The organism is Oscillospiraceae bacterium, assembly GCA_025757685.1.
Taxonomy (GTDB): domain Bacteria; phylum Bacillota; class Clostridia; order Oscillospirales; family Acutalibacteraceae; genus CAG-217.
The window spans coordinates 1,252,844-1,310,514 of record CP107220.1 but is presented as its reverse complement, the minus strand read 5'-3'; the positions used below and the strand labels follow the sequence as shown (position 1 = coordinate 1,310,514).

Here is a 57,671-nt window from a genome sequence, read left to right as displayed (position 1 = left end):
TCCTCTACCGTCAGCTTGGTGGGGTTGTTGCCCAGTCGGTTGATGTCCACCTTTTTGGCAAAGGCGGCGCATTGATCCGGCGTGGCAGTAGGCGACTGTAATTCCATTCTCTCCAGAAGGGAACGGAAGATGGCGACACCGTCCGCACCGTTTTGACCGCCCATCAGAATACCGATTCGGTCAAAGCTATCCAGCACATAGTCCCGACCCCGGGGGTCGTTCACCCGGTCATTGTGGGTGCGCATATAGTCCCAAATCTCTGCCAGCCCGGCGGCAACGGAATGACCGTGGCTGGTGTGGCAGTGCATGGTGATGTTGTAGCACATGGCGTGAGCCGCCGTGGTGGAGGTAAAATCAATGGCCCGCCCGGCGTTATAGGAGGCGCGGAGCATACCCGCATTGCCAGCCGGGGTGTTTGCCAAATAGCCGTCCAGGTGCTCAAAATACAGGCGAATGGCCTTTTGGGCATAGGTGCGGCTTTCCGGGGTACTGCGCACACTCCAATAGCTTTCTATGGCGTGGCACAGGGCGTCCAGACAGGTGCACTTGCGTTGGTAGTCCGGTACCGTCTGCAAAAAGCAGGGATCCAGCAGCACATAGCCGGGCAGAAAGCCGGGGTGGCTGACAGAGTGCTTCTCGTCCTCGTTTACATAAAAGATAGAGTACCGAGTGGCCTCACTGCCGGTGCCGCTGGTGGTGGGAATGGCTAAAAAAGGAATGTCGTTGTCCCGCAGTTCGGCTTCGTAGCCCACCACGCCCGGGTTGGTGATCAGCAGCTTGATCATTTTGGCGCTGTCCAGGGGCGAACCGCCGCCGGCGCCGATGATAAAGTCGCAGCCTTCTTTGCGGTATAATTCGGCTGCCGCCACCATATCCTCGTAGCGGGGATTGGGGCGCACCGTGTCCCATACTGTCAGGCGGCAGTGTGCTTGCAGGTAGGCAAAGGCGTCCGTCTTTTCAAAACTCTTGCCGCAGCAGAGAAAGGGGCGCTGCGCGCCACAGTTCTTCAGTAGGGCAGGAATGTCTGTATAATTTTCAATGATCTTTTCTTCAGTCCGCATTGGCAAGCCACTCATATTCCGGCACATAGATTCTGGTTTTGTCCCACGGGTCGCCGTCTAAGTGCCGGATCAGCCATACATAATACATTTCGTACCCGGGAGCGGTGACTTGCTGGTGGGCGTTGCCGCCCCGAATGCACAGGCAGTCACCGTTTTGTGTTTTATAAGGGGTGTCGCCCTCAAACCCGGCGCCGAAGCCTTCCGGGTGATCAAACTGGTAGTAGTATACCTCCGGTTGGGGGTGGTGGTGGGGCGGATAAGAGGACCAGCGCCCCGGCTGATTGAACACCTCGCCCATCACCAAGTTGGACTGCGGGGCGTTGTCCAAATCAAACATAGTAGAGACGATTCGGTGCCCGGTGCCGTTCCACTGACCCTTGCCGAACTCCTGGTACAGGCAGTTACCCGGGTGGTAGAATTCCGGCGCCCAGGTGCGCTCATTGTCGGTCATTTGCACCAAAACCTGGCTGTCTTCTATGGCAGTAACCGTGGCTTTTGTACCCCGGCAAAAGTGCACGGCGTAGGGCTTCTTTTCAAATGGATTTTTGCGCCGGCAGGTCTCGTTTATGCTGTTGCCTACGGCAAAGGTCACCTGGCCGGATAGCAGCAGCACGGCACACTCTTTTTCCGCTTCTTCCAGAGTCAGGGTGTCGCCGGGCGCCAGCTTTTGCACAAAGATGTCCATAAGCATGTCGGCGTTGACCCCGTCCATTTGGCACAGGGTCTTGCGGCCGTTCTCGTCAAAATCCGTACGATAAAGCATAGGGTTCCTCCTTAATTTCCTTTATGTGTATTGCCCTGCTCCGGGGGAGCCGGGTGGTAGTTGGGCACATAGCGCATCAGCACTGTGCGCACAGTCTCCGGCGTGATGTTCGCCAAATCCTCCAGCATGGCGGCAAAGCGATCTTTGTCAATCTCCACAGGCTGGGTGACAAAAATCTTTTTGTTGGCGGTGCGCTGGCGGCCTTGCATTTCTTCTTCCATGGCCAGCTCCTCATAGAGCTTTTCGCCCGGGCGCAGGCCGGTGATCTTAATGGGTATTTCTTCTTCTGTAAAGCCGGATAGGCGGATCAGGTTCTTGGCCAGATCCATAATTTTCACCGGCTCGCCCATATCCAGTACGAACACCTCACCGCCTAGAGCCAAACCGCCGGCCTGGCACACCAGTTGTGCCGCCTCCGGTATGGTCATAAAGTAGCGGGTAATGTCCTTATGGGTCACACACACCGGGCCGCCCTGGGCGATCTGATGCTGGAAGATGGGAATCACGGAGCCGTGAGACCCCAGCACATTGCCAAAGCGCACGGCGGCGTAGCGGGTATTTTGGCTTACGGTGTTCATATACTGTATAATGATCTCCGTCAGTCGTTTGGTGGCGCCCATCACATTGGTGGGGTTTACCGCCTTGTCAGTGGAGAGAATGACCATCTTGGGCACTTTGAATTTGTCTGCCGCAACGGCCACGTTGTAGGTGCCGAACACATTGTTCTTCACCGCCTCGCAGGGCGAGGTTTCCATCAGCGGCACATGCTTGTGGGCGGCAGCGTGGAACACCACATCCGGGTGAAATTCGGCAAATACTTCGTCCAGCCGCTTGGTGTCCCGCACGGAACCGATGCGCACATACACATCTATCTCGCCGTTATATTTCTCGTTGAGCGCATTGAACAGCTCAAAGGCGCAGTTCTCGTAAATGTCAAAGATCACGATCTTGTCCGGGTTGTACCGGGCTACCTGCATACAAATCTCGGACCCGATGGAGCCACCGCCGCCGGTGACCAAAATGGTTTTGCCGATCAGGTAGCGGCAGATCTTTTTGTCCAGAGTCACCTCCGGGCGGGACAGCAGGTCGGAGATCTCCACATTCCGGATCCGCTGGGCACCGTTGCCGTTCTCCCAAAACTCCTGCACGGAGGGAGAGATTTTTACATTGGCCTTGGTGCCCATAGCCAGGTTCACCAGGTCTCGCCGCCGCGCCGGTGCTGCTGAGGGAATGCAAAAGATGATTTCGTCAATTTTATACTTTTCGGTTAGGCGGGGCAGGTCGTCGCAGATGCCCACGATTTTCACGCCGTTAATGCGCCTTTTGTACTTGGCAGGGTTATCGTCCAGTGCGATCACCGGTCGTCCCTCCCGGTAGTGATCGTTGCGCAGCTCGTCAATGATAAAGTTGCCCATAAATCCGGCACCCACGATCATAATACGCTTTTGGCCGTTCCGTCGGCCCACCAGATTGTGCACATATCGGCGCAGAATACGATAGCCGATTCGGGGGATCAGCGTGGCAACGAACATCAGAACAAAAAAGAGAATATAGGCATAATAAGGCAAGTAGCCCTTGGTGTGCAACAGCTTGGCAAACAGAAAGCGGTCACACAAGAACAGCTGTACGGCATTGACTAAGGCGCCTAAAAAGCTTTTCACGATCTCGTCCGATCCGGCAAAGTACCATACGCTGCGGTACAGACCGAAAGCGGAATTGATCCCCACCAACAGCACGCTGGTCAGCCCAAAGTGCAGGTAGTTGAAGATCATGTATTTGTAGTCTGTGGCCATAATGTGGCCGCTCATGGTCAGGTAGCAGATGCTGCAATTTGCCATGGCAAAGAGTATAATATCCAGCACGCCCAGCATGGCACGACGCAGCAGCGCATTTAGGTTTTTGCCGTCCTTCGTATGTTTCATTTTTGGTCCAATCCCTCGTTTTCATCTTGCGGTGTATTCTCATTGTATACACATCTTAATTCTACAACAAGATTTGCCACAATGCAACCGCTATTCGTGGTTTTTTTGCCGGTTGGGACTGTCTGTTAAAATACAAAAGGCTTCGGTTGCCGCTTATCCGGCGGATCGGGCGGCTTTTGGTAGCATTTTTGACAAAAAGTGGTTGAATTGCAGCGCTGCCTGCGGTAAAATAAAAATCGGATATGGCTATTTTGCCGAATTTAAGGGGGATTCTTTTATGGAGAAATTAAAGGACTGCCAGTTGCAGCATGTCACGCCGGAGGAAGTGGGCGTAAAAAGCAGTGCTGTGGCCGCGTTTATCAATGAGATCAACGAGAAGCATTTGGGGCTTCAAAGCTTTACGTTTGTGCGCCACGATCAGGTGTTCGCCCAGTGCTTTTGGAAGCCCTATGGCCCGGATACACCCCATGTGCTTTACTCCATGAGTAAAAGTGTGACCTCCACGGCCGTAGGCTTTTGCGTGGCGGAGGGACTGCTCAGCCTGGACGACAAGGTGTACAAATTTTTTCCGGAATATAAGGTGCACGGTGCACAAAACAAAGCGCTGACCGTGCGTATGCTCCTAACCATGCGCTCCGACAAGCTGATTACCGTGTTTGAAGAGAAGGGTAACACCGACTGGATCAAAAGCTATTTTGCCGCGCCGTTTTTGGCGCCGCCGGATACCCGGTTCAATTACATCAGTGAGAACACCTCTATGCTCTCCGCCATTGTGTCCAAGGTTACCGGTATGTCCATGGTGGATTATCTTTATCCTCGTATGTTCCAACCCCTGGGTATTGAAAAGCCCTTCTGGGAAGCGGACGGCCGGGGCAACAACGCCGGCGGCTGGGGGCTGTATATGAAGAGCGAGGATCTGGCCAAATTCTTCCTGCCCTATCTGCATGGCGGCAAGTACAAGGACGGCACGCAGTTGGTGCCTGCCGATTGGGTGGCGCAGGCTACGGCCAAGCAGACCCCTTCAGTGTCTGACGGTTATATTGACAATATGTGCGGCTACGGTTTCCAGTTTTGGCGCAATCCACTGCCCAACAGCTACCGCTGCGACGGCCTTTTCGGTCAGCGCTGCTTCTTCCTGCCGGAGTATGACGCCATGATGGTGCTCAACTGCGGCCAGTCCGAGGACTATAAAATTATGAAGGTGTTTTGGAAACACTTCCCGGAGGCTTTTGGGCCGGAGGCACTGCCTGCGGATGCGCAGGGCCAGGCGGCGCTGCAACAGGCGGTGGACGCCTGTGCTGTGGAGGATCTGCCTGCCACGCCTCGGAACACCGAAATGGAGCAGAAGATCGGCGGTCGCCTGATGACCTGCAAAACCTCGGAATTCACCTCCGTGGTGTCCATTTCTGTGACGCAAATGCTGTATCGCAAGCCGGGCAAGATCAATGCTATGCGCTTTGAATTTACCCCGAAGGGCGCCCGTTTCTATTGGCGGGAGAAGGATTATGAAAACACGGTTGAAGTGGGTATGGACGGCAGCTACGGCGTGTCGGCCATGGTGCTGGGAGACCTGCATTACACTGCCTATTCCAAGGCGGCTTGGCAGCCGGACGGCAGTTTGAAGCTGTGGATCCGCCCGATAGAGACTGCCCATGAGCGGCGCTTTACCTTCCACTTTAACCCGGACGGCACTGTGCAGGTGAAGAACGAGATGGAGCCTAAGTTTGAGGACTTGGTGATCTATAATTTTGTGTTCCTGGGGCTGCCCTTGCCCAATACCGGCAGCGAGAATTTTGTGAAACAAGCGGTGCACCGCCTGGGGCTGCCGCTGATCGAACCGGACTTTACCGCCAAACTGCAATAAATAAGCAAAAAGAAAATCCCGCTTGTCTTGTGTGAACAAGCGGGATTTTTGTATGCTGTTATTTTAGTCTTCGTCTTTGGTGGGGTATTTCAGGTCATCCTTGGTCCAGTCCTGAATGATCTCTAAAAACTGCTTAGCGTCTTCCTTGGCTTGCAGTAGGTTGTGGTCCCGCCAGTTGCCGCACTCACTCATGGCAGCGCCGGGAATGCTGCCCCAAAAGTCGGCAATAAAGGCAAAGGCGTCCTTGATCAGCTGAATGCAGTAGCTGTCGGATAGGCTGCGGGTGAGAAAATAGAACCCGGTGCGGCAGCCCATGGGACCAAAGTAGATGATGTTGTCGCCAAATTCCGTATTGCGCACATAGGTAGCAAACAGGTGCTCAATGGTGTGCATGGAGGCGTTGGTCATCACCGGCTCCCGGTTGGGGGCGCGCATACGAATGTCATAGGTGGTAATATCATCGTCAATGCGGCTGATATAAATGCCTTTTTCCAAAATGGTGTGATCAATTTGAAAGCTGGGAATTTTTTTCATTTTACTTCCACTCCGGTTAAAAAAGATAAATTTTGGGTGACGGCGGCTCCGTCGGTTTCGCCGGCGCAGATCCGGTCAAAACCGCGGATCATTTCCTGTGCCGGGGCCTTTGCCAGTCGGTAAAGGTCAAAGAAGCTTTCTGTGCGCACGCCGGGTGCGTAAGGGGAGCGCCAGTTCCTGTTCTCTATATTACCATATTTTTTCGCTTTTTCCAAGTCTTTTGGCCGCAACATAGAGGTTAGACGAAAATTTCCTGTAAAGGGGGACAAAATTGTCTCTATGCCGCCCACGATCCTGGCCTTGCTTCCGTTTGCGTCTCGCAGCAATCGTTGCATGGTTTTTGTGTCGGTCAGCGCACGGCGGGCATCAGTCGGTTGCAGCCGCTTGCCCAGTACCCGGTAGACGGTAAAGCTCAGCAGTCGGGCCACCTCGTCCAGTACCGCCGGATCATCCGGCACGGTAACAGCGGTGTCAAAGCACCGAGGGTCGTCAATGTGTAGCTTTTCGTGGAGCAGCACTGCGTCCATGCTCATCTCCACAATATTATGCAGGGCGGATTTGTGCAGGGGGCTGCCACTGTCCGCCAGCTCCTGCTGCTTGGCGTACACAAAGGGATGGCACTGCCGGTCCAGGGCGTAATGGAGAATAAAGCCGTAGGCGTAAGAGCGGGCAATGTCCTTTTCCGTGCTGCACCGGGTGCAGTATTCTGCCATGGCGTCCAGTATATCTCCGGGCTTGGCGCGGTGCAGTCGAGAGCCGATCTTGCGCTGGGAGCGGCCCGGCATCCAGGGGGCAATGCGGTGAAAGAAGAATACATCCGGCCCTTGGGTGCCCAGCATGACTGCGTCCCGGTTCAGGTCAAAACCCGCCAGTTCCGTTAAGGCGGGCAGCAGCTCGCAGGCAAAGATGTAGTGAGTGCAGTAGGCAGGCATTGGTTCCATTCCTCCATATCCGACGGAAAGGGACAGTCAAAGGCGACTGGCTCTTCCCGCACCGGGTGCATTAGGCGTATGGTCTTGCAGTGCAGCAGGTGGCGGGTGCCGACAGGCGCCGTACCGTATAGGCTGTCGCCCACCAAGGGTGTGCCCAGGTGGGCAAAGTGTACCCGAATCTGGTGGGTGCGGCCGGTTTCCAGCTGCACGCGCAGCAGGGTGCGGCCGCCTTGCTGCCCCAGGGCTTCCCAGTGAGTCACCGCCCGCACGCCGGCAGGGTCTACCTGTCGCTTCACGGTGCTGTCCGGGCAGTGGGCAATGGGTGCGTCTACGGTGCCGCTGCCGGTATAGGCGCCGGGCACCACCGCATAGTAGTCCTTTTGTACCTTTCCGGCCAGCTTGGCGGCGCTCAGCTGGTGCCGGGCCAGTACCACCAGGCCGCTGGTGTCCTTGTCCAGCCGGTAAATGGGCCGGAACGGGCCATCAAATCCGGCGGCTGCCACTGCGTTGGACAGGGCGTTGCCGTGGTGGTTGTAGGTCTCGTACATGGCCATACCGGCGCGCTTGTTCACCACCAAAATATCCCGGTCGGCATAGACGATTACTGCCTTTTCCGCTGAGGGTGGTGCGGTGGCGCCGTCAGTATTTAATTCTACGGCAACAATGTCGCCGTTATGCACCGGGTCAACGGTACGCACCGGGCAACCGTTGCGGCTAAGGGCGCCGTATGTCTTTTTCAGACTACGCAGCAGTGCGGTAGAGAAGCCGTGGCTGCGCAGCACCGCCGCCACGCTGCTGCCGTCCAGAGCCGGCGGCACGGTATAGCTGATTTTTCTCATAGGGATAACAAACCGGCAGATGTAGGTGCACATCTGCCGGTGTAGGTTGGTTTGGGATTATTCTACTGGTACGATCCAGCCCATATCGTCGGCCTGTTTGCCGAACTGAATACCGGTCAGGGTGTCATACAGCTTTTGGGTCACTTCGCCGATCTCGCCGTTGTTGATCACTTCGCTGTCGCCCTCATAGGTCAGACCGCCAACGGGGCTGATCACGGCTGCGGTGCCGGTGCCAAAGACTTCTTCCAGCTTGCCGGTCTTGGCAGCGTCCATAATAAAGTCAATGGTAAAGCGCTCTTCGTGCACTTTGTAGCCCCACTTCTTCAGCAGCTCAATGCAGCTCATGCGGGTGATACCGGGCAGCACAGTGCCCACGGTGGGTGCGGTATAGATTTCGCCGTCTACCTTGAACATAATGTTCATGGAGCCAACTTCCTCAACGTACTTGCGTTCCACGCCGTCCAGCCACAGTACCTGAGCAAAGCCCAGCTTGTGTGCCTTTTCGGAGGCGATAATGGAGGCAGCGTAGTTACCGCCGCACTTGATATAGCCGGTGCCGCCGGGCGTGGCGCGCACATACTCGTCCTCTACATAAATGTTCACCGGATCCAGACCCTCTTCATAGTAAGCGCCGGAGGGGGAGCAGATGATGATGAACTTATACTGGCTGGAGGCCTTTACGCCCAGTACCGGCTCAGTGGCGATGGTAAAGGGACGAATGTACAAACTGGTGTCCGGCTCAGAGGGTACCCAGTCCTGCTCCACTTTGACCAAAGCGCGGACCGCTTCTACAAAATCCTCCACCGGGATCTCCGGAATGCACAGACGGTCATGGGTAGAGGCCAGGCGCGCACCGTTTTTGTCCGGGCGGAACAGCTGTACCTTGCCTTCGGGGGTTCTGTATGCCTTCAGACCCTCAAAGCACTCCTGCGCATAGTGGAACACCAGCGCGGAGGGATCCAACACCAGCGGCTGATAGGGGACGATGCGGGCGTCATGCCAGCCCTTGCTCTCGTCGTAATCCATGACGAACATATGGTCCGTAAAGATATGGCCGAAGCCCAGAGCGCCGGTGGGTTTTTCTTTCGGTGTTTTGGTCAACTCATACTTGATTTCCAATGTACTTACCTTCTTCTTAAATATGGATTTTTATTTGTCATAGGACACGATCACCCCGCCGCCGGAGGCGTACAGGGAGTTGAGCCCGCTGGCTTTCAAAATAATAATGCTGCCGAAGCTGCACTTCTCGCGTATTTTGTCGGCAATCGTATTTGCTTTCTCGGGGCAGCACACATGGCTGATGATCATGGCGCGGCGGCTTAGATCCTTGCCCTCCACATCCTTGGCAATCAGGTCGCACATTTTGGTAATGGCGCGCCCGGCGGCAAAATCCTGTCCGGCCAGGCTGATGGTGCCCTCGCTGCTGCGTTGGCAAATCAACTTCATTTTCAGCTTCTTGATCACTGTGGCAGCCAGAGAGAACAGACGGCCGTTATTTTTCAGCGCGTCCAGACTTTCCAGGCAAAAATACAGCGCTGTGTGGTTGTGAATATAATCCTCTACCTGTTCCACCACCTGCTCAAAGGGCAAACCGCTGTCCTTCAGGCGGCGGATCTCATAAGCGATTAGGGTTTCCAGTCCGCTGGTGGCTAGGGAGTTGAATACATGGATCTTCTTCTCTCCCGGGTGGTCATCCTCATAGAGCATAACCCCTTGCAGGGCGCTGTTGTAGCAACCGGAGAGCTTGTCTGTAATGGTGAGCAGATACACCTCTTTGGCGTCGTCCGCGGCAATGGCGGCACAGAATGCGTCCGGCGAGGGGCAGGCGGAACGGGGCACATCACCCAGTGCCTGCATACGAGCGATAAAATCGTCCTGATCGAAGTTTTCATCGTCCATAATGCGGTAATCGCCCAGTTCCAGCGTCAGCGGAACCAGAGCCAGGTTGCCCCAGTCTTTCATCTCATCGGTCAGGTCGCAGCAACTGTCTGCAATGATCTTGTAGTCCATATCGTTCTCAACTTTCAATCGGTACTCCGGTTTTGCTTAATATTATAAACCTATACCCCGGCGTAGTCAAGGCGACAGTGCCAATATTTTATAATGGATATTTGTCGAGGAACGCCTGCACTTTGCCGATCTGCCGCTCCACACTTTCCGGGCAGGGACCGCCCTCGGAAATACGGGTGGCCACGCAGGTGTCCAAATTGATCTTGTGGTAGACATCTTGGTCAAACAGATCACAAACTGCCCGGTAGTCCTCCAGGGGCAGCGTTTCCAGGGTCAGCCCCCGGTCAATGCACTGAGCCACCAGCTCGCCGGTGGCTTTGTACGCGTCCCGGAAGGGTAAGCCCTTGCCCACCAGGTAATCGGCGCAATCCGTTGCGTTGATAAAGCCCTTGGCTGCCGCTGCCCGCATGTTGTCTTTTAACACGGTCATGGTGTCGATCATGGGAGTGAAGGCGTGCAGGCACATTTTTACCGTGTCTACTGCATCAAAGATGGCTTCCTTGTCCTCCTGCATATCTTTGTTGTATGCGAGTGCAATGCCCTTCATCACCGTCAGCAGGGTGGTCAGATCGCCGAAAACGCGGCCGCTTTTGCCCCGTACCAGCTCGGCGATGTCCGGGTTTTTCTTTTGGGGCATAATGCTGGATCCGGTGGAAAAGGCGTCGTCCAGTTCCACAAACTTAAACTCCCAGGAGCACCACATAATGATCTCCTCGCTAAAGCGGGACAGGTGCACCATCACCAGAGAGAGTGCTGCCGCCAGCTCAATGCAAAAGTCCCGGTCGGACACCCCGTCCAGACTGTTGGCGCTTACATCGTCAAAGCCCAGCTGCGCCGCCACCATTTGCCGGTCGATGGGGTAGGTGGTGCCGGCCAGAGCGCCGCTGCCCAGGGGCAGCACATTCATGCGTTTTTTTACATCTGCCAGTCGATCCAGATCGCGGCACAGCATGGCGGCATAGGCCATTAGATGATGGCCGAAGGTAATGGGCTGCGCCCGCTGTAAATGGGTGTAGCCCGGCAGGATCACACCTTTGTTTTCTTCTGCCTTTTTGCACAGCACCGCCAGCAGATCCTTTATGTCTGCGGCAATGGCGTCGATCTCTTTTTTCAGGGTCATACGAATGTCCAGCGCTACCTGGTCATTGCGGGAGCGGGCGGTGTGCAGCCGCTTGCCGGTTTGACCCAAGCGGGCGGTCAACTCACCTTCAACAAATGTATGAATATCTTCCGCACCCGGATCAATCGCCAGCTTGCCGCTTTCAATATCCGCTAAAATTTCGCTCAGCCCTTGCACGATCTTTTCGCTTTCGCTCTTTTCAATAATCCCGCATGCCCCCAGCATGGTGGCGTGGGCCATACTGCCGGTAATGTCCTCTTTATACATACGGCTGTCAAAGTGAATGGAGGCGTTAAAATCGTTGGTTTCTTTTGCCAGTTCCTTTTTGAACCGGCCTTTCCATAATTGTGCCATAATCTCCTGCTTTCTGTAAAATGCAATGTGTGCGGGTAGACTGAGAGAAAGTGAGATAAATTTCGTATTTTGCGAGTGGGTGCCGTACATAGGTACTGCTCCCGAGCAAAATACGAAAAGCGCCAAAAGTGGCTTGAACTCGATGTTTAAGCCACTTTTTAGAATGTAAATGATTAAGAAAAACTTCGGCTGGAGCAAGCCCCAGCCCTACGAATTGTCCGTTTATATTTTTACACAGCGCGGTTTCGCCACTTTATCGACAGCCTAAGGGCGCACGGTGGGCCGTGCGCCCTGTCATTCGTTGACTTTTGACAATTAGTCTTCGTTTGCTTCCCGCTTTTGGTCCAGCAGCGCTTTTACTTTCAGCGGCAGACCAAACAGGTTAATGAACCCGGCAGAATCTTTCTGGTTGTATGCGCCGCCGTCGTCGCCAAAGGAGGCTACGGTCTCGTCATACAGGGTGTAAGGGGAAGTGATTCCGGCGTTCATCACATTGCCCTTGTACAGCTTCAGCTTCACATCGCCGGTTACGGTTTCTTGGGTCTTGTTGACAAATGCGTCCAGTGCCTCACGCAGGGGAGAGAACCACAGGCCGTTGTATACCAGCTCGCCGTATTTCTCCGCCACCAGTTTCTTGTAGTGGGCAGTGTCCCGATCCAGGGTGATCATTTCCAGCATTTGATGGGCCTTGTACAGAATGGTGCCGCCGGGGGTCTCATATACACCGCGGCTCTTCATGCCTACCAAACGGTTCTCAACAATATCCAACAGACCGATGCCGTTCTTGCCGCCCAGCTCGTTGAGCTTTTCCACCAGGGCCAGGGGGCTCATCTCTACGCCGTCAATGGCGGTGGGCTCGCCCTTCTCAAAGTGAACAGTGATGTAAGTGGGCTTGTCCGGTGCGTTCTCCGGGGCAACGCCCAGCTCCAGAAAACCATCTTTCAGGTACTGCGGTTCGTTGGCCGGGTCCTCCAGATCCAGACCCTCGTGGCTCAGGTGCCATACATTCTTATCCTTAGAATAGTTCGTCTCCCGATTGATCTTCAGCGGAATGTTGTGCGCCTCTGCATACTCGATCTCCTCTTCACGGCTCTTAATGTCCCACTCACGCCAGGGGGCGATGATCTGCATTTCCGGTGCCAGCGCCTTTAAGCTCAGCTCAAAACGCACTTGGTCGTTTCCCTTGCCGGTGCAGCCGTGGCAGATGGCGTCTGCACCCTCTTTGATGGCGATCTCTGCCAGACCCTTGGCAATGCAGGGACGGGCGTGGCTGGTGCCCAGCAGATATTCCTCGTACGCTGCGCCGGCCTTTAAGCAGGGGAAGATGTAGTTCTTTACATAGTCCTCTTTCAGGTCCAGCACATACAGCTTGGAGGCGCCGGTTTTCAGCGCTTTTTCCTCCAGGCCGTCCAGCTCGGTTCCCTGACCTACATCGCCGGACACGGCGATCACTTCGCAGTTGTTGTAATGCTCTTTCAGCCACGGAATGATGATGGATGTATCCAGGCCGCCGCTGTAAGCCAATACGACCTTTTTAATTTCTTTTGCCATAATTAGCACGCTCCTTGTTTCAAAAACTGTACCCATTATATAAACTCCCGGTTGGAATTGCAAGCGATTTGGCAAAATTTGTATAAAAATGCAAAAACCAGCCAAATATACAGGAAGATTTGTATAAAATTACAAGAAAATCCTGCATAAATCGGGAATTGGCGTGCATAAATGTATAATCGGAGCCGCAACTTACCGCATATAGTATTGTATCTATTTCGTATGCACTTTGTCTTGCTGTGCCTTAGGCGATTGCAGAAGGCGCATGCAGAAGGCGCATAAGGATAGAAAAAGGACGGCGGCTTAATTTCAGCCTGTTCAAACAGCATATATACAGACAGCATATTGCGGATTTAGACAACTGTCTGTTATTAGACAAAAACCACGAATTACTCATTTTGTTTGTGTACTATGCACAAAAGGAATTTGAACATTCTGTTAATTTTTACGACTGCAAAACAACGGATTCACCTTGACTTGCAGGGGTATAAGTGGTATTATTGTCTTGTAATATATGTATGGGCAGAAGTATGCCCATCACCTGTATTGTTAATTCTTTCTCAATTGGCATTTGGGTGGGTCTTTAGGCGCGTTGCCGTCGGCCTTTTGGTCAGAAAGGTGGACGGATGCACAGGGCGCCGAGGCGTACCTGCCGGTTGCAGAATAAGGAGGAAAAGATTTATGAAAACAAGAAAGGGCAAGCGCTTTTTATCGGCGCTTTTGGCTGCGATCATGGTGCTGACGGCTCTGCCGCTCACCGCTCTTGCTGAGGGTCCCACCCCTGCAAAGTCGGACGCCTTGATCACCCTGGACAATGCCATTAACGCATACGAATCTGCCATGGACGGCAAGATTTATGCGGATATGGCCACGGCTTACGACAAATATATGGCCGCCAAACAAGCGCGGGATATGTATGTCTATGGCGGCGACGAGTCCCAGGATTTAAGAACTGCTGCACAGGCTTTGACCACCGCAACGACGGAGATGCAGAAGACGGTGCTCTCCTCCGATGTGACCTATGCCACCGTAACGGATTCCAGTGGTGCAACCGTGGCTTCCGATTATGCCAACGGGCTGCTGTACTACGGCGGCAACCTGCGTTTCACTAACGATGTGGTTGGTTCCTGGTACTATGATGACGGCGCTAAGCAGTGGTTCAAAATCGTTATGAACGACTATGTGTTCCTGTATGACGGCACCACACCGCTGCGGGCACCGGTACAGTTCAGCTATGAGTACCGCAATGAGTATCTTATCAATAACAGCGGTAACGCAAAGCCTCGTGGTATTACAGCCGTGAATGTGAACAATCCGGAGTTGACGGTTGCCAACTGGACGGTGAAGAAGAACCAGAGCGGTAACATTCCGTTTATGTCTTCCGATGGTACGGTGGTTCCCACTGTAGCAGCTGCTTCCGGCTCCGATTCTCCCATTTATTGGACTCGTGATTCTGCCGGCAGAAACAACACTAGGCAGAACACCGGTTCCAGCTTTGTGACTTACAGTGGCACCCCCAGCGCCCCGCTGACCACCATCGATACCCGTTTCACCATTTATGACCACGACAAGAATCGCGCAGCCATCATTGCTGCTTCTCAGTGCTTGGCCGGTGATAAGGGCGGTAGCCAGGAAAAACACGATGGTCACAACTACGGCTATGTGATCAACTATGCCGGGGTGAAAGAGGCTTTGGCCACTGCCAAGTCCACCATCTCTAATATTAAAAACTATTGTAATGACGCTGCGGATATGCGCAGCCTGCTGGTGGCTGCCAGCGCTTTGGCATCTATCAATCCGTCCGACAGCACCGCATACAATTTTGCTTCCAACACTGCAGATGCTGCGTCCAAGTGCGCTACGGATATTGACAACGCCCGCACGGCGCTGACCAACGCACAGAGTGCACTGACGGCAGACGATGACTCTTATGATCAGCTGCGCAATGTAATTGACCTGACCAAGGCCACTTACACAGCCGGCAATGATAACGGCGTTTATTCTTCTGATAATTGGAACGCCTTTAAGTCCGCGTATGAGGCTGCCTACACTGCCATTATGGCTGTGGGGAGCGGTTATCAGCCTAACGGCACCGTAACGCCTTTGGCAGTAGAACTGCAGCAGGCTTATGATGCTCTGCTGGAGGAAGCACAGAATTCCAGAGTAGATACCACCGCATTGGTAGAAGCCATCACCAAAGCAAACGGCCTGGAGGCGTATGAGACCTACTTTACGCCGGACACCTATGCCAACCTGACCGGTGCTGTCGCCGATGCGAAGAAGGCTGTTTGGGGCACTGAGGAGAACTACGGCGTTCCCTCTGCTGCATTGCAGAAGACGGATGAGAACACCCGGATCGTTGCGGATCAGACCGCTGCGGTATTGGCTGCCATTCCTGCCCTGCGGATCAATCATGATCTGCACATTACCAGCGGAACCCACTATGTGAGCTGGAACAGCATTTTGGCTTCTTATGAAGCACTGGACGGCGCAAAATATGTGAATTTTGACGCGCTGGTACAGGCTGTGTCTGATGCAAAGTTTGAGATGGCTGCGCTGGACAACAAAGACATGACCACGCCGGAGCAGCTGCTGGCTGACTACACTGCGGTTTTGGAGAAGATTCTGACTGCTTATGACGCACTGGAATTCTCCTTCACAGAACTGCCCAACGGCACGGTGGCTACCAATGCGGAGCACCTGATCGTTGGTTCTCCTAACTCCAAGAGTGCCAGCGGCAGTATGGTTAACGATACACAGATCAACGGTTCTGTGGCGCTGGGCTTCAGCTTCCCCAATAATGCGGTTATGATCCGTACCAGCCATGAAGCCACCACCTTTAATTTGGGCGACATGATGCTGTTCTTCGGCTCCTGGCGTGACTACGGTCACCAGCTTCTGTTCTTCAATTTGAACGATACCGTTACAGGCGAAGGGGATACCGGTGAGTTGGTGGCTCGTGCCATAGGTGCCGGTCAGACCCCCAGTTTGAAAGACACCGATGTGGACGAATATGTAACCAAGAAGAACATTAAGCCCGGTAATGCCATTAAGACTTCCGGTACCGCTGCCGCAACATGGGAACTGAAGGACCTGTACGCGGTAGAGGTAGATAACAAAACGGATGCCTTTGCAGTGGATGCAAGCGGTAACCGAATTAATGACAAGTCCACAAATGTGCTGGACATTGCCACCAGCGTGGCTTCTAACAACCAGGGTACGCAGAACGTTCTGTTTATGCATGGTAAGGGCGGCAGTGGTAACTTTGGCGGCAACACGTATGCTGGTGCTTATACCATGAGTGTTGCGAAGGATAACGCCTCTACCAAGTTGACCACCACAACGCTACCCAACAAGAAGATCTATACCGTTTCCGGCAATGTGGGTGCTGTGACCCGGCTGAGCTATCAGCCCTTGAGCGCTTGGACTACACTTCGCCACGATGTACAGAACTACAGCGTGACCGCTACGGTAGTAGATATTGCGTATCTGTTTGACCTGATCAACCAGTGCAGCGCACTGACCGACAGCAACAAGTACACCGAGGCTTCCTGGACCAAGTTTGCCGATGCTTTGAGAAAAGCTAAGGGCCAGATGGCGTATAACACGATGACCGCGGACGAGATCCTTACCGAGGCGAAGACCAGATACACCACGCTGCTGCGTGCTTACAACGCTCTGGAGCTGAACACCTTCACCTTGACCTTTAACTATAAGGATGCCAACGGGAACGATACCTCCAAGACGATTAAGAATGTGGAGTACGGTGCAAACCTGAAGGCGCAGGCCGACACGGTTGATGTAACCGACTATAAGAAAGGCGGCTACTCTTACACCTTTACCGGTTGGGATCCGGAGATCACCGATTCCACGCTGGTGACCGGTGCGGTGACTTACACCGCTCAGTACAGCTCCAAGATGGATAATGCCGACTTCTCTGCGCTGGACGCAGCGGTGGCCAAATTGACGACTTTGGCCGACAAGACCTATGCCGCCAGCGATTTGGAGGGCGTGGCTGCGCTCATTAAGGGTCTGACCTACTACAACTACGACGCAGATCAGCGTGCCGCTACCATGGGCGACAAGCAGACTGAGATCGACGCAGAGACCGCAAAGGTCAATGCATACAGCATTACCGCTTCAACTCTGGATCTGTCCGCAGCAGAGGCTGCACTGGCCAAGGCGCAGGACGGCAAGGATTCCGATGCGTATGATTTGTCAGCCATTACCGGTTTTGAATTGTACAAGACCGTGACGGTCAACGGTAAGGACATTGTGGGTATTGCCTACAAAGATATGAACAGCCTGAATGCTGCCATCCAGGCGCTGCTGGAGTCCTTACAGCCCATGACCTACACTGTGTACCTGAACGGTACGCCGCTGGGTACTTACAATTACGGTGCCCGCATTGTAGTTAACGGTGACGGTACCGTCAGCACCAATGATGACATTGAAACGGAGACCGGCGCTGCCAAGTATGCTTGGTACTACAGCTACAACTCCGTGCAGGTTGCCCAGACCACCGCACCCAAGTATATGACCACCGCACCCAGCTACGGCTTTGTGGTTAAAGGCAACACGTATCTGACCACAGAGAAGGCGGACAGCGACGCGGCCAATTATGTAGTGACTTTTGTCAATGGCATTAACGGTCATGTGTTTGATGTGGTTTACACCAGCGGCTCTGTGACCATGCCCACCGCTCCTTCTTGTGCATTCTACACCTTCAGCGGTTATGACAACGGCGCAGCCGCCGGTTCCAAGATTAACGTAACCGGTGACACCACCATTACCGCACAGTACGATGTGACGAACATTGCCAAATTTAACATTGAGGCCGGAGATGTAAGCGGTGCTTTCGAGTACAACTCTTACATCACCACTACGGATGACTCGGCAGAGGTTTGGGTAGCCTATTACGAGGGAGGCACTACCAACAAGAATGGTGATACGGCAAATGGCTATCGCATTGTTGGTTATGGCAGCACCTTGGCTTTCCGTGCCTGCGAGGATATTACCATCTGGGGTATGACCCTTAGCGATGTACTGGATATGTGTAGTGATCCGGAGTTCGGAACGGATGTGCTGATGGATTGTGACAGCAATTATGCTTCCTCCTCCACCCGTGATGGCATCGTAAAAGCCAGCACCAAGTTCTCCATGATCGGCAAATTTGCTCTGCCGGAGAATGCCAAGGCTGTGGAGTACGGTATGCTGTTCACCACCGCTGCCGGCAAGACTCTGACTCTGGAAAATGCCGGCACCGACAGCAGCATTAAGCGTCTGAAGGCTTCCAAGCACACCGGTGAAAATGATAACTACGGCCAGTATGTGGTCAGCATCAAGTCCACTTCGCTGTCCGGTTCCTATGATCTGACTTACAGATCCTATGTGACCTACACCTTGAACGGCAAGACCTATACCGTGTATGCTGACAAGGCTGTAAGCGAGACCGTGCAGTTTTAAGGAAGGAGGGACTTTAAGATGAGAAAAAGTTATGAAGAACCGGTGATCACCGTTCGCAAGTACCAGCTTAAGTCCGAGGATGTGGTTATGACATCCGACCCTTCAAACAACAAGGGCAACGACTTGTTTGACGATTCTGAGTATGATGTATTCGGCAAATAAGCGCTGGAATTAAAATGAATTCGCCGCACTGAGGCAACTCGGTGCGGCGTTTTTCTGTTCATTTTTAGCCAAAGGAGCGCCTTTTCGCCTTTTTCGTTTGACTTATGATAGGGAATATATTATTATAGTATCTGTGATTTTGGGTCCGTAGGTACGGACGGAAAGACGGAATTCTCATGACAGTATTGATTTTAGGGCTGGGTCTGATCGGTGCCAGTCTGGCAAAAACATTGAAGAAAAACACGGCACATTGCGTGCTGGGTTGGAACCGCACCCCCAGTGTGGCGCAGCGCGCCTTGGCAGACGGCGCCATTGACGCCACCGGTTCTTTGGAGGAACTGCTGCCCCAGGCAGACATTACCATTATTAATTTTTATCCGGAGGCGATTGTGCCCTTCATTTTGGAGCACAAGGATCTGTTTAAGAAAGACAGTGTGGTTACGGACTCCTGCGGGATCAAAACCAAGATCTGTCGCCAAATGGCAGCGCATGAGGATCTGCCATTTACTTTTATCGGTGCCCACCCTATGGCCGGGCGTGAGGTGTCCGGCTATGACAACAGCCTGAACAACTTGTTTGACAACGCGTCCTTTATTTGTACCCCGGTGGACGCACCCCGCCGCAAGGTGGATGCCCTGATCGGTTTGGCAGAGGATATGGGCTTCGCCCGCACGGTGGTGACCACCCCGGAGCATCATGATGAGATGATTGCCTTTACCTCTCAAATTGCCCATGTGCTGGCCTGCTCGTATGTGTTGTCGCCTTTGGCACCCCAGCACGCTGGCTTCAGCGCCGGCAGCTATCGGGATGTGAGCCGGGTGGCTCGCATCAATGCAGAGATGTGGGCCCAGTTATTTATTGATAATAAGGAGCCGCTGATTCGCGAGATTGATGACTTAGTTGGCAATTTGCAAAAGTTCCGTTCTGCGATTGAGGCGGAGGATGCGCCGGCACTGCGGGCGCTGATGGAACAGGGCAACCGGATCAAGGAGGAGATCGGCTGATGCAAAAGATCACAGTACATACCGGCAGACCGTATGATATTCTCATTGACGACGGCCTGCTGGAGCAAGCCGGTGACCTGGTGCGTCGCGTGTCCGGCGCCAAGCGCATTTGCCTGATCAGCGACAGCAATGTTTACCCTCTGTACGGCAACCGGGTGGTGCAGGCGCTGGAGAGCGCAGACTTTCAGGTGTGCACCCTGGTATTTGACGCCGGTGAGGCGTCCAAGAAGCCGGAGACCGTGCTGAATATGGTGAATTATATGGCCCGGGAGGGACTGACGCGGGGCGACCTGGTGGTTGCGCTGGGCGGCGGTGTGTGCGGCGATATGGCCGGATTTGCGGCTGCTATTTATTTGAGGGGCATTGATTTTGTGCAGATACCCACGACACTGCTGGCGCAGGTGGACTCCTCTGTGGGTGGCAAAACCGGCGTGGATCTGCCTATGGGCAAGAATTTGTGCGGCGCCTTTCACCAGCCGATTTTGGTGCTGATTGATCCGCAGGTGCTGCGTACCCTGCCGGATGTGTTCTTTAGTGACGGTATGGGCGAGGTGATCAAGTACGGCTGTATCCGCTCGGCGGAGCTGTTTGCCCTGCTGGAGCAGGCCAGTGCTAAAGATCGCATTCACGAGATTATCTATGCCTGTGTGGATATGAAACGCGTGGTGGTGGAGCATGACGAAAAGGAAGCGGGCGAGCGCGCTCTGCTGAACTTTGGGCACACCGCCGGTCACGCCATTGAAAAATTATGGAACTATCAAACGGTGACGCACGGCGCCGCTGTGGGAATCGGTATGGTGCTGGCGGCTCGTGCCGGAGAGGGCGCAGGGCTGACGGAACCGGGCACGGCGGACCGCATTGCAGCCTTACTTCAAAAATACAACCTGCCTGTGGCGGATACCCATTCTATTGATGAAATTGTGGACGCGATGCAGGCGGATAAAAAGCGCACCGCAGACGGTATGAAACTGGTGCTGCTGCGTAAGATCGGTGACAGCTTTATTGATCCGGTGGATCTGTCTACCCTGCGAACCATGTTCGGAGGTGGGGCATGCAAGTAAAGATCACGCCGTCCCCGCTGGCAGGCACCGTGCAGCTGCCGCCTTCTAAGTCCTTTGCCATTCGTGCGCTGATTTGCAGTGCGCTGGCCGGTGGTGGCTCCGTAGCGCCCTTGGGTACTTCGGCAGATATTGCAGCCACGGTTCAGGCGCTGGCGGATTTGGCTGCCGGGCGGGACGAAATTTTTTGCAACGAAAGCGGCTCTTTGGTGCGCTTTTTGATCCCGGTGGCGGCAGCTTTGGGCAAGTCGGTAACCTTTACCGGCGCCGGTCGGCTGCCCCGGCGCCCGCTGGATGCCTTTGCCACCCTGCTGCCACAGCACGGTGTGCAGGTACAGACAGATGGGGGTCTGCCCTTTTCTATTACCGGCAAGCTGCGACCCGGGCAATATGAGATTGCCGGCAACGTCAGCTCTCAGTACCTGACAGGGCTGCTACTGGCACTGCCGCTCTTAGACGGCGACTCGGCAGTTCTTTTAACAACGGAATTAGAGTCAAAGCCTTATATTGATATTACTTTGCAGGTGATGGCGGCTTTTGGCGTGCAGGTACGGCCTACGGATTTTGGCTACCTGGTGCGGGGCAATCAGCAGTACAAGCCTGTGGACTTTACAGTAGAAAGCGATTGGTCCCACGCGGCGTTCTTTATGGCTGCCGGCACGGTGGGGCAGGAGATAGAAATTGCCGGACTGAACCCGGCCTCTACCCAAGGGGATAAAGCCGTTTGTGCTATGATGGAGCGCTTCGGTGCCCGGGTGGAAGTGCGCGATCGTATTGTGCGGTGCTGTGGCGGCGAATTGCGCCCGGCGGAGATTGATGCTCGGGATATTCCTGATATGGTGCCTGCGCTGGCGGTGACCGCTGCCTTTGCCAAGGGCGCCACCCGCATTACCGGTGCCGGACGGCTGCGGTTTAAGGAGTCGGATCGGCTACAAAGCGTGGCGCTGAATCTGCGGGCCATGGGCGTACAAGTGGAAGAACTGCCGGACGGGCTGGTGATCCACGGCACCGGCGTGGTGCAGGGCGGCACAGTGGACGGCTGCAACGATCATCGGATCGTGATGGCCTTTTCTGTGGCGGCAGCGTATGCTGCAGGTGACAGCGTGATCAAACAGGCAGAGAGCATTAACAAGACTTATCCTGCCTTTTTTGAAGATTTTTGTGCACTGGGAGGTAAGGCAGATGTCATCAGTAACAGGTGAGCAGGTACAACTGAGTATTTTTGGTGAGAGCCACGGTCCGGCCATCGGCTGTGTGATTGACGGTTTGCCTGCCGGTATCCCGGTGAATTTGGACGCCATTTATAAGGATATGGCTCGGCGTGCCCCGGGGCGTGACAAAACCGCCACCCCCAGGCTGGAAAAGGATATTCCTCATATTCTCTCCGGTGTGCTGAATGGGCGCACCACCGGTGCGCCTTTGGCCATGGAGATTGCCAATGAGAATACCCGCAGCGGTGACTATGGCAATGTGGCGCTGGTACCTCGACCCTCTCACAGCGATTATCCGGCCTATGTAAAGTATGGCGGCCGTAACGATGTGCGAGGTGGTGGCCACTTTAGCGGCCGATTGACGGCACCTCTGGTATTTGCCGGTGCTATTGCTAAGCAGTATTTGGCACAGCAGGGCGTGTTTGTAGGCGCCCATATTGCCAAGGTGGGCGGGGTAAAGGACGCCCTGTTTGACCCCAATTCCATTGATAAAGAGACATTAAACTGCCTGGGCGACAGCACGTTTGCCGTGCTGAACCCGGAAGCGGAGGAGAATATGCGCGCAGTGATTGAGGCTGCCCGGCTGCAACAAAACAGTGTGGGCGGCAGCATTGAGTGCGCAGCCATCGGTCTGCCGGTGGGGGTGGGGGGCAATATGTTCTCTACCGTGGAAAGCAAACTCTCGGCCCTGCTGTTTGGCATTCCGGCGGTGAAGGGCGTGCAGTTTGGCCTGGGCTTTGATTTTGCCGGCGCCTTTGGTGCAGATGTGAACGACGGCTACACCGTCCGGGACGGAAAGGTGGCGCTGTTGACCAATAATAACGGCGGCGTGCTGGGCGGCATGACCTCCGGTGCTCCCTTGGTGCTTCAGGTGGCCATAAAGCCCACGCCCTCTATTGGTCAGCCACAGCCCAGTGTGAATTTGCAGACCATGGAGCCGGAGACCCTGACCATTCACGGTCGCCACGATCCCTGTATCGTGCCTCGTGCCGTGCCGGTGGTAGAGGCTGCCGTAGCCTTTGGGCTGATGGATTTGCTGATCCAAGGATAAAATCGAAAAGTAAGAGAATATAAGGAATAGAAAATACATGGATTTGTTGGAACTGAGAAAAGAGATCGACCGTATCGACGATCAGCTGATTCCTCTGCTGATGGCGCGCATGGATGTGTCTGAGCAGGTGGCCAAGTACAAGGTGGAGCGGGGGATTCCCGTGCTCAATGAGGAGCGGGAACGCCAAATTCTCGACGATGTGGCAGGCAAGTGCGGCGATCGGGGCGAAACGATCAAGACCGTGTTTGCTGCTACTATGGACGCCTCTCGTGCGCTCCAGCACAAGATGATGGACGGCGGCGCCGATTTAAGAAAAGAGATCACGGCAGCCTTGCAGGACGGCCCCATTGCTGTGGCGCCCGGTGAGTGCATTGCCTGTGCCGGTGTGGAGGGCGCTTATGCGTCCATTGCCGGGGCGCGGCTATTTCCCGGTGTGCCCATCAAATATTATAAGTATTTTGAGAATGTATTTGAGGCAGTGGACAAGGGCGAGGCACGCTACGGCATTATCCCGGTGGAGAACTCCACCGCCGGCAGTGTGCACGAGTCCTATGACCTGATTATGAAGTACCGCTTTTTTATGGTAGGTGCCCGAGACGAAAAGATCGAGCACTGCCTGGCCGCCCACCCGGATACCCGGTATGAAGATGTGGAGAGCATTTACAGCCATCATCAGGCGCTGACCCAGTGCAGTAATTTTATTGAGAATTTCGGCTTTACCGGCATTACTTATTCCAATACAGCGGCGGCCGCTAAGTATGTGGCTCAGTCCGACCGGCGGGATATTGCCGCTATCTGTTCACCTACTGCGGCAAAAAAATACGGCTTGCAGGTTATGAAACGGGAGATCCAGAATATTTCTAATAACAGAACCCGGTTTGTTGTGATCTCCAAGGATATGCAGATCAGCAGCGATGCGGATAAGATCTCGCTGATCTTTCGAGTGCCTCATACCACCGGATCTTTGTACCGGGTGCTGGGCCGTTTCTCCATGGCCGGGCTGAATCTGACCAAGATTGAGAGCCGCCCCATGGGTAACGGCGAATTTAGCTATTTCTTTTATGTGGATATTATGGGCAGTGTGCGCCGAGATGTGACCTTGGACCTGTTGTGCGCGCTGTCGGACGAGTTGCCGGGCTTTAAGTTTTTGGGCAACTTCAGAGAGCAGGAGGACTGACCCTCCGAAGATAAGGGAGGTGACGCCGTTGAAGCAGCAAAAACGGCACAGAACCAACTTCATTTCCGGCGTGATCGCACTGGTGACGCTGGGGCTTTTGGTGTTGTTGGCTGTGGCGCTTTATAAGCACACGGAGTTGGAGGTGCGCTTTGACGCGCTCATCAGCTGGCTGCGGCGGCTGGACGAGTCCATTGTAGGATTGGACTCGGATTTTGAGATCATTTTGTGCATTTTTGCGCTGTATGTTGCCAAGTGCCAGCTGCCGATTCCTATGGGTGTGCTGTGTGTGATCTCCGGCGTGGTGTTCCCGTTGGGGCAGGCTATGCTGATCAATATGGTGTTTTTGGCGTTCTTCTTCGCGGTTAAATACGCGGAAGGCAGTTGGATCGGCGGCGGCTGGGCCGGTATGATCCTGAACATTCGTCAAATGCGCTTTATTCGGGACTGGATTCGATTTAAGGGCAACGGTAACCCTTATGTTCTCTTTGTGTCCCGTTTGGTGCCGTCTATTCCTTTAGGTATGGTGTCCAAGTATTATGGCTCCATGCACTACGACTTCCTTTATTATATTTGTCTGAGCCTGCTGGGCTTTGCGCCCCGGCTTTACATTTATACCAAAATCGGTACCGTGCTGTACAATCCGTTTTCGGCGCGGTTCATTACGCTGTTGATGATCATTGTAGGGTTCTCCGGCATTACCAGTATGGCCTTTAATATATATTACGGCCGTCGGTCCCGCCAGATGAACCAAACCCTGCTCTTATACAGCGAAAAAGAAAAATACAAAATCGTATTATAAAATCAAAGAGGTACAATTATGAATGCACAAGCGATGATGAACAAAATCAAAGACGGCCAGTTGGATGACGCCTTTCGCCGGGTATATGTGACCGACGGGGAAGTGGCAAAGCAGAAGTCCCGGTATATGGAACTTCTGACCACCTTTGCGGAAACCTTTGGCGGAGACCGGGAAGTGCACCTGATGTCCGCTCCCGGACGCACGGAGATCTGCGGTAATCACACGGACCACAATCACGGCAAGGTGTTGGCGGCGGCCATAAACCTGGATGCCATTGCCGTTGCCTCCAAGAACGAGGACGGCGTGGTGCGGGTTAAGTCTGCCGGCCACCAAATGAATGTGGCAGATTTGGCGGATCTGGCCCCCAACGCAGACGCCTTTGGCCATTCTACGGCTATGGTGCGCGGTGTGTCTGCGCGGCTTAGTGATTTGGGCTATACCGTCGGCGGCTACGATGCGGTAACCACCAGCGATGTGATGGGCGGCTCCGGCCTGTCCTCCTCCGCAGCCTTTGAGGTGCTGCTGGGGACCATCACTTCTTATTTGTACAACGATGGCAGCATCGATCCGGTAACCGTTGCCAAGGTGGCACAGTACAGCGAAAATGTATTCTTTGGTAAGCCTTGCGGTTTGTTGGATCAAATGGCTTCTTCCGTAGGCGCCTTTGTGACCATTGATTTTGAGAGCACCCAAGAGCCGGTGATCCAAAAGGTGGATTATGACTTTGCTGCCTCCGGTCACAGCCTGTGCATTGTAGATACCGGCGGCAACCACTCGGATCTGACGGACGATTACGCTGCCATTCGCAGCGAGATGGAAGCAGTGGCGCACGCCATGGGCAAGTCTGTGTTGCGCCAGGTGGCTTACGAGGACTTCTTTGCCGCACTGCCGGAGCTGCAAACCAAGGTCAATGACCGTGCATTGATCCGCGCGATTCATTTTTATAATGACAATCGCCGGGTGGAGGACGCTGTCTCTTGTTTAGAGCAGGGAAATTTTGATGGCTTTTTGGCAGACATCAATGCCTCCGGCCGCTCCTCCTTTATGTATAATCAAAATGTATTTACCACCAAGAACCCCACGGATCAGCGGCTGAGCCTGGCGCTGGCCATCAGCGGCCAAGTGCTGGGTGATCGTGGCGCTTATCGCGTGCACGGCGGCGGCTTTGCCGGTACCATTCAGGCCTTTGTACCAAACGATCTGCTGGAGCAGTACCGTACCGTGCTGGAGGGCGTGTTCGGCGAGGGCACCTGCCATGTGCTGCAAGTGCGCCCGGTGGGCGGTGCCTGCCTGGCTTGACGGCACCCGGCGTGAAAGAGGGGAAAAACAGATGAAGTATGTATTTATTGTGAATCCGGTGTCCGGTCATAAGGACAAAGAGGCGATTTTCAACCGTATCCGCTCCGCTTTTCGTCTTCTTGATGATGAGATGATTGTGGAAGAGACGGACCATTCCGGCCACGCCCGAGAGATTGCAACGGCTTATGCGACAAAGTATGGCGATCGCTGTGTCATTGTCTGCTGTGGCGGCGACGGCACAGTACATGAGATTGCCAACGGCTTGGCGCATACAGAGACCCCTATGATGCTGCTGCCCTTGGGCACCGGCAACGATTTTGCCAAGAAAGTCTATGGCACCAAGAAGATCAATGTGGAGAATGTGATCAAATCTTTTGGCCTGTACTCCGGCAAGCTGAATTACACGGTGGAGCCGCTGGATCTGATTGACTATAACGGCGAAAAGTGCATCAATGTGATGAGCTATGGGCTGGACACCAAGGTGGAGACCATCGGCCGCAAGATCGCAGGTAAAATTCCTCCACTGGGCCATCAGGCATACAATATTGCCGTGGTGCCGGTGATGATGCAGCCCCTGCGCTACAAGGTCAATGTTGAACTGGACTGTGTGGACGAAAACGGCAACCCCTATAAATTTCATCGGGAAAATATGGAATATGCCCTGTTTGCCATCTGCAACGCCAGCTACTACGGCGGCGGCTTTTGTCCGGCACCGGGCAGCAAGCTGGACGACGGTCTGCTAGATTTTACCTATGTGGATCCGCTGAGCCTGGCGAAGGCTGTGCCCATCGTGCCGCGGTACAGTGCCGGCACGGCTGCCGAGTATGCGCCGGATGTGGTGCATACCGGTTACACCGTAGGCGGTCGCTTTTGGTCCGTGGACGATCGGCCGCTTTTGGGTAACTGCGATGGGGAGAATTTTGACTATACGGAAGTGCGTTTTAAGGTGGAGAAGCATGCCATGCGCATTTGTCGCATAAAAGAATAACAGAAAATAGAACAGCCGCTGCTTATCGCAGCGGCTGTTTTTGTAGGTCTATGTATTTCCTTCTGTTTACTTAGCGCAGCACGGCAAAGCCCAAGTCAATAACGCCGCCTAAGATGCGGCTGGTGCGGTGCATGCCTAAAGTCTCTGTGATCCACAGGATCACCAGCGCCACCAAGATGGCAATGATCAAGGTCTGTTCAGTCATAAGTCCGCCTCCTTTTGGTACACTATCATTATATCCGATCTTAAAAATAAATCAAGACTTTCCGCCGGATTTTATACAGTTTGACGAAGTTTTGCAATTTTTTTCTTTCTGCTGCAAAAAACATTGCTTTTGCGCCGCTTTTGATTTATAATATCTTTAATTTGGAAAATTGTAACTGGAGGTTAATCAGATGAACCCGTTATCTTCAATTTTGCTGGCGGCTACCGGTATTGAGGCGGACCGTAGTGCTACCTTCACCAGCACGGTGGTGATTGCCGGCATTGTGATTGTTTTGGGCATTTTGGTGCTGCTGATCTTTGTGTTTAAGGCATTCGGCGCCATTGTGCACGGGGCAGAGACTCGTGGTAAGAAGAAAAAGTTAAAGGCTATGGAGAGCCAGGTGACTGTGGCTTCCGCACCGTCTGCACCCGCTGTCAAGGCTGCGCCTGCCGCACCTGCACCGGTGGTGGAGAGTGGCATTCCCAGCGAGGTAGTGGCTGTGATTGCAGCTGCCGTTGCGGCCAGCGAAGGCCCCGGTGCTGTGGTACAGAGCGTGCGCCGTGTGCGCCCCAATCCGGTGGGTGTGCGCAATCCCTGGGCGGCTGCCGCTGTGGCAGAGAACACACGCCCGTTTTAACGGAGGTATATGAATGAGTGAGATTTTAAGAGGGGTTTGGGAGGTCATTGTACAGATCTTTTCCAACTCCGGTTACGCCTATTTCTTCACAGCGGACGGCGGCTGGAAAAACGCTGTCATGCTGGTGGTTGCTTTTGTTTTCCTGTATTTGGGTATCAAGAAGGGCTTTGAGCCGCTGCTGATGATTCCCATTGCCTTCGGTATGCTGCTGGCCAATATTCCCAGCGCCAACCTGGCCGTGCATTACTCCAGTATTCACGAGTTTATCGACCTGATGGCCGGCCGGTTGACGGACGCTTCCGGCGCCGTGCTCAGCCCCGGTCTGATCGACTTCCTGTATTTCGGCGTAAAAGCCGGTGTTTACCCGCCCCTGATCTTTATGGGCATTGGCGCCATGACGGACTTTGCGCCGCTGATCGCCAATCCCTCCAGCTTTATTCTGGGCGCTGCTGCCCAGTTGGGTATCTTCTTTACCTATGTGGGCGCGATCCTGCTTGGCTTTACCCCTCAGCAGGCCGGTTCTATCGGTATTATCGGTGGTGCGGACGGTCCTACGGCCATTTTCGTTACCTCCCAGTTGGCACCGGAGTTGCTGGGTACGATTGCTGTGGCGGCGTACTCCTATATGGCCTTGGTGCCTATCATTCAGCCCCCCATTATGCGCGCGCTGACGACCAAGAAAGAGCGCAGCGTGGTGATGGGCAACCTGCGCCCTGTTTCCAAGCTGGAGAAGATTTTGTTCCCCATTTTGGTAACGGTCATTGTATCTTTGCTGCTGCCGGATGCGGCTGCACTGGTGGGTATGCTCATGTTCGGTAACCTGCTGAAAGAGAGCGGCCAGACCGAGCGTATCGCCAAGGCGGCACAGAATGAGCTGATGAACATTGTGACCATTCTGCTGGGTCTGTCCGTAGGTGCCACCACTTCTGCGGATAAATTCTTGAACCTGGACACCCTGAAGATCGTGCTGCTGGGCCTGATCGCATTCTCCGTGGGTACTGCCGGCGGCGTGCTCTTCGGCAAGCTGATGTATATCTTCACCAAGGGCAAGGTCAATCCGCTGATCGGCTCTGCCGGTGTGTCTGCCGTGCCAATGGCCGCCCGCGTCAGCCAAAAAGAGGGGCAGAGAGAGAACCCCTCCAACTTCCTGCTGATGCACGCCATGGGACCCAATGTGTCCGGCGTGATCGGCTCTGCCGTAGCAGCCGGCATTATGCTCACTTTGTTAAAGTAACTGGAACAACTGATTTTTGGGTGATAAATCCGGCGGGCTTAGCCTGCCGGATTTTGCGCCCTTTTTGTTTGTAATTTTTTTGTAGACGGAGGAACACCAATGGCACTTAACCAAATGCAGCAGCAGGCGGTGCAGCACACCGAGGGTCCCTTGCTGATCCTGGCCGGGGCCGGCAGCGGCAAGACCACCGTGCTGGTTAACCGGGTGCAGCATATTATTGCCGACGGCTACGCCCTGCCTTGGCAGGTGCTGGCCATTACCTTTACCAATAAGGCGGCGGAGGAGATCCGCCAGCGACTGGCAGACGCCATCGGCCCGGAGGCGGAGTCCATTTGGGCCCACACCTTCCACTCCTGCTGCGCGCGGATCTTGCGCCGGTTTGGGGATCGGCTGGGCTATACCAACCACTTTACCATTTATGACACGGACGACAGCAAGCGTGTGATGAAGCAGTGCCAGCGCCAGCTGGGCATTGACGACAAGTTTTTGAACCATAGGGCCATTTTGTCGGAGATCAGCAACGCCAAGGACGCGCTGATCGGTCCCCAGGAGTACCGGGCTACCGTGGGTGCGGACTTCCGTAAGGGCAAGATCGCCGAGTGCTATGCGCTCTATCAAAAGGAGCTACTGGCGGCGGACGCTATGGACTTTGACGATATGATCTACAACACCGTGCAGCTGCTGCGAGAGAATGACGATGTGCTGGAGCTGTACCAAAACCAGTTCCGCTATGTGATGGTGGACGAGTACCAGGACACCAACCACGCCCAGTATGTGCTCACCTCGCTGCTGGCGGACAAGTTTAAGAACATTTGCGTGGTCGGTGATGACGATCAGTCCATTTACCGCTTCCGTGGCGCCACCATTGAGAATATTTTGTCCTTTGAGCAGCATTATAAGAACGCCACAGTGATTCGCCTGGAGCAGAACTACCGCTCCACCCAGAATATTTTGGACGGCGCCAATGCGGTGATCGCCAATAACAAAAATCGAAAGGGCAAGCGCCTGTGGACGGATGCAGGCGCCGGCAGCAAGATCATTCTGAATACTGCCCAGAACGAGGCGGACGAGTCCTCCTTCATTGTGGAGGAGATTCTGAAGAATGTAAAGGCCGGGCGCAAAATGAGCGACCACGCAGTATTGTACAGAATGAACGCCCAGTCCCGGAATATTGAAATTGCCCTGACGAAAAGCGGTATTCCCCACAAGGTCATTGGCGGCAACCGCTTTTTTGACCGCAAGGAAATTAAGGATATGACCGCCTACTTTGCGCTCATTAACAACCCGGCGGACACGGTGCGCTTGCAGCGCATTATCAATGTGCCTAAGCGGGGGATCGGCGCCACCATGGTTAGCCATATTACGGAGATCGCCACCGGACTGGGCATCTCTGCTTTTGAGGTGTGCCAGCGAGCAGACGAGTTCCAAAAAACTGCCCGTAGTGCTCAAAAATTAAGGGATTTTGCCGCCCAGATTACATACTTCCAGCGTTGCCTGGAGGACGGTATGCTCCTGAGCGACTTGCTCCAGGAGATTTTGGAAAAGACCAAGTACACGGACTATCTCCAGGAGGACGACCCGGAGAAGTATGAGGACCGGCTGAACAATATCAAGGAGCTTTCCTCCATGTTCATTAAATACCAGGAGGAGAACGAGGACTTTGAGCTGTCCGACTTTTTGGAGGATGTGGCGCTGGTGTCCGACATTGACTCCTATAACGACGATGAGGACTCTGTGGTGCTGATGACCCTGCACTCCGCCAAGGGCCTGGAATTCCCGGTGGTCTTTATCCCCGGTATGGAGGAGGGTATCTTCCCCGGCAGCCAGGCCATGTACAGCGAGGAGGAGCTGGAGGAGGAGCGCCGCCTGGCCTATGTGGGCATTACCCGCGCCCGGGAAAAGCTCTATTTGGTCAACGCCCGCCAGCGTATGCTTTACGGCACCACCAACCGGAACATGCCCTCCCGCTTTTTGCGAGAGATCCCGGAGCAGGTGACGGAGGATGTGACCGTTCAGTCCTTCCGCAGCCACGCAGGCTTTACCGGCGCCAAGGTGGGACAGCAGACCCAAAAAAGCAGCTACGCCCACAAGTTCGGCGGCGCCAAGACCGCCAAGGCCGCTCCGGCAGCTACCGGCGTCACCTACGCCGTAGGCGATACGGTGCGCCACAAGACCTTTGGCACCGGCGTGGTGCTGTCTACCCAGCCCATGGGCAACGATACCCTTTTGGAGGTGGCCTTTGACCGTGCGGGCACCAAGAAATTGATGGCCAACTTCGCCCGGATGGAAAAGGTGTAAAGGCGATTAAAGGAAAAAGATCATCGTGCGGGCGGATGCTATCCGCCCCTACTGCATCTCTTGTCCCAAGATATCGTAGGGCGGGGGCTTGCTCCCGCCGTTAAGCATACCACTCTGTTACAGGGTGGTATTTTTTTTGTTGACAAAATCGATACCTTGTGTTACGATGTAACTGCGAGATATACATTGTATTCCAAGGTATTGATTTTAGGAGGTGCGTGATGCGTTACAGTAAAGAACTGCTAAAGGGCGGCACGCCGCTATTGGTGATGAGCGTGTTGGACGGAAAGGATTTGTACGGCTATCGGATTATTCGGGAGTTGGAGGTTCGCAGCGAAAATGTGTTCCAAATGAGCGAGGGGACTTTGTATCCCATTCTCCACGCTTTGGAGCAGGAAGGGTGCCTAAAGAGCGATTGGCGCACGGTGGACGGCCGCCGCCGTAAGTATTATCACTTAACGGACAAGGGCCGCCGCCAGTTCGCTGCCAAAAAAGAGGAGTTTTTGTCTTACACGCGGGATGTGACCCGGGTGTTGGAGTTTGCATAGAGGTGGGGCATGAAAAAAGAAGAGTATTTGCGCAAGGCGCTGCTGCTGGTCTCCAACCCGTATACCAAAGCCCAGGTGCAGCGGGAGTTGGAGGATCATATAGAGGACGATATCAGCTTCTATACAGACGCCGGACATGAGAGGGAAAAGGCGGAGAATATGGCAATGAGCCGTATGGGCGCGCCGGAGGAGATGGCTCGGGAACTGGGCCGCCTGCACCGGAATTTGCCCGGTCGTGTGCTGGGCTTTTCCGCCCTGGCGGCGTGCGTGGGACTGTCTATGCTGTATGGGTTTTGCGATCAGTGGTCGTATCCTTTGTATGATGTTATGCCGGATTGGCTGGTTTATACCTTGCTGTTTGGCAATGTGCTGGCTGTTTTGGCAGCCACCACTCTGGCCTTTCGCTGGGCGTGGAAGTGTAAGGACCCGGTACTGCTGGTTGGGCACGGGTTGTTTTGCGTTGTCAGTGGTATTACCCAGTATTTGCTGTGGTACGATTTGTTTACCCTACTGTTTTGTCTGACTTTGGATATACCGGCTGCTTTAGCTATGGACACGCCGTTTTTGTTGGACTTTGCACTTGAGGGTGTGTCGCCTTGGCAATATTTCTCCCAGTGGAAGGGCTGGAATATGGACTGGGTGTACAATGTGCAACTTGTTTTGTCTTTTCTGCCGTTGGTACTGGCCGTGGTGGATTTTATCTGTGCCGGCAAAATCCATCGGGTCAACAGCCAAACACTGCAGCAGGGTATTTTCCGCCGTATGCCGGTGATCGGGCGCATTTTAGTGGCATTGACTGTTTGTGCGGCGGTGTCGTTGGGCGTGTCCAACGGCGTAGATGCCCTTATGCGGGAACGAGCCCGCCAAGGTGTGGAGTCTAAGCCCTTACAGCAGGCCATGGAAGTTTTGGACAAAACCCGGCTGCCGGTGCAGTCTAAAAATACACCGTCGGATTACGAGGCGGGCTTGGCTGCAAATGAAGAGACCGTTTACGAGGGCATGCCGTACCATGTCATTCTGGAAGATACGGATGAGGACGGTGTATACGAGCGCAAGTGCCTGGTGAATACGGAATACGACTGCCCTTTGTCTATGGATCAGGCCAAAAGCCTGTATGACCGGGCGCCGGATCTGACCCTGGAAGAATGTTTGAAAATCGCGCCGCTGTCTACGGTCAGCTACTACGGTGTGGAACAGAGCAAGAACGGCGATACTGTGACCGTCTTGGAATGGCGCCTGCGGTCGAATCGGGTGAGTTACGAAATTACATTCAAAAACGGCAAGTATCAAGACCGGGCGAACTTCTTGGTTGACAAACAATGAAAATACGAAAAAAAACACCGCCGACGGGGGACCGTCAGCGGTGCTTTTTTGGATCTTAGCGATTGTTACGATTGTCGGCGGTATGGGTGCCGGTGTTGCCGCTGTCCGGGCAGCAGGGGCAGCAGTCCTCTTTGTCCCTGGGGAAGAACTCATCCACCGGAAAGTCAATGCCGGCGAAGGTCTCGCAGGGGTTGGCGGTGTTGCAGTTGCACTCCCGCTCCGGAATGCAGTAGTCATAGGCGGGAATGGTCATCTGCACATCCCGCTCCATCTGGATGATGGAAAAGAGACCCAGGGTCACCAGCACAGCCTTGGCCGGGCGCTCCGGCAGGGTGCTGTTGTCCAGGGTGGAAGTAATGGACTTGGGCATGGAGGTTAGGCAGGGCACGCGGCAGTCGCAGCTGCATACCACATCCATAGACAGAACCACCGGATCCACCGCCTGCACCTTGGCAGAGGGGTTGGTGTACTGGGGGGCCTCCGGGCAGTCCAGCGCCTCCGCGGACACATTGCTGACAAAGACCTTCACATTGCCGCTGCTGCCGTAGAGAATGCACTTTTTGTTAAAGCTGGTGTAGCCGGTAGCTACCATAGGCACCGTGCAGGGCGCCGAGTAGCAGTCAAAGGTCAGCTTAAAGTAGTAAGTAACATCCACGCTGTAAAAGCCGTTGTCAAAGGGCACTTCGTCCACATCAATGCTTACAGCCTCAATGGTGCAGTCCCGGCACTTGACGGTGACCGCGTTGTCTACCAGCATTTGCGCCGGGGCATAAAAGGTGACCCGCAGGTCCTCCAGGCAGTCCTTGCTTACGCAACTGTCGTAAATGCGCTTGGTGTCAATGCACACCGCCTCGTTAATGCGTTTTTCGCCGGTATCAATGATCGAATCGGGCATAACAAAACTCCTTCATAGGTTATTGCACACCGGGCGCCCGGCGCCCCGCAGTGCTTCAGTAACATACTATGAAGGAGATGTTTTTTTGACCCTGTTATTTTTCAAAAACCGGGTAGGTGCGGCGGAACAGGCTGTTGATTCGGCGGAAATAGGCGCCGTCTATGTTGGCGATGGTGTCTTCCGTCGTGCGAAAGCGCCAGTTCTTCTCCGGCACGCCGGGGGTGTTCATTCGCGCGTCGCTGCCAAAGCCGCACATATCCTGCAAGGCGATGATCACCACATTGGAGGCGCTGCGCCACACTGTTTCTATAATTTTGCGGCAGGCGGGGCTTTGGTAGCCGCCGTCGCCCCAGTTGTCGCCGGTAAAGCCCGCATAGTCCAGGGCAAAGCGGCGTTCTGCTTCACCGGCCTCCCACAGCCAGCCCAGCAGGGTGTTGTTGTCGTGGGTGCCCACATAATTGATACTGTTTTTCTCTGCGTTATGGGGCATGTGGCTGCTGTCACCGTTGGGGTCAAAGCCAAACTGCACCACTTTCATACCGGGGAAGCCGGTGTCAGCAAGCAGCTGCACCACATCCTCTCCAAACACCCCCAGGTCCTCGGCAATAATGGGGGCGTTCGGGTACACCTCAAACACCTTGCCAAACAGCTTCATCCCCGGTCCGGGCAGCCACTGGCCCACCTTGGCAGTCTCTGCCTGGGCGTCCACCGCCCAGTAGCTGGCAAAGGCGCGGAAGTGGTCAATGCGTACTGCGTCATAGGTGGTCAGCGCGTGACCCAGGCGAGAAAGCCACCAGCCGTAGCCGTCCTTTTCCATAGCCGCCCAGTCGTACAGGGGATTGCCCCACAGCTGGCCGTTCTCGCTAAAGTAATCCGGCGGCACACCGGCCACTTTCTCCGGCTTTAAGGTCTTTTCATCAATGAGAAACAGGGGCAGACCGGACCACACATCGGCACTGTCCATGGCTACATAAATGGGCATATCTCCCAAGACAGCCACGCCTTTTTCGTTGGCGTAGGCCTTGATATTACCCCATTGCAGGTGGAAAATGTACTGCACAAATTTCCAAAACGCCGCCCGGCTCTCATAGGCATATATGTCCTGAATACAGGTGTGGTAATGGGCGTGGCGGTCGCTCCACTGCCACCAGGGCTTGCCACCCTCTGCCTCTTTTACCGCCATAAATACGCTGTAATCCGTCAGCCATGGGTTCTCTACCTCAAAGGCCTTGATCTTTGCCGCCAGGGTATCGTCTATGCGCAAAAAAGCCTGCTCCAGCAGCGCCAGTCGGCGTTCACCGGCAAAGGCAAAGTCCGCCGTGTACGGCGTGCCGTCATAATGGTTTGCCGCCACTTCTTCCGCCGTCGCCAGGCCCATATCCTGCAATCCCTGTGGGTCGATAAACAGGTAGTTGCCGGCAAAAGCGGAGGGGGAGCAATAGGGGCTTCCGGCTCCGTCAATCGGATTAAAGGGCAGCACCTGCCAGTAGGTAAAGCCCATGTCCGCAATACGGTCGATAAAGTCTCGGGCGTGCCGGTCAAACACGCCGATCCCGTAAGGGGAGGGCAGGGAGCTGATGTGCATAAGCACACCGGCGCCGCGCTGGTGCAGCATAAGATCACCTCGTCAAATTGCTTCTTTCAGTGCCGATCCACGGCACGCAAGTATGGATTTTACCACTTTTTGCCGTCAAAAGCAATGGCAGGGTGCAAGGTGAACAAAAATTCACTTATTTTTAATAAATATTATATATTATATATATTGAACCGTGGCGCGGAATTTGTTATAATGCTATAATGTGCAGGAGCCTGAAATGGGCTTTTGTAAGCCAATGTCGGAGGAAGTACCCTTGATCAATACCAAGACCATCAGCAAAGAAGAACTGGACGCCCAAAGAGAGAACGCTGCCAAGGTGCAGGCGGTGCTGCAAAGCCGCTATACGGACAAGCCCCTGGCCTGTGTGATTACCTACGGCTGCCAACAGAATGTGGCGGACAGCGAACATATTAAGGGTATGCTGGCGGATATGGGCTACGCGTTTACCGACGATCGGCACAAAGCACAGTTTATTCTCTTTAACACCTGCGCCGTGCGGGAGCACGCAGAGGATCGGGTGTTTGGTAACGTGGGGGCACTCAAGTCCTATAAGGCAGAGCACCCGGACACGGTGATCGCCCTGTGCGGCTGTATGATACAGCAACAGCACATTGCCGACCGCATCAAGCAGTCCTTTCCTTTTGTGGACCTGGTGTTCGGTACCCATGTGGTGCACCGGCTGCCGGAGCTGCTGCTGCGCACCCTAACCCGCAAAAAGCGGGTGTTTGAACTGCCGGATATGGACGGCGTGATTGCCGAGGGTGTGCCGGTAGTGCGGGACGATCAGCGGCGGGCGTGGCTGCCCATTATGTACGGCTGCAACAACTTTTGCACTTACTGCATCGTGCCGTATGTGCGGGGGCGGGAGCGCTCTCGACAGGCGTGCGATGTGCTGGCAGAGGCCAAGCAGCTGATCGCCGACGGGTATAAAGAGATCACGCTCCTGGGGCAGAATGTGAACAGCTACGGCAAAGATCTGACCCCACGAGTCACCTTTTCCCAACTGCTACGGCAGATCAACGACCTGCCCGGCGATTTTCGCATTCGCTTTATGACCAGCCACCCCAAGGACTGTACCAAAGAACTGCTGGACACCATGGCCGAATGTCCAAAGGTAGCCAAGCACCTGCACCTGCCCTTCCAGTGCGGCAATGACCGGGTGCTGAAAGCCATGAACCGGGGCTACACCGCCGAGCAATATTTAGAGCTGGTGCACTACGCTAAGGCCAAGATGGGCAGCGCCCTTTCCATCACCAGCGATGTGATCGTGGGCTTCCCGGGCGAGACTTATGAGGAGTTTCAAGATACTTTGTCGTTGGTCAAAGAGGTGGGGGCCACCTCACTCTTTACTTTCATCTACTCGCCCAGACAGGGCACCCCGGCGGCCAAGATGGACGACCCGGTGTCCCATAAGGAAAAAGCCCGCTGGATGGCGGAGCTGCTGGCTCTGCAAGAGCAGATCTCCGCAGAGCAAATGCAGCTGCACCGGGGCGAGACTTTTAAGTGCTTTGTCAGCGGCAAAGGCAAGTTAGGCGATAATTATGTTGCCGCCCGCACGGACGGGAACCTGATTATAGAATTTGAAGGGGACGACAGCCTGATCGGCTCCTTCCAAAATGTAAAAGTTATAGAACCGCTCACCTATGTGTTGCGGGGAGAACTGGAAAGGAATTAAATTTATGAGTTTGGAATCCGCACTCAGAGAACTGGGCAAAGAAATTCAAAAGGACGAGCGCTTTGCAGCCCTCCAGGCTGCAGCTAAGGCCAATGACGGCGACGAGAAGCTGCAGCAGCAGATGCAGGAGTTGCAGCTGATCTCCCTGAAGTATCAGCAGGAGGCCGAGAAGGCAAACGATGCAGACAAGGATCGCATTGAGAGCCTGCAGGCCGATTATCAGAAACTCTATGGTGAGATTATGGAGAGCGAAAATATGCAGAAGTATTCTGCCGCTGCTTCCGCCATGGAGGAGATGGCACAGTACATCAGCGGTATGATGGGCCTGTTCTTTGACGGTCAGGACCCGGAGACCTGTGAGCTGCCCCAGCAGCAGGAGGGTGGCTGCACCCACGATTGCTGCACCTGCGGCGGCTGCCACTAAGGTGTAAACCGGCTGCGGGCGGCGTGGTCGCTCGCAGCATTTTTTGCAGAGAGGAGGACGAGTGGAATATGGCAAAGGCAAAGATCAGCCCTATGATGGATCAGTATTTTCAGATCAAGAAGGACTATGCGGATGTGATTTTGTTCTTCCGTCTGGGCGATTTTTATGAAATGTTTTTTGATGATGCCAAGATCGCCAGCAAGGAGCTGGATTTGGTGCTCACCGGTCGGGACTGCGGCCAGGCGGAGCGGGCACCTATGTGCGGTGTGCCCTTTCACAGCGCAGACAGCTATATCGCCAAGCTGGTGAGCCGGGGCTACAAGGTGGCCATCTGTGAGCAGATGGAGGATCCGGCGCTGGCCAAGGGCATCGTTAAAAGAGAGGTTATAAGAATCATCACCCCCGGTACGGTAATCGAGGGCAATATGCTGGAGGACGGCGTCAACAACTACCTGTGCAGTGTGTTTGGCAGCGAGAACGGCGCCGGGCTTTGCTTTGCGGATGTGTCAACCGGCGAGTTTCATGTGACTCTGGCTACCGGCGAGGATGTGGAGAGCAAGGTGATCAATCAGCTGTCCACCTATTCTCCCAAAGAGGTGATCTTTGGCGGCACCGCTGCCGATTATGACCATGTGGTGCAGTTCGTTACTGCTCGGCTGGAGGCGTCCGCCGAGTACCCGGAGGCGGCGCTGTTTGATTTTGACGCCTGCTCCCAGGAAATTATAGAGACCTTGAAGAAGGATGAGATCGCCGCACTGGACCTGGGTCACAGCCGCGAGACGGTGTGTGCCCTGGGCGCGGTGATCGCTTATTTGAAGAATACGCAGAAGAAAGACGAGATCGAGACGCCGTCGGAAGTGGAGTTCTACGACAGCGAGCGGTTTATGCACCTGGACATCAGCGCCCGGCGCAACTTGGAGCTGACCCGCTCCATGATGACCGGCGACAAGAAGCATTCGCTGCTGTGGGTGATTGATAAGACCAAGACTGCCATGGGCAAGCGGATGATTCGTGCCTGGGTGGAACGGCCGCTGCTGAGCGTCAGCCAAATCCTCCGTCGCCAAAATGCGGTGGGCGAGTTGTTTGACTGTCCTATGCTGCGAGACACGGTACGCCAGGCGCTGGTGGGTGTTAACGACATTGAGCGGCTGATGACCCGCATTGTGTACGGCACTGCCAATGCCAAGGAATTGCGGGCGCTGGAGAGCACCATTTCCGCCCTGCCGGAGATTAAGACTGCTTTGGCAGACTGCAACACCGCCATGCTGCGGGAAATTGAAAGCGATATTGATCTGCTCACCGATGTGGCAGAGGAAATTCGCCGGGCAATTGTGGAGGAGCCGCCCTTTTCTATCCGCGAAGGCGGGTTTATCAAAGCAGGCTATAACGAAGAGATTGACAGCCTAAAGGCCATTATGACCGACGGCACCGGCGTGATTGCCTCCATTGAAGCGCAGCAGCGGGAAGAAACCGGTATTCCCAAGCTGAAAGTGGGCTACAACCGGGTATTCGGTTACTATATTGAGGTGTCCAACGCCTACCGGGACCAGGTACCGGAGACCTATATCCGCAAGCAGACCTTAGCCAACTGCGAGCGCTACATAACCCAGGAGCTGAAAGAGCTGGAGGGCAAGATTTTAGGCGCCAAGGATCGGGAGGTGGCGCTGGAGTACCAGCTGTTCTGTGCTCTGCGAGAGGAGATCGCCGGTCAGATCCAGCGGCTGCAAGTGACCGCCAAGGCGCTGGCCCGGCTGGATGTGCTGTGTTCCCTGGCCCATGTGGCGGCAGAGCATAACTACACCTGTCCCCAGGTAGAAGGGGATGGCGTGATCGAGATCAAGGACGGCCGCCACCCGGTTGTGGAGGCGCTGCTGGACAGCGGACCCTTTGTTCCCAACGATACATACCTGGACTTGCAGGACGACCGGTGCCACATTATCACCGGTCCCAATATGGCAGGTAAGTCCACCTATATGCGCCAGATCGCGCTGATTACCTTGTTGGCGCAGATCGGTTCCTTTGTACCGGCGCGGCAGGCGCACATTGGCGTGGTAGACGCCATCTTTACTCGAGTGGGCGCGTCTGACGACCTGGCTACCGGCCAGTCCACCTTTATGGTGGAGATGAACGAGGTGGCCACCATTTTGAAAGACGCCACCCAAAACAGCCTGATTATCTTAGACGAGATCGGCCGGGGCACCTCCACCTTTGACGGTATGAGCATTGCCCGGGCGGTGCTGGAATATGTGTGCAAGCGCAAGACTCTGGGCGCCAAGACGCTGTTTGCCACCCATTACCATGAGCTGACCGCCATGGAGGGGTTGGTAGACGGTGTGCGCAACTACTCCGTAGCGGTGAAGAAGCGGGGAGACGATATTACTTTCCTGCGGCGGATCGTGCGGGGCGGCGCGGACCAGAGCTTTGGTATTGAAGTGGCCAAGCTGGCCGGTGTGCCGGACAAGGTGGTGCGCCGCGCCAAGGTGATCCTCAAGGAGCTGGAGCAGAACAGCGTGCCTATCGAGTTTAAGGCGGAGGAAGCTATAGAGGAGGAGCCGGAGGAGGAAATTCAGTACAATTTCACCGCCAACGGCACCAACGAGATTTTGGAAATTCTAAAGACCGTAGACATTAACACTTTGACTCCAATTGAGGCTATGCAGACCCTGGATAACCTGCGCAAAAAGGCCCAGGAGCTTAGCTAAAAACGGATTTCATTATAGAAAGGGCGGTGGTTCCATGCCGCAAATTCATATTTTACCCAAGTCCGTGTACCAGCTGATTGCAGCCGGCGAGGTGGTGGAACGCCCCGCCTCTGCAATTAAAGAAATGGTGGAGAATTCCATTGACGCCGGCGCCACCCGCATAACGGTGGAAATCCAGCACGGCGGCTCTACCTATATGCGCATTACGGACGACGGCTGTGGTATCGCAAGGGCGGATGTGCCCAAGGTGTTTATCAGCCATGCCACCTCCAAGATCGCAACCGAGGAGGACTTGAACGCCATCGGCACCCTGGGCTTTCGGGGCGAGGCCATGGCTTCCATCGGCGCAGTGGCGCAGGTGGAACTGCTCACCCGCACAGCAGAGGAGCAGGTGGGCACCCGCTATGTGATCGCCGGCGGCCAGGAACAAAGCTGCGACGACGCCGGTTGCCCGGTGGGCACCACAGTGGTGGTGCGGGATCTGTTCTTTAACACCCCTGCGCGCATGAAATTCTTAAAGAAAGATGTGACCGAGGGCAACGCGGTGGCCGGTGTGCTGGACGCGGTGGCGCTGAGCCACCCGGAGATCGCCTTTCGCCTGATCCGGGACGGCAAGCAGACCCTGGTGACTCCCGGCAACAAGGACTTAAAGAGCACGGTGTACTCCGTGTTTGGCCGAGAATTGACCCAGTCGCTGATCCCGGTGCATTACAGCTATAACGGTATGGAGCTGGAGGGCTATGTGTCCAGCCCCCATGCCTCCCGCAAAAGCCGGGCCATGCAGTATTTTTTCATAAACGGTCGCCTGGTGAAGTCTAAGACCGCCTTGGCGGCGCTGGAGCAGGCGTATAAAAACAGCATTATGGTGGGGCGCTTTCCCGCCTGTGTGCTGAATATGACCGTCAACGCGGCGCTGGTGGATGTGAATGTGCACCCGGCCAAGATCGAGGTGCGCTTTGCCAACGAAAAGCCGGTGTTTGACCTGGTGTATTATGGGGTCAAGACCGCGATTGAGACCGGCGACAGTGTAAAGGAAGCGACTTTTGGCGGCACCCCTGCAGCGGACGAGGTGGGACGCGCGTACCCGCCGGCAGGCAGTCGCAGCGCCAAGATCGACTTCTTCCGCAAAAAGGAAGAGAGCGTGCAAACGGTGCTGCAAACAGCGCCCCGCACAGACTTTTGGCAGACGGCGCAGGCAGGTGTGCCGTACCGTACCGCGCCCCAGGGGCAGATCCCGGTGCAGCGGACGGCAGAGCAAAGCACAGCGCCGACGGCGCAAGAGCCGGCACCTGTAAAAGTGACCGAAACAAACGCCTCGGAACCCCAGGCTGCGCCGGTGGTACAGCGTGAGCAGAAAGTACCCGCCCAAGCGTCCCCGGCAGTGCCTGCGCATGAGAGCGCAGAATCGGCAGCGTCTGCACCGCTTTCGGCGGAGACAGCACCTGCCCCCACGGTGCAGGTGGTGGACGAGGACCGGAAGGCCCCGGCCTTCCGTGTAGTGGGCGAAGCCTTTAAGACCTATATACTTGTAGAGATAGAAAATAATTTATATTATATTGACAAGCACGCCGCCCACGAGCGGATGAATTTTGAAGCCCTGCGCCGGAGCGCGGAGATCCACAGCCAGTTGCTGCTGGCGCCGGTGACCGTGCGCTTGAACAAAACGGAGCTGTCCGCCGTGGAGGAACATCTGGACCTGCTGCAAAAAGGCGGCTTTGAGGTGGAGATCTTTGGCACGGATGCGGTGTTGGTGCGATCGGTGCCCGCTATGCTGGACGGGGCAAATATTGCCGACCTGATTTGCGAGATCGCAGAGAAGCTGCTGGAGCACAAAACGGACATTGAGCCGGAAAAGCTGGACTGGATTTTCCATTCCACCGCTTGCCGCGCAGCGGTCAAGGCCGGTGATGTGACTAGCCCGGCGGAGCAGCGCCTGTTTGTTGAGAAGCTGCTGTCCATGCCGGATATTCGCTACTGCCCCCATGGGCGGCCGGTGATGATCAAGGTTAGCCGGTACGAGATCGAAAGACAGTTCGGCAGGGCGTGAGTATGAAGACAAAGGTACTTGTAGTGGCCGGCCCCACCGCCTCCGGCAAAACCGGTTTGGGCATTGCTCTGGCTCGGCGGCTGGACGGCGAGATTGTGTGTGCCGACTCTATGCAGATCTATACCGGTATGCCCATTGCCACTGCGGCGCCTACGGCAGCGGAGCGGCAGGCAGCGGTGCACCATTTGGCAGAGATTCTGCCCCCGGACACCCCTTTTAGCGTGGCTCAGTATTGCAACCTGGCAGCGGAGACGGTGGCAGATATTGCCGCACGGGGTAAGGTGCCCATTTTGGTTGGCGGCACCGGGCTGTTTATTGACAGCTTTATTGACCACATTCAGTTTGCCCATGTGCAGACGAACCCGGACCTGCGCCGGGAGCTGCTGGCAAAGGACGGCACAGAGTTGTACCGTACCTTGCAGCAGGTGGATCCCACGGCTGCGGCAGAAATACATCCGAATAACAAAAACCGGGTGGTGCGTGCACTGGAGCTGTACTATGCCGGTGTGACCAAGACTGCCCAGAATGCAGCCTCCCGCCGGGAGGACAGCCCTTATAAGGCACTGTATTTTGTGCTTCGCTACCGGGATCGGCAGGTGCTGTATGATCGGATCAATGCCCGGGTGGATGCCATGCTGGCCGCCGGATTGGTGGAGGAAGCACGGCAGGCCTACGCCGCTTGCGGTCCCACGGCACGGCAGGCCATTGGGCACAAGGAGCTGCTGCCGTATTTGGAGGGCAGCGAGCCGCTGGAGACGGCGGTAGAACGGCTCAAGCAGGAGACCCGCCGCTACGCCAAGCGCCAGATCACTTGGTTTAAGCGCCGGCAGGGCACTGTGGTGCTGGAGCCGGATACCATGGATACAGAACGCCTGATCGCCGCAGCGACGGCGCAGGCAGAGGATTTTCTTTATGGCAAAGACAAAGGAAAAAGAGCATAAAAGCCGTAAAAAGCTCAGTCGCACCGCCAAGGAGAACTGGGCCATCGGCATTGTGGCGCTGCTGATTTTGTCTGTGGTGGTGTATGAGTGCTATACTGCTACCCATGTGCGGCTGCAAACCTACACCGCCAAGGAGACCACCGTGTACCGTACCATTGAGACCACGGCACTGGCGGTGCGAGAGGAGCACGCGGTTAGCGGCCCCGGCGGCGTGACGGTGCAATGCGTTGCCGACGGCGAGAAGATTGCCAAGAACGGCAAGGTGGCTCTGCGCTTTCAGTCTGAGGCGGACGCTAAGGCGTACAGCCAGCGCACCGCCTTAAAGGAGAAGCTGCAGCACTACCGGGATATGGAAAATAAGAGTGCCGCCACTGCCACGGATATTACCGCCGTGGACAATGAGGCGGTGCAGAATGTAAATGATTACATACGGGCGCTGGCCCAATCGGATCTGACCGGGGCAAGTACCGCGGCGCAGGAGATGAACGACACCTTTACCCGCCGCCAGATGATGATCGGCACCAGCATTGACTTTGCGGCGCTGAAAAAGGATTTGCAAAGTCAAATGGACGATCTGGGCACTGCAGAGCCCATTGGCTCCGTGACTACGGCGGTAAGCGGCGTTTTCTCCGGCTACACGGATGGGTGCGAGAGCGTTTTTGATTATGATCAGGTGACGGAGATGACCGCTGCCGATCTAGATAAAGCCTTAAAGACTGCCGAGAGTGCCAAGGGCGACACCGGCGCCTTAGGCAAGGTGATCACCAGCTATGCTTGGTACTTTGTGTGCAAGGCGGATGTGGCGGACCTGCAAAAGGTGCAAAACGGCACTCGACTGGATGTGGCTATTAAGGACAGCGACCGGGTACTTTCCTGCACCGTGGTCAGCGGCGCGGACACCAAGCCCGGCGCCACGCAAACGGTTCTGGTGCTCCAGTGTGAGAATATGGACTCGGATATTGCCGCCTATCGGGCGGAGGATATAGAAATTCGCACAGCTTCCTATACCGGGATCAAGGCCCCCGCTGCCGCCGTGCATGTGAGCGACGGTAAAAAGGGCGTGTATGTGCTGGTGGCCGGACAGGTGAAATTCCGTCCCGCCACGGTGCTGTATTCCGGCAAGGATTATGTAATACTGGCGTATGACGCCCAGAATAAAGACGGTATTCGCCTTTATGACGAGATCATCACAGAAGGGAAGGATCTTTATAATGGAAAAGTTTATACCTGATCCGGCACGGCTGCAAGCCGTTGAGGAGAACTGGAAGCGGGTCTTAGAGCGGGTGCAGGAGGGCGCCGTCAAAAGCGGCCGCGATCCCCGAGAGGTTCGCCTGATGGCAGTGACCAAGACCGTGGAGCCGGTGTACATTAACCGGGCACTGGATCTGGGCGCCGATTTGATCGGCGAAAATCGGGTGCAGGAATACCTGGGCAAGCGGGACGAGTTGCACTTGGATGGGGTGGAAAAACACCTGATCGGTCGACTCCAGACCAATAAGGTCAAGTATATTGTGGGTCAGGTGGATATGATCCAGTCGGTGGATTCTATGAAACTGGCCCAGGAGATTTCCAAGCAGTCCGTTAAGCACGGCGTGACCACCCGGGTGCTGGTGGAGGTGAACATCGGCCGGGAGGAAAGCAAAAGCGGCATTATGATCGAGGCATTGCCGGAGTTGCTGGAAGAAGCGGCCCAGTTGCCCGGTTTGCAGATCAAGGGCTTGATGTGTATTCCCCCCATTTGTGAGACAGAGACACAGGTGCGCAAATATTTTGAGACAATGCATCAATCTTTCATTGACATTAAAGACAAAAAACACCATAATATAGACATGGATATTCTGTCTATGGGTATGAGCGGCGATTTTGAGGCCGCCATTGCCGAGGGTTCCACGCTGGTGCGTGTCGGCTCTGCCATCTTCGGCGCCAGACAATACCGTTAAGGAGAGGCGAATATGGGTTTACTGGATAAGTTCAAAGAGATCATTACCGAGAATGATGATGATTTTGACGATTACTATGACGACGACAACCGGGACTACGGTCTGGCTGCCCCGGAGCGGGCAGAGCGACAGGAGCGCCCCCGGCACGAGCGGGCGCCTAAGCCGGAGCGCCAGGAACGCCCTCGCAGCAGAGGACGGGACGATAAGGTGGTCAATATCCACACCACCACCCAGTTGCAGGTGGTGCTGGTGAAGCCGGAGCGGTTTGAAGAGGCTGCCTCCATCGGCGACAATTTGAATGCCAAGCGTACGGTGGTGTTGAATTTGGAGAGCACCAACCGAGATATTGCGCGCAGACTGCTGGATTTCCTCAGCGGCGTGGCGTATGCCAACAACGGCCAGATCAAGCGGGTAGCCAACAGCACCTATATCATTACGCCTTACAATGTAGATGTAATGGGCGATCTGATCGATGAGCTTGAGAACAACGGCATGTTTATGTGAGGAGAGAAGGAGAGAGAATATGATTACACCCAGCCAAATTCGAGAGAAAAATCTGTCTACCGTGCAAAGCGGCGGATATGATAAGGAAGAGGTCAATGCCCTGTTGGCCCAGATCGTCGAGTCTTACCAGGCTGTGTACGATGAGAACAAAGAGCTTTACCGCAAAATGGAAATACTTGCCGGCAAGATTGAGGAGTACAGAAATGAAGAGGACTCTATCAAGACCGCACTGATCACCGCCCAAAAGATGGCGGATCGCATTGCCAAGGACGCCAAGGAAAAGGCGGAGGAGAAGCTGAGCGCCAGCGCAGCCACCGCGCAGCAGACGGTGACGGACGCCAAAGAAAAAGCGGACAAGATGGTGGCCGAGGCTCGCACCTATGCCGCCAACTTTACCAAGGAGAAGCAGGACGCTGCCGAGTCCATTATTACCGAGGCGGAGGCCAAGGCCAATGATGCCATTGACGGCGCCAAGGTTGTGGCTCAGGAAATGCTCAACCAGGCCAAGCAGCTGTCTGAGGAGCTGATGAGCAAGGCGAAGAGCGAAAAAGCCTATCACGAGCAGCTGATTGAAAAGCTGCGCAGCGAGTCTAAGAGCTTTAAGGACAGCTTGCTGTCCCTGTATGAGAGCCAGATGGATCGCCTGGGCGATATGGTAGATCTGAAGCCCCAGGTGGACGAGGATCAGGCGCACATTGACTCTGTGGAGAGCGAGATGAACCAGATCATCTCCAATATTGACGAGATCAACAAACTGCAAAGCCAGACGGACGACGCACCGACGGAGGAAGCTGCGGCACAGGCGCCGACGGCAGAGAATACCAAGGGCGACACAGACGATGACCAGGTGGATCAGATCATTGACGAGATCGAGGAGAAGCAGGCGCCCGCAGCCAGCCCGGAGGAGGTCAGCAGCGCGCTGAACGCCTTTACCGAGGACGAAATCACTCCGCTGGACGAGAACGCCCCCACCATCAGCGAGATCGACGAGGAACCGGAGCTGGAGCAGGTGCCCCCGCAGCAGGAGGAAAAGACCTTGTTTGACGATCAGGCCGCTATGCCCTTTGAGGATTATTTCCATGTAAAGAGCGGCGACGAGCGCACCAGCGAGACCATTTCCCTGACCGCTCCGGACGAGGACGAGTATGAGGAGGAAGAGGGCTCTTCCAAGCTGCGCGGTTTCTTTAAGAAGAAAAAATAATTTACATACACAGTAGGAGTAACAAGAAGCATGGATTATAACCAAACACTGAATTTACCCAAGACCGACTTTCCCATGCGGGCAGCTTTGCCCCAGCGGGAGCCGGAATTCCTGAAAGCATGGGAAGAAAACGACCAGTACCGTCAGCTGATGCAGCACAACGAGGGCAAGCCTTTGTTTGTGCTCCACGACGGACCTCCGTACGCCAACGGTGATATTCATATCGGCCACGCCATGAACAAGACCTTAAAGGACTTTATTGTGCGCTACAAGAATATGACCGGATTTCAGTCACCCTATGTGCCCGGCTGGGATACCCACGGCCTGCCCACAGAGCTGAAAGCCAGAAAGCAGGCGGGCATCGGCGCCGGCAGCGATATTTCCGATCTGGAATTGCGCAAGATTTGCCGAGAGACCGCGCTGAGCTATGTGGATATTCAGCGGGAGTCCTTTAAGCGCCTGGGCGTAATCGGCGAGTGGGACCACCCGTACATCACCCTGACCAAGGACTTTGAGGAAGAGCAGATTAAGGTATTTGCCACCATGGCTTCTCAGGGCCATATTTACAAGGGCTTAAAGCCTGTGTATTGGTGCCCGGACTGCAAGACCGCCCTTGCTGAGGCGGAGATTGAGTACGGCGAGGATCCCTGCCATTCTATTTATGTAAAGTTCCAGGTCACGGACGATATGGGCAAGCTCACTGCACTGGGTGCGGACCTGAGCAAGACCTATTTCGTGATTTGGACCACCACCACCTGGACACTGCCGGCCAATGTGGCCATCTGCGTAGGCCCCAACTTTGAGTATTCTCTGGTCAAGAGCGGCGACGAGTTTTATGTGATGGCTACCGACTTGGTAGACGCCGCTATGGCGGACCGGGGCACCACGGACTATGAGACCGTGGGTGTGATCCAGGGCAGCGAGCTGGAGTATATGAAAACCCAGCACCCGTTTATTGACCGCACCTCTTTGGTGATCGTGGGCGATCATGTAACGCTGGAGAGCGGTACCGGTTGCGTACACACGGCACCGGGTCACGGTGTGGATGACTTTATCGTGTGCCAAAAGTACCCGGAGATCCCCACCGTTGTACCGGTGGATGCCGAGGGCAGACTGACGGAGGAGGCCGGACAGTTCGCCGGGCTGACCACCGATGAGGCCAACAAGCCCATTGCGGAGCATTTGGAAAAAATCGGCGCTTTGTTTGCGCTGAAAAAGATCGTCCACCAGTATCCCCATTGCTGGCGTTGCCATAAGCCCATCATTTTCCGCGCCACCTCCCAGTGGTTCTGCTCGGTAGATGATTTTAAGGAGGCTGCTGTGGCTGCCACCGAGGATGTGCAGTGGTATCCGGCCTGGGGCAAGGACCGTATGCAGTCCATGATCCAGGAGCGCGCCGATTGGTGTATCTCCCGTCAGCGTAAGTGGGGTGTGCCTATTCCCGTATTTTATTGTAAAGACTGCGGCAAGGAGATTGTGGATAAAGATCTGATGCTGCGGGTATCTAAGATCTTTGGTCAGGAAGGCTCCGACGCCTGGTTCGCCCACGAGGCGGAATATTTCCTGCCGGAGGATTATAAGTGCCCCCACTGCGGCGCACAAAAGGGCTTTGAAAAAGAAAGCGACATTATGGATGTGTGGTTCGACTCCGGCTCCAGCCATGCAGCGGTGCTTAAACAGCGCCCTTATTTGAAGTGGCCGGCAGATGTGTATCTGGAGGGCGCCGACCAGTACAGAGGCTGGTTCCAGTCCTCTTTGCTCACCAGCGTAGCCGCCGGGCAGCCTGCGCCCTTTAAGCAGATCATCACCCACGGCTGGACCGTAGACGGTGAGGGCAAGAAGATGAGTAAGTCCCTGGGCAACGGTATTGACCCGGCGGACATTATCAACCAGTACGGCGCGGATATTCTGCGTTTGTGGGTGGCTTCTTCCGATTACCACGCCGATGTGCGTATCAGTAAGGAGATCTTGAAGCAGCTGTCGGATAATTACAGAAAGATCCGCAACACCGCTCGTTATTGCCTGGGCAACCTGTATGACTTTGACCCGGACAAGGATATGGTGCCCAACGATCAGTTGGAAGAGCTGGATAAATATGCACTGATGAAGCTGGATCAGGTGCTGGCTACCGCTCGCGGCGGGTACGAGGTGTACGAGTACCACACCGCCGCCCACGCGCTGCACAACTTCTGCGTGGTGGATATGAGTAACTTCTACTTTGATGTGCTCAAGGATCGGCTGTACACTTCTGCGCCGAACAGCGCTACCCGCCGTGCCGCCCAGACCGTATTGTATAAGGTGCTGGACGCACTGACCTTGGTGCTGACTCCCATTTTGGCCTTTACCTGTGACGAGATCTGGAAGGCAATGCCCCATGCAGCGGGCAGAGATCCCCGGTCTCCGCTGTTTAACGATATTCCCCAGCCGGAGTACATTGCTGCGGACGCAGACTTTATGGCCAAGTGGGATCGGATCCATCGGATTCGTGAAGATGTGCAGAAGGCACTGGAGTTGGCTCGTAAGGACAAGACCATCGGTAAGTCCTTGGAGGCCAAGGTGACCCTGTACGCTGCGGGCGAACTGCACGATTTCTTGGAGAGTGTAGAGAGCCAGCTGCCGGAGATCTTCATTACCTCCGCTGTGGCACTGTCCGACGGTGAGGGCGACTTTACCGGCGAGGTAGAGGGGCTGCGCGTGTCCGTATCTAAGGCAGACGGCGAAAAGTGCGAGCGCTGCTGGAAGTACGATGAGACCGTAGGTCAAAACGCAGAGCATCCCACCCTGTGCGCCCATTGTGCGGCTGCACTGGCAGAGATGAACAAATAAAGAACGACCCATACGGGGGCAGATGCGACTGCTCTGCCCCCGCCTTTTTATATACGGAGGGTTTATGAAGCATAGAAAAAAACACATTTGGGCCTCCATTATGATCCTGCTGATCGTGGCTTTCGACCAGGTGACCAAGCGACTGGCGGAAAGTGCGCTGATGGGGGGCAAGATTGTTACTTTGCTGCCCGGTGCGGTGCAGTTGCGCTATGCCCGCAATACTGGGATGGCCTTTAGCCTGTTCAGCGGTGCCCGGTGGGTGTTTGTGGCGCTGACCGCTCTTGTGTGTGCCGGTGTGCTTTTTTATATGTTTCGCAACAAATGCCGCTCCCTGTGGGGCTACTGGAGCCTGGGGGTGCTGGTGGCCGGCGGTCTGGGCAATCTGATCGATCGGGTGCTGTACGGCTATGTGATCGACTTTATTGAGCCAACTTTTATGCAGTTTGCCGTGTTTAATATTGCGGACTGCGCTGTGACCTGCGGCGGCATTAGCTTTGTGCTGTGGCTGGCAGTGGATCTGTTCCGCTCCGGTGACGGCAAGAAGGGAACGACCCATGACGGAAAATGAGCGGCAGCCGGTGCGTGCCTTTACCGTGGACGAAACAGCGGCAGGGGAGCGACTGGACAAGTTTTTAAGCACCGTGTGTCCGGATTTGACTCGATCGGCGGCGGCACGGGCGATCGAGGAGGGCGGCGTACTGCTGGACGGTGCCCCGGGGAATAAAAAAGACAAGCTGCGCCCGGGCACCCGGGTGGAGCTGCGCCTGCCGGAGCCAAAGCCCATGGAGGTGCTGCCGGAGAATATCCCCTTAGATGTGGTCTACGAGGACGGCGACCTGCTGGTGGTGAACAAGCCCAAGGGTATGGTGGTGCACCCGGCACCGGGGAATTATACCGGCACGCTGGTGAACGCGCTGCTGTACTACTGCGGTGACTCCCTTAGCGGTGTGGGCGGCGTGATCCGACCGGGGATCGTTCATCGGATTGACAAGGATACCAGCGGTCTGCTCATGGTAGCCAAGAACGACTTTGCCCATGTGGATTTGGCACGCCAGATTCAGGAACACAGTTTTCACCGGGCGTACCAAGCGGTGGTGTACGGCAACGTGACCGCAGACAGTGGCACGGTGTGCCAACCCATCGGTCGCAGTCCCAAGGATCGCAAAAAAATGGCGGTGACCCAACAGAACAGCAAGCCGGCCACCACCCATTATCGTGTGTTGGAGCGATTTGGGGACTTTACGCATATTCGCTGTGTATTGGAGACCGGACGCACGCACCAAATTCGGGTGCACATGGCCTATATCGGTCACCCGCTGGCCGGAGATCCGGTGTACGGACCGCGGCGTGTGATCACCTCCCTGGGCGGGCAGTGCCTGCATGCTGGGGAGATTGGCTTTATACATCCCAGAACCGGGGCGGAAATGCGGTTTGAAGCACCGCTGCCTCCGTATTTCACATCATTTTTACACACTTGCAGGGAAAAGAAAAGGTGAGCGTATGAGTCAAAAGGATTTTAGCAATTGGCTGGTGGTGTCAGATATTGACGGCACATTGAATAACAAAGCACGCAAGCTGCCTCGGCGTAATTATGACGCCATTCAGGCGTTTACAGAGGCGGGGGGCAACTTTACCTTGGCTTCCGGACGGCTGACCTCCAGCTTGAAGCGCAATTACGATCGTATCACCCCCAATCAACCGGCGGTGGTACTCAACGGCGCGGGTATATATGACTTCCAGCAGGAGAAGATGATTTGGCGCAGCACCATTCAGCAGGAGGGGCACGAGTTTGTGCGCTACATCATCAATAAGTTCAGTGACAGCTTTAAGAGCGTGGATGTGGGAATTTATTTTGACGATTATGTGTATATCGTCAAAAACGGCGTTCTGTCCCAGGGCACCATGGATATTGATAAGGCGCACTACGAGGTGACCTCCATTGATAAGGTACCCAAGGAGGGGTGGATGAAGGTGATCTTTTGGTCCAACCCCATTACCATGAACCGGCTGCGCTATGTAATTGACCGCAGCGACACGGCAGGTATGAACTTTATGGCCTCCTCTCCATGGAGTATGGAGATGCTGCAAAAGGGCACCCACAAGGGTACGGCCATTATGGTGCTGGCAGATATGCTGGGCATTGACCGGAACCATGTGGCAGCCATCGGCGATTATTATAACGACTGGGATATGCTTAAGACCGTGGGATTGCCGGCCTGTGCCGGTCAGGCACCTAAGGCCATTCATGAGATTTGCCAGTTTGAAGCCTGCCACTGCAACAAGGGCTGCGTGGCGGATCTGCTGGAGTATATTATGTCCGGTCAGGCGGAGCAGCACATTGCTCGCCCGACCCTGCTGCGAGGATAAGAGATGTTGATTTTAGGCGCTCATTTAAGTGCAAGCAAGGGCTATGTCCACATGCTGCGAGAGGCACAGTCCATTGGTGCCAATACTTTTCAGTTTTTTACCCGAAATCCCCGGGGCGGTGCCGTAAAGGCTCAGGATCCGGCGGATGTGGCTGCCTTTTTGCAAGAGGCACAGGCTGCGGATTTTGGCACGGTGCTGGCCCATGCACCTTATACCATGAATATGTGCAGCGATAAGGAACGCACCCGCACTTTTGCAAGAGAGGTGTTTGCCGATGATCTGCAGCGGCTGGAGGCGCTACCCGGTACGCTGTATAACTTTCACCCCGGTTCCCATGTGGGGCAGGGGACGGATAACGGGATTGCCTATATCACCCAGGCGCTGAACGACCTGCTGACCCCGGAGCAGCATACCACCGTACTGTTGGAGACGATGGCCGGTAAGGGCAGCGAGGTGGGCGGCACCTTTGAGGAGTTGCGCCGCATTATAGACGGTGTGCAGCTGCAAGACAAGATCGGCGTGTGCCTGGATACCTGTCATGTGAGCGATGGCGGATACCCTTTGGCAGAGGATCTGGACGGGGTGCTGACCCAGTTTGACCGGGTGATCGGCCTGGACAGATTGCGGGCACTGCACCTGAACGACTCTAAGAATCCTTGCGGTTCCCATAAAGACCGACATGAGCAGATCGGTAAAGGCTTTTTGGGTATAGAGACCTTCCGCCGCATCGTCAACCGCCCGGCGCTGCGGGGACTGCCCATGTTCTTAGAGACCCCCAATGACTTGTCCGGCTACCAAGAGGAAATTGCCCTGCTGCGCAGCCTGGAGCAAACATCAAAGTAAAATGAACATAAGAAAAAGCACGGCTTCTGGCAAAGAAGTCGTGCTTTTTTATGCGCTTTCAGCAGCCCAGCAGGGTGTGGGCATTTTGGATTAAGGCTTGCAGGGCGCTGTCACCAAATTTTTTGACGATCACGGCGGCGCCGTCTGCATAATCCGGCGGGCGGGTGCCCAGGTTGTGACAGTCGGAGCCGATCAAGTCAATGCGCCCGCTGTCCAGATACTTCAGCAGTTTGCGCCGCACCCCAAAGGAGGCGTTTGCAAAGGCGCTGATGTTTACTTGGGTGGCGCAGCCCATATCTCGCAATTCGTCAATTAAACCGGGGTGATCCATCAGCGCTTTGTATCGCTCAATGTGCGCCAAAATAGGCCGTATGCCCTGGTCGCAGGTCAGCGCCGTGATCCGATCCAGGGTCTCCGTGCCGAAGTTGTCGCTGAAGTTATGCTCCAGCAGGGCGCACCGCGTGCCTGTGATACAGATGGGGGTCAGGTCTGCATTATTCATCAGATAGCGGCTCACATACACCTCTGCACCCAGCAACAGCCGGGGCGCGTCCGGAGGCAGAGCAGCCTGCAAGTTGGCAAAAGCCGCGTTCCGTCGGGCGGTAAAGTCCGCCAAAGAAATAGAATCCGAGTAATAATGGGGGGTAAGCACTACGGTCTCTGCCCCTTGCAGCGCCAGGCGGCGGAGCATCTTTACACTGGTTTCCGTATCTTTGGAGCCGTCATCCACGCCGGGGAGAATGTGGCAGTGCATTTCAATCAAGCCGGGGATTACCATAGCATCACCTTGTCCGATTATTCTGCGCCGGCGTCATACCCGTAACCGTAGCCATACCCATAGTCATAGCCGTACTTGTAGCGGGAGTAGCGAGAGCGCTTATCTTCTGCAAAATTGTAAATAAAGCCAAGCACCTTGGCGTCAATGAACTCCAGGGATTCCATCACCTTTTGCACTTCCGGGTGGGTGGAGCTGTTGGCACGCACCACGATCACTACGCCGTCGGACTCCCGAATAATGGGCAGGGCGTCAGACACCACATTGAGCGGCGGGGTATCAATGATCACATAGTCGTAGTCCCGGCTGATCTGTTGCAAAAACTCAGCCATGGGCTCGCTGCCCAGCAGTTCTGCCGGATTGGGCGGAATGGAACCGGCGCACAGCAGCGATAGGTTGGGAAATTCTGTTCTGTGGATAATGCTGTACAGGTCCGTCTTAGGGCCGTTGTTTTTTACTGAGTCGCTGATGTAGTTGGTCAGTCCCGGTGCATTGGACACGCCAAAGTAGTGGTGCATCTTGGGTTTGCGCAGATCGCAATCAATAAGCAGCACCCGCTGGTCTGCCTGCGCAATGGAGATGGCCAGGTTGATGGTGGTGGTCGTTTTGCCCTCGGCAGGGGAGCCGGAGGATACCACAATGGTTTTGCATCCCTTTTTCAGGATGGAGAGCATAATGTTGGTACGAATGCTCTTGTAAGCCTCCTCAATCCGGAACTTCTGCGCCGGATCCATGTTGGCATTGGAGATCAGGGTGCGGGCAAAGGGATTGTTCGCTTTTTTAGCCATCTTATTTCGCCTCTTTCTTTGTGTTTTTCTTGCCGGCAGCACTGCGCTTGCCGGTTGTAAAGGCGGGAATAGAGCCCAGTACCGGCACATCGTAGCGCTGGCTCAGCTCCTCGGCGCTCTTGATGCGCACATCTAACAGATCTCGCAGAATCACGTATGCGGCAGCGATCAGCAGTCCCGCTACGGCGCCCAGCAGGCAGTTCTTTAAGTATCCCCGGCCCTCGGCGGTGTTGGGCTTAATGGCCTTGTCCTCCACGGTAGTCTGAACCAGGCCGTTGTTGGTTTCCTCCATCTGCTCCGGCACGCTCTCCTCCATTTGGTGAGCGATGTTGTAGGACAGGGTAGGGTCTGTGGAGGTGACGATCAGCTTAAACATGGCTGTGTTCTCCACCGTCTCAATGGTAAAAGATTGCTTAATATCCGCCGGAGACAGGTTGGTGTAGTATTTTTTGTTCATCTCGCCTGCCACTTTGCTGCAGAACTTGTTGGTCTTGAAGATCTCGATATAGGTATCGATCATCTTCATAGCATAGTTCATTTTGCTGGTCTGGCTGGTGCGGGCCACCTCGCCGGTGCTGTCGCTGATTTCGTGGGCCGGATCCACCGCTGCAGCCAGGAACTCCACGCTGGAGGTGTAGGTCAAGGTGGTGAATTTGGCGGTATAAACCCCGGCCAAAAGCGCTCCGATGAGCATAAACAGGATCAGCAGCTTCCACTTGCGCAGCAGCAGCTTAACGACCTTTTGTACATTTTCGTCAATATTCATAGACTTGTCTCCGTTACTCTGCAAAAACATGATTTATTTTTAACAGATATATATTACTGTATTATATCTGGTTTGTCAAGGTGTTCACTATTGACAAAAGCGGGCAAAAAGATGATAATATCCTTGCAAAAAAATCAAAGCAAAAAAATCAAAAAACGGAGAACTGCGTATGAAAAAATCTCAAATCCGTATGCCCCTTTGGGGACCGTATTCCAAGAAGTATATGGGACTGTCCCGCATTGTGGACGATCGGGCGGCAGAAGGTGCCCGCTATGATTTTGTCGTGCACCCCACCCTGTGGAATTCCGCTACCCCGGTGCCCAATGTGACTGTGCCGTCCGGCTACCATTTGTGGAGCTGTGACGAGGACTTTCGCTTTTATTCCTATCGCTATGAGCTGATGTGGAAGGACCAAATTTATGCCGATGTGTCTTACACCCGGCTGGATGAGGAGTCCTACCTGATGCGCTGCCGCTTTGTGAACGATACGGACCTGTCGCAAAACTGTATTTTGAATATTTTCGGCGCACTGGAGTTCCCGGCGCCGGAGCACTGTGCTTTGCAGCTGCCTGGGGATGCCGCATTGGTGGATGCCAACGATTATACGCAGTACACCTATGCAAAGCCCCGCCCCTGGGATAATGAGAACCCGGACGGTATGCACAAGGGCGAGTTTGCCGACGGCAATTTTTACCACGCCCACGGTCTGGGTGACCGGTGCGAGAATTACCATGTGGATTTCCTGGGGCTGGAGCCTTTCGGCTGCACTGCCGGGGACAAAGTGGTATACACACTGCCGTCTCTCCGACCGACGGGCGCTACCTTGCTGTTGCGTTATCGTACAGTGACGCCGGGTGCTGCTGCCTTTACCGTCAACGGCGTAGCGGCAGAACTGCCGGAGAGCGACAGCCTGACCTTTGCCGCGCTACCCTATGACGGCGCAGACACCCTGACCTTGGAGAGCCGGGGCGGCGCCGGTGTGGAGCTGGATGTGCTGGTGCTGTGCCGGCCGGGCACGGAACAGGAAGTCAGCGCCCGCACGGTGCTGCGCGACACCAAGCCGCAAATTGAAGAAGAAAAGGTGCACGGCGCCACCCGCATTACCCTAACTTACAAGGACGCGGAAGGCTGCTATTCCATCTTGACGCACAATCCCAAGACCCGCCGACGGGAACTGGACAGTGGCAGCCTGGAGGACGCGCTGATTAACCGACTGTCTAACGGCGACCCCACTTATGACGACCTACGGGAGACCTTTTCTCGCTCCTTCCGCCGCAAAAAAAGTGACGAGGGCTACTATTACAATGCGGTGATGCCCTCCATCTTTATTGACCCCCACGCAGAGCATATAGAGTATGCAGTGCTGTCCAAGGGAAAGGTGGAACCCCGCACCACCGAAGAATACGAGCAGCTGTACACCGCCGCCAAGGCGCTGGCCACTCCGGTACAGTTCAATCGGGAGGGACAGAAGTACAGTCTGTCTACCGAGATCTTGCGGGCAACACTCCTGACCAACTTGGTATATCCGGTGTACAAGCACGGCGAGAATGTGGTACATTACACCCCCGGCAAGCGCTGGGACAGCTTTTATACCTGGGACAGTGGCGTGATCGGCACCGGTGTGCTGGAGTTCAGCCCGGAGAAATGCCGCTACATTTTAGAGACTTATTTGTCCCAGCCGGAGAATACGGATTTTGCGTTTCTGCTCCACGGCTCCCTGGTGCCTACCCAGTTTGTGCAGTATTTGGAACTGCTGCACCGCACGGAGGACAAGGTACCCCTGTTTGCTCTGTATCCGCAGATGAAGCGGTATTATGACTATATCAGCGGCAAGACCCCTGGCTCCACCTGCGGCAAGTTCGGCAACGGCCTGACCACCACTTACGACTACTGGTATTCTTGCAGCGGTATGGACGATTATCCCGCCCAGGTGGCCATGATCGCCCAGGATAAGAAGCAATATATGTGCC

General features: G+C 55.0%; 47 protein-coding genes (2 of these 47 running past the window's edge). 31 read left to right on the top strand and 16 right to left on the bottom strand.

Annotated features, from left to right (window positions below; genetic code table 11):
• The 3 genes in view from OGM59_06080 to OGM59_06070 are tightly spaced (at most 11 nt apart) and all read right to left on the bottom strand, a layout consistent with a single transcriptional unit that may run on beyond the window.
• Window positions 1-1,061: the 5' portion of a phosphonoacetaldehyde reductase gene (locus tag OGM59_06080; protein ID UYI90272.1), read on the bottom strand. Its footprint begins 40 nt before the window's first position; the window shows 1,061 of its 1,101 coding nt (coding positions 1-1,061); the start codon lies at window positions 1,059-1,061; its stop codon lies off the left edge, out of view.
• Window positions 1,051-1,824: a 5-deoxy-glucuronate isomerase gene (locus OGM59_06075; GenBank protein UYI90271.1), complete on the bottom strand. Its 774-nt coding sequence runs from the start codon at window positions 1,822-1,824 to the stop codon at window positions 1,051-1,053. Before OGM59_06075 ends, OGM59_06080 begins: the two co-directional genes overlap by 11 nt.
• An 11-nt stretch (window positions 1,825-1,835) precedes the next feature.
• The gene (locus tag OGM59_06070) at window positions 1,836-3,746 is read right to left on the bottom strand and encodes a polysaccharide biosynthesis protein (GenBank protein ID UYI90270.1); all 1,911 of its coding nucleotides are present in this window, start codon (window positions 3,744-3,746) and stop codon (window positions 1,836-1,838) included.
• A gap of 277 nt (window positions 3,747-4,023) precedes the next feature.
• Between OGM59_06070 and OGM59_06065 the strand changes: the two genes are divergently transcribed.
• On the top strand, window positions 4,024-5,610 hold the full coding sequence (locus tag OGM59_06065; protein UYI90269.1) for a beta-lactamase family protein: 1,587 nt from the start codon (window positions 4,024-4,026) through the stop codon (window positions 5,608-5,610).
• Between the two features lie 63 nt (window positions 5,611-5,673).
• Here OGM59_06065 and OGM59_06060 read toward each other — a convergent pair whose 3' ends face one another.
• From OGM59_06060 to OGM59_06030, 7 genes are all read right to left on the bottom strand, one after another.
• Window positions 5,674-6,144, bottom strand: a complete 471-nt coding sequence (locus tag OGM59_06060; protein ID UYI90268.1) for an S-ribosylhomocysteine lyase — start codon at window positions 6,142-6,144, stop codon at window positions 5,674-5,676.
• The gene (locus tag OGM59_06055) at window positions 6,141-7,085 is read right to left on the bottom strand and encodes a zinc dependent phospholipase C family protein (GenBank protein ID UYI90267.1); all 945 of its coding nucleotides are present in this window, start codon (window positions 7,083-7,085) and stop codon (window positions 6,141-6,143) included. The genes OGM59_06060 and OGM59_06055 overlap by 4 nt, the downstream gene beginning before the upstream one ends.
• Window positions 7,022-7,915, bottom strand: coding sequence for an RluA family pseudouridine synthase (locus OGM59_06050; GenBank protein ID UYI90266.1), 894 nt, complete (start codon window positions 7,913-7,915; stop codon window positions 7,022-7,024). Before OGM59_06050 ends, OGM59_06055 begins: the two co-directional genes overlap by 64 nt.
• 57 nt (window positions 7,916-7,972) lie before the next feature.
• A complete protein-coding gene (locus OGM59_06045) occupies window positions 7,973-9,034 on the bottom strand; it encodes a branched-chain amino acid aminotransferase (protein UYI90265.1) in 1,062 nt (353 codons plus the stop codon).
• Between the two features lie 30 nt (window positions 9,035-9,064).
• Entirely contained in the window at window positions 9,065-9,943 is an 879-nt protein-coding gene (locus tag OGM59_06040; GenBank protein ID UYI90264.1) for a DegV family EDD domain-containing protein, read from the bottom strand.
• Between the two features lie 70 nt (window positions 9,944-10,013).
• A complete protein-coding gene (gene argH, locus OGM59_06035) occupies window positions 10,014-11,399 on the bottom strand; it encodes an argininosuccinate lyase (protein UYI90263.1) in 1,386 nt (461 codons plus the stop codon).
• A 315-nt stretch (window positions 11,400-11,714) separates the two neighbouring features.
• The gene (locus OGM59_06030; protein ID UYI90262.1) at window positions 11,715-12,950 is read right to left on the bottom strand and encodes an argininosuccinate synthase; all 1,236 of its coding nucleotides are present in this window, start codon (window positions 12,948-12,950) and stop codon (window positions 11,715-11,717) included.
• A 681-nt stretch (window positions 12,951-13,631) separates the two neighbouring features.
• Between OGM59_06030 and OGM59_06025 the strand changes: the two genes are divergently transcribed.
• From OGM59_06025 to OGM59_05980, 10 genes are all read left to right on the top strand, one after another.
• Window positions 13,632-18,416: a hypothetical protein gene (locus tag OGM59_06025; protein ID UYI90261.1), complete on the top strand. Its 4,785-nt coding sequence runs from the start codon at window positions 13,632-13,634 to the stop codon at window positions 18,414-18,416.
• A gap of 18 nt (window positions 18,417-18,434) precedes the next feature.
• Window positions 18,435-18,578, top strand: a complete 144-nt coding sequence (locus OGM59_06020; GenBank protein UYI90260.1) for a hypothetical protein — start codon at window positions 18,435-18,437, stop codon at window positions 18,576-18,578.
• Between the two features lie 176 nt (window positions 18,579-18,754).
• Window positions 18,755-19,582, top strand: a complete 828-nt coding sequence (locus tag OGM59_06015; GenBank protein UYI90259.1) for a prephenate dehydrogenase — start codon at window positions 18,755-18,757, stop codon at window positions 19,580-19,582.
• A complete protein-coding gene (aroB, locus tag OGM59_06010; GenBank protein ID UYI90258.1) occupies window positions 19,582-20,643 on the top strand; it encodes a 3-dehydroquinate synthase in 1,062 nt (353 codons plus the stop codon). The genes OGM59_06015 and aroB overlap by 1 nt, the downstream gene beginning before the upstream one ends.
• Complete coding sequence (gene aroA / locus OGM59_06005) at window positions 20,634-21,842, top strand: 3-phosphoshikimate 1-carboxyvinyltransferase (protein UYI90257.1); 1,209 nt, start codon at window positions 20,634-20,636, stop codon at window positions 21,840-21,842. The genes aroB and aroA overlap by 10 nt, the downstream gene beginning before the upstream one ends.
• Complete coding sequence (aroC, locus tag OGM59_06000) at window positions 21,823-22,902, top strand: chorismate synthase (protein ID UYI90256.1); 1,080 nt, start codon at window positions 21,823-21,825, stop codon at window positions 22,900-22,902. Before aroA ends, aroC begins: the two co-directional genes overlap by 20 nt.
• Window positions 22,903-22,939: 37 nt before the next feature.
• The gene (locus tag OGM59_05995; protein UYI90255.1) at window positions 22,940-24,079 is read left to right on the top strand and encodes a chorismate mutase; all 1,140 of its coding nucleotides are present in this window, start codon (window positions 22,940-22,942) and stop codon (window positions 24,077-24,079) included.
• Window positions 24,080-24,107: 28 nt separating this feature from the next.
• Window positions 24,108-24,878 carry a hypothetical protein gene (locus OGM59_05990; GenBank protein UYI90254.1) on the top strand — a complete coding sequence of 257 codons (771 nt, stop codon included), beginning with the start codon at window positions 24,108-24,110 and terminating at the stop codon, window positions 24,876-24,878.
• 18 nt (window positions 24,879-24,896) lie between these two features.
• Window positions 24,897-26,177 carry a galactokinase gene (locus OGM59_05985; GenBank protein ID UYI90253.1) on the top strand — a complete coding sequence of 427 codons (1,281 nt, stop codon included), beginning with the start codon at window positions 24,897-24,899 and terminating at the stop codon, window positions 26,175-26,177.
• A 31-nt stretch (window positions 26,178-26,208) separates the two neighbouring features.
• On the top strand, window positions 26,209-27,165 hold the full coding sequence (locus OGM59_05980) for a diacylglycerol kinase family protein (GenBank protein UYI90252.1): 957 nt from the start codon (window positions 26,209-26,211) through the stop codon (window positions 27,163-27,165).
• 70 nt (window positions 27,166-27,235) lie between these two features.
• On the opposite strand, the gene OGM59_05975 is transcribed toward OGM59_05980, so the two are convergent.
• Window positions 27,236-27,370, bottom strand: coding sequence for a hypothetical protein (locus OGM59_05975; protein ID UYI90251.1), 135 nt, complete (start codon window positions 27,368-27,370; stop codon window positions 27,236-27,238).
• A 190-nt stretch (window positions 27,371-27,560) separates the two neighbouring features.
• Between OGM59_05975 and OGM59_05970 the strand changes: the two genes are divergently transcribed.
• The 5 genes from OGM59_05970 to OGM59_05950 all read left to right on the top strand — a co-directional run bounded on the left by OGM59_05970 (window position 27,561) and on the right by OGM59_05950 (window position 33,410).
• Window positions 27,561-28,007, top strand: coding sequence for an OadG family transporter subunit (locus OGM59_05970; GenBank protein UYI90250.1), 447 nt, complete (start codon window positions 27,561-27,563; stop codon window positions 28,005-28,007).
• A gap of 13 nt (window positions 28,008-28,020) precedes the next feature.
• Window positions 28,021-29,241, top strand: a complete 1,221-nt coding sequence (locus OGM59_05965; protein UYI90249.1) for a sodium ion-translocating decarboxylase subunit beta — start codon at window positions 28,021-28,023, stop codon at window positions 29,239-29,241.
• Window positions 29,242-29,340: 99 nt separating this feature from the next.
• Entirely contained in the window at window positions 29,341-31,539 is a 2,199-nt protein-coding gene (locus OGM59_05960; GenBank protein UYI90248.1) for a UvrD-helicase domain-containing protein, read from the top strand.
• A 221-nt stretch (window positions 31,540-31,760) separates the two neighbouring features.
• Window positions 31,761-32,087, top strand: a complete 327-nt coding sequence (locus tag OGM59_05955) for a PadR family transcriptional regulator (protein ID UYI90247.1) — start codon at window positions 31,761-31,763, stop codon at window positions 32,085-32,087.
• Between the two features lie 9 nt (window positions 32,088-32,096).
• Window positions 32,097-33,410 carry a permease prefix domain 1-containing protein gene (locus tag OGM59_05950; protein UYI90246.1) on the top strand — a complete coding sequence of 438 codons (1,314 nt, stop codon included), beginning with the start codon at window positions 32,097-32,099 and terminating at the stop codon, window positions 33,408-33,410.
• Between the two features lie 55 nt (window positions 33,411-33,465).
• On the opposite strand, the gene OGM59_05945 is transcribed toward OGM59_05950, so the two are convergent.
• Both OGM59_05945 and malQ read right to left on the bottom strand, forming a co-directional pair.
• The gene (locus OGM59_05945; protein UYI90245.1) at window positions 33,466-34,305 is read right to left on the bottom strand and encodes a hypothetical protein; all 840 of its coding nucleotides are present in this window, start codon (window positions 34,303-34,305) and stop codon (window positions 33,466-33,468) included.
• A gap of 94 nt (window positions 34,306-34,399) precedes the next feature.
• Window positions 34,400-35,920: a 4-alpha-glucanotransferase gene (gene malQ / locus OGM59_05940; GenBank protein UYI90244.1), complete on the bottom strand. Its 1,521-nt coding sequence runs from the start codon at window positions 35,918-35,920 to the stop codon at window positions 34,400-34,402.
• 238 nt (window positions 35,921-36,158) lie between these two features.
• Between malQ and miaB the strand changes: the two genes are divergently transcribed.
• The 14 genes from miaB to OGM59_05870 all read left to right on the top strand — a co-directional run bounded on the left by miaB (window position 36,159) and on the right by OGM59_05870 (window position 53,372).
• Window positions 36,159-37,577, top strand: a complete 1,419-nt coding sequence (miaB, locus tag OGM59_05935; protein UYI91762.1) for a tRNA (N6-isopentenyl adenosine(37)-C2)-methylthiotransferase MiaB — start codon at window positions 36,159-36,161, stop codon at window positions 37,575-37,577.
• Between the two features lie 4 nt (window positions 37,578-37,581).
• Complete coding sequence (locus tag OGM59_05930) at window positions 37,582-38,001, top strand: YlbF family regulator (GenBank protein ID UYI90243.1); 420 nt, start codon at window positions 37,582-37,584, stop codon at window positions 37,999-38,001.
• Between the two features lie 68 nt (window positions 38,002-38,069).
• Window positions 38,070-40,703, top strand: coding sequence for a DNA mismatch repair protein MutS (mutS, locus tag OGM59_05925; protein UYI90242.1), 2,634 nt, complete (start codon window positions 38,070-38,072; stop codon window positions 40,701-40,703).
• A 34-nt stretch (window positions 40,704-40,737) separates the two neighbouring features.
• Complete coding sequence (gene mutL, locus OGM59_05920) at window positions 40,738-42,750, top strand: DNA mismatch repair endonuclease MutL (protein ID UYI90241.1); 2,013 nt, start codon at window positions 40,738-40,740, stop codon at window positions 42,748-42,750.
• A 2-nt stretch (window positions 42,751-42,752) separates the two neighbouring features.
• Entirely contained in the window at window positions 42,753-43,691 is a 939-nt protein-coding gene (gene miaA / locus OGM59_05915) for a tRNA (adenosine(37)-N6)-dimethylallyltransferase MiaA (protein ID UYI90240.1), read from the top strand.
• A complete protein-coding gene (locus tag OGM59_05910) occupies window positions 43,663-44,922 on the top strand; it encodes a hypothetical protein (protein ID UYI90239.1) in 1,260 nt (419 codons plus the stop codon). The genes miaA and OGM59_05910 overlap by 29 nt, the downstream gene beginning before the upstream one ends.
• A complete protein-coding gene (locus OGM59_05905; protein UYI90238.1) occupies window positions 44,903-45,631 on the top strand; it encodes a YggS family pyridoxal phosphate-dependent enzyme in 729 nt (242 codons plus the stop codon). Before OGM59_05910 ends, OGM59_05905 begins: the two co-directional genes overlap by 20 nt.
• Before the next feature lie 12 nt (window positions 45,632-45,643).
• A complete protein-coding gene (locus tag OGM59_05900) occupies window positions 45,644-46,135 on the top strand; it encodes a cell division protein SepF (GenBank protein ID UYI90237.1) in 492 nt (163 codons plus the stop codon).
• 19 nt (window positions 46,136-46,154) lie between these two features.
• On the top strand, window positions 46,155-47,336 hold the full coding sequence (locus OGM59_05895; protein ID UYI90236.1) for a DivIVA domain-containing protein: 1,182 nt from the start codon (window positions 46,155-46,157) through the stop codon (window positions 47,334-47,336).
• 30 nt (window positions 47,337-47,366) lie between these two features.
• Window positions 47,367-50,162 (top strand): isoleucine--tRNA ligase, encoded by a 2,796-nt coding sequence (gene ileS / locus OGM59_05890; protein UYI90235.1) that lies wholly within the window; start codon window positions 47,367-47,369, stop codon window positions 50,160-50,162.
• A 64-nt stretch (window positions 50,163-50,226) separates the two neighbouring features.
• A complete protein-coding gene (lspA, locus tag OGM59_05885; GenBank protein ID UYI90234.1) occupies window positions 50,227-50,730 on the top strand; it encodes a signal peptidase II in 504 nt (167 codons plus the stop codon).
• Entirely contained in the window at window positions 50,717-51,658 is a 942-nt protein-coding gene (locus OGM59_05880) for an RluA family pseudouridine synthase (protein UYI90233.1), read from the top strand. Before lspA ends, OGM59_05880 begins: the two co-directional genes overlap by 14 nt.
• 4 nt (window positions 51,659-51,662) lie before the next feature.
• Complete coding sequence (locus OGM59_05875; GenBank protein ID UYI90232.1) at window positions 51,663-52,529, top strand: HAD family hydrolase; 867 nt, start codon at window positions 51,663-51,665, stop codon at window positions 52,527-52,529.
• A 3-nt stretch (window positions 52,530-52,532) separates the two neighbouring features.
• Complete coding sequence (locus OGM59_05870) at window positions 52,533-53,372, top strand: deoxyribonuclease IV (protein UYI90231.1); 840 nt, start codon at window positions 52,533-52,535, stop codon at window positions 53,370-53,372.
• A 58-nt stretch (window positions 53,373-53,430) separates the two neighbouring features.
• Here the strand turns inward: OGM59_05870 and OGM59_05865 are convergent, their stop codons facing one another.
• Genes OGM59_05865 through OGM59_05855 form a run of 3 tightly spaced genes read right to left on the bottom strand, consistent with a single transcriptional unit; the run spans window position 53,431 to window position 55,701 of the window.
• Complete coding sequence (locus OGM59_05865; GenBank protein UYI90230.1) at window positions 53,431-54,150, bottom strand: hypothetical protein; 720 nt, start codon at window positions 54,148-54,150, stop codon at window positions 53,431-53,433.
• Between the two features lie 17 nt (window positions 54,151-54,167).
• Window positions 54,168-54,935 (bottom strand): CpsD/CapB family tyrosine-protein kinase, encoded by a 768-nt coding sequence (locus OGM59_05860; GenBank protein ID UYI90229.1) that lies wholly within the window; start codon window positions 54,933-54,935, stop codon window positions 54,168-54,170.
• A 1-nt stretch (window position 54,936) separates the two neighbouring features.
• A complete protein-coding gene (locus tag OGM59_05855; GenBank protein ID UYI90228.1) occupies window positions 54,937-55,701 on the bottom strand; it encodes a Wzz/FepE/Etk N-terminal domain-containing protein in 765 nt (254 codons plus the stop codon).
• A 169-nt stretch (window positions 55,702-55,870) separates the two neighbouring features.
• Between OGM59_05855 and OGM59_05850 the strand changes: the two genes are divergently transcribed.
• Window positions 55,871-57,671: the 5' portion of a trehalase family glycosidase gene (locus tag OGM59_05850; protein UYI90227.1), read on the top strand. Its footprint extends 887 nt past the window's final position; the window shows 1,801 of its 2,688 coding nt (coding positions 1-1,801); the start codon lies at window positions 55,871-55,873; the stop codon falls past the right edge of the window.

Bases quoted from the DNA above. Each gene is read 5' to 3' on its own strand.
- OGM59_06075 (UYI90271.1), bottom strand. From the start codon at position 1,824: ATGCTTTATCGTACGGATTTTGACGAGAACGGCCGCAAGACCCTGTGC.
- OGM59_06070 (UYI90270.1), bottom strand. From the start codon at position 3,746: ATGAAACATACGAAGGACGGCAAAAACCTAAATGCGCTGCTGCGTCGT.
- OGM59_06065 (UYI90269.1), top strand. From the start codon at position 4,024: ATGGAGAAATTAAAGGACTGCCAGTTGCAGCATGTCACGCCGGAGGAA.
- OGM59_06060 (UYI90268.1), bottom strand. From the start codon at position 6,144: ATGAAAAAAATTCCCAGCTTTCAAATTGATCACACCATTTTGGAAAAA.
- OGM59_06055 (UYI90267.1), bottom strand. From the start codon at position 7,085: ATGGAACCAATGCCTGCCTACTGCACTCACTACATCTTTGCCTGCGAG.
- OGM59_06050 (UYI90266.1), bottom strand. From the start codon at position 7,915: ATGAGAAAAATCAGCTATACCGTGCCGCCGGCTCTGGACGGCAGCAGC.
- argH (UYI90263.1), bottom strand. From the start codon at position 11,399: ATGGCACAATTATGGAAAGGCCGGTTCAAAAAGGAACTGGCAAAAGAA.
- OGM59_06030 (UYI90262.1), bottom strand. From the start codon at position 12,950: ATGGCAAAAGAAATTAAAAAGGTCGTATTGGCTTACAGCGGCGGCCTG.
- OGM59_06025 (UYI90261.1), top strand. From the start codon at position 13,632: ATGAAAACAAGAAAGGGCAAGCGCTTTTTATCGGCGCTTTTGGCTGCG.
- OGM59_06020 (UYI90260.1), top strand. From the start codon at position 18,435: ATGAGAAAAAGTTATGAAGAACCGGTGATCACCGTTCGCAAGTACCAG.
- OGM59_06015 (UYI90259.1), top strand. From the start codon at position 18,755: ATGACAGTATTGATTTTAGGGCTGGGTCTGATCGGTGCCAGTCTGGCA.
- aroB (UYI90258.1), top strand. From the start codon at position 19,582: ATGCAAAAGATCACAGTACATACCGGCAGACCGTATGATATTCTCATT.
- aroA (UYI90257.1), top strand. From the start codon at position 20,634: ATGCAAGTAAAGATCACGCCGTCCCCGCTGGCAGGCACCGTGCAGCTG.
- aroC (UYI90256.1), top strand. From the start codon at position 21,823: ATGTCATCAGTAACAGGTGAGCAGGTACAACTGAGTATTTTTGGTGAG.
- OGM59_05995 (UYI90255.1), top strand. From the start codon at position 22,940: ATGGATTTGTTGGAACTGAGAAAAGAGATCGACCGTATCGACGATCAG.
- OGM59_05985 (UYI90253.1), top strand. From the start codon at position 24,897: ATGAATGCACAAGCGATGATGAACAAAATCAAAGACGGCCAGTTGGAT.
- OGM59_05980 (UYI90252.1), top strand. From the start codon at position 26,209: ATGAAGTATGTATTTATTGTGAATCCGGTGTCCGGTCATAAGGACAAA.
- OGM59_05975 (UYI90251.1), bottom strand. From the start codon at position 27,370: ATGACTGAACAGACCTTGATCATTGCCATCTTGGTGGCGCTGGTGATC.
- OGM59_05970 (UYI90250.1), top strand. From the start codon at position 27,561: ATGAACCCGTTATCTTCAATTTTGCTGGCGGCTACCGGTATTGAGGCG.
- OGM59_05965 (UYI90249.1), top strand. From the start codon at position 28,021: ATGAGTGAGATTTTAAGAGGGGTTTGGGAGGTCATTGTACAGATCTTT.
- OGM59_05960 (UYI90248.1), top strand. From the start codon at position 29,341: ATGGCACTTAACCAAATGCAGCAGCAGGCGGTGCAGCACACCGAGGGT.
- OGM59_05955 (UYI90247.1), top strand. From the start codon at position 31,761: ATGCGTTACAGTAAAGAACTGCTAAAGGGCGGCACGCCGCTATTGGTG.
- OGM59_05950 (UYI90246.1), top strand. From the start codon at position 32,097: ATGAAAAAAGAAGAGTATTTGCGCAAGGCGCTGCTGCTGGTCTCCAAC.
- OGM59_05945 (UYI90245.1), bottom strand. From the start codon at position 34,305: ATGCCCGATTCGATCATTGATACCGGCGAAAAACGCATTAACGAGGCG.
- malQ (UYI90244.1), bottom strand. From the start codon at position 35,920: ATGCTGCACCAGCGCGGCGCCGGTGTGCTTATGCACATCAGCTCCCTG.
- OGM59_05930 (UYI90243.1), top strand. From the start codon at position 37,582: ATGAGTTTGGAATCCGCACTCAGAGAACTGGGCAAAGAAATTCAAAAG.
- mutS (UYI90242.1), top strand. From the start codon at position 38,070: ATGGCAAAGGCAAAGATCAGCCCTATGATGGATCAGTATTTTCAGATC.
- mutL (UYI90241.1), top strand. From the start codon at position 40,738: ATGCCGCAAATTCATATTTTACCCAAGTCCGTGTACCAGCTGATTGCA.
- miaA (UYI90240.1), top strand. From the start codon at position 42,753: ATGAAGACAAAGGTACTTGTAGTGGCCGGCCCCACCGCCTCCGGCAAA.
- OGM59_05910 (UYI90239.1), top strand. From the start codon at position 43,663: ATGGCAAAGACAAAGGAAAAAGAGCATAAAAGCCGTAAAAAGCTCAGT.
- OGM59_05905 (UYI90238.1), top strand. From the start codon at position 44,903: ATGGAAAAGTTTATACCTGATCCGGCACGGCTGCAAGCCGTTGAGGAG.
- OGM59_05900 (UYI90237.1), top strand. From the start codon at position 45,644: ATGGGTTTACTGGATAAGTTCAAAGAGATCATTACCGAGAATGATGAT.
- OGM59_05895 (UYI90236.1), top strand. From the start codon at position 46,155: ATGATTACACCCAGCCAAATTCGAGAGAAAAATCTGTCTACCGTGCAA.
- ileS (UYI90235.1), top strand. From the start codon at position 47,367: ATGGATTATAACCAAACACTGAATTTACCCAAGACCGACTTTCCCATG.
- lspA (UYI90234.1), top strand. From the start codon at position 50,227: ATGAAGCATAGAAAAAAACACATTTGGGCCTCCATTATGATCCTGCTG.
- OGM59_05880 (UYI90233.1), top strand. From the start codon at position 50,717: ATGACGGAAAATGAGCGGCAGCCGGTGCGTGCCTTTACCGTGGACGAA.
- OGM59_05875 (UYI90232.1), top strand. From the start codon at position 51,663: ATGAGTCAAAAGGATTTTAGCAATTGGCTGGTGGTGTCAGATATTGAC.
- OGM59_05870 (UYI90231.1), top strand. From the start codon at position 52,533: ATGTTGATTTTAGGCGCTCATTTAAGTGCAAGCAAGGGCTATGTCCAC.
- OGM59_05865 (UYI90230.1), bottom strand. From the start codon at position 54,150: ATGGTAATCCCCGGCTTGATTGAAATGCACTGCCACATTCTCCCCGGC.
- OGM59_05860 (UYI90229.1), bottom strand. From the start codon at position 54,935: ATGGCTAAAAAAGCGAACAATCCCTTTGCCCGCACCCTGATCTCCAAT.
- OGM59_05855 (UYI90228.1), bottom strand. From the start codon at position 55,701: ATGAATATTGACGAAAATGTACAAAAGGTCGTTAAGCTGCTGCTGCGC.